Consider the following 57,671-nt stretch of genomic DNA (forward strand, 5'->3'; position numbering starts at 1 on the left):
AGTAGCTGAGCAGCCTGAGATTGAGTTATGCGTTGATCGCAGATTTCCTGCAAGACCGACAATCGTTTAAGTTCTTTATCCGACATAGACACCAACATATCAAACCGTCCGCTAAGGAAATCGCAAAAGTGCATATTCTAAAAGCGGACATTTTTACTTTGGAGAAACCGGACATTTCTATTTTGGGCTTACATCAATATAAGTTAAATAATATCAATGTCTTAGAATCTGTAAAAAAGCTGAGTAGCTAAAAATTCAGATTTTACATGACATTTCCACATTTTATTAAAAAACCGCCCTTTCGAGCGGTTTTTTTACATCTCAATGCAAATTATTTTTTCACATCAAAACGGTCTGCATTCATCACTTTAGTCCAAGCAGCAACAAAGTCTCTCACAAATTTTTCTTTGTTGTCATCTTGCGCATACACTTCCGCATATGAACGAAGAATCGAGTTAGAACCGAACACCAAGTCCACACGTGTTGCTGTCCACTTAGGTGCACCAGTCGCACGGTCTACGATTTGATAGTGGTTCTTGCCCACTGGCTTCCAATTGTACTTCATGTCGGTCAGGTTCACGAAGAAGTCATTACTTAACACGCCTTCTTGGTCTGTGAACACACCTTCTTTTGCACCCGCATAATTGGTACCCAGTACACGCATACCGCCAACAAGCACCGTCATTTCAGGTGCAGTCAAACCAAGCAATTGCGCACGGTCTAACAACATTTCTTCAGGCTGTACTACATAGTCGTCTTTCAACCAGTTACGGAAACCATCTGCTTTAGGTTCGAAATCGTCAAACGAATACGCATCAGTTTGCTCTTGAGTTGCATCGCCTCGTCCTGGAAGGAATGGAACCTTAATATCCACGCCCGCAGCCTGAGCCGCTTTTTCCACCGCAGCCGTACCACCGAGTACGATCAAGTCTGCAAGGCTGACTTTCTTCTCAAGACCTGCCTGAATTTCTTCAAGTTTCGCCAGCACTTTAGCCAGACGTTCAGGTTCGTTACCGACCCAGTCTTTTTGCGGTGCCAAGCGGATACGAGCACCATTCGCACCACCACGATAGTCTGAACCACGGAAAGTACGCGCGCTGTCCCAAGCGGTATTAATGAGTTCAGCAGAAGTTAAACCGCTGTTTAACAATTTCGCTTTGAGTTCGTCAATTTCAGCTTCAGACAGCACGTAGTTCACAGATGGAATCGGATCTTGCCAGATTAAATCTTCGTTCGGCACATCAGCACCCAAGTAACGGGATTTTGGTCCCATGTCACGGTGAGTCAACTTGTACCATGCACGCGCAAACACTTCAGCAAAATAAGCAGGATCATTATAGAAACGCTCAGAAATTTTGCGGTACTCAGGGTCGACCTTCAGTGCCATATCGGCATCTGTCATCATCGGGTTGCGTCGTACATTCGGGTTGTGCGCATCAACAGGCTTGTCTTCTTCTTTGATATTGACCGGTTCCCACTGGTTCGCGCCTGCCGGACTCTTGGTCAATGCCCAGTCGTAAGTGAACAAGAGATAGAAGTATTCGTTGTCCCATTTGGTTGGATGGGTGGTCCAAGCCCCTTCCAGACCACTGACCATGGTATTGCCGGCATTGCCTGTACCTTCAGGGTTATGCCAACCCAGACCTTGAAATTCAACATCTGCGCTTTCAACATTCGCACCTAAAAGTTCTGCTTTACCGTTACCATGTGCTTTACCTATGGTATGACCACCAGCGGTCAATGCCACGGTTTCTTCGTCATTCATCCCCATCCGGTCAAAAGTGACACGCATGTCTTGGGCGGTACGTAATGGATCCGGCTTGCCGTCTACACCTTCAGGGTTCACATAGATCAAGCCCATCTGCACGGCAGCAAGCGGATTGTCTAGGGTTGAACGGTCTTCATCATTTTCGTAACGGTTTTCAGTCGGTGCGAGCCATTCACGCTCTTCACCCCAGTAAATGTCTTTTTCAGGCGCCCAAATATCAGTACGACCACCACCGAAACCGAAGGTTTTCAGACCGGCTTCTTCGTAGGCCACTGTACCTGCCAAGATGATCAAATCGCCCCATGAAATTTTGTTGCCGTATTTACGTTTGATTGGCCAAAGCAGGCGACGACCTTTGTCGGTGTTGACGTTATCTGGCCAGCTGTTCAATGGTGCAAAACGCTGGTTACCGGTGTTCGCACCACCACGACCATCCTGCTTGCGGTAAGAACCCGCCAAGTGCCATGCGGTACGTACAAACATGCCAATATAGCTGCCCCAGTCTGAAGGCCACCAGTCTTGGCTGCTATTAATTAACTCACGGAGGTCTTGTTTTACTGCTTCTAAATCCAGTGAATTGAATGCCTTGGCATAATCAAAGTCCGGATCCATTGGATTGGTTTTTTTGTCGTGTTGGGAAAGAATGTCGAGATTTAGAGCGTTGGGCCACCAATTCGTATTTGAATCAGTCGCACTGCTATGTCCGCCCTGTTGATGGAATGGACATTTCCCTGTCGCTTGTGAACCGTCTGTCATGTCTAAACTCCAAATTGAATCATTAAGTGATTATTGTAATGAACCGTTAAATGTAATTTTACCTTTTCAACATAGCCTGTTTTGATGCCTAGCTAAAGCTGATTTTACAAATAGAAACCATCGTTTTCCTCTATCTAAGATATTAGGAAAAAAAGATTTTTTAAATTTAAAAAGTTACAATCGCATCTCTAAAGCTATATTTAAAGTACCTATAAAAAAAGAATTTTTTCATAGTTTGATAATAATTTTGACCAACAACAATACTGATAATCCCTCTAAAAATGACTTTACATTTTGGATTTACAATCTGATGATCAAAGCATTAAGCTGTATACAATATAGACCCATCCTAGTAATTTATAACTCAATAAAATAGCGCCTAAACCTATGCAAAATAAGATTGAGCACATCATCCAACAACATGACATTATTTTATTTGATGCAATTTGTGTCATATGCAATGGCTAGGCAAATTTTTTTAATCAAATACGATAAACATTCAAAATTTAAATTAGTGTCTGCCCAATCACCTTTAGGTGAAGAAATTCTTCAACATTACGGCATGTCTACCACACACTACACTACGATGGTGGTCATTCTTAAGGGTCAGCTTTATACAGAATCAACCGCACTGCTTAAAGTCATGCAGCATCTCGGCCTGCCATTTTCCCTGATGAATTTAGGTTATCTCGTCCCACATTTTATCCGGGATTTTCTCTACAGACGTGTAGCCTTAAATCGCTATCAGCTTTTTGGAACAACCGATTACTGCTTGCTCCCATCCGCTGAAAATAAAAGTCATTTTTTGGAGCAAGCTATTCGTGAATCATAAGCTTCTGTTAAATAAACCACTTCGACTCATTCAGATCACGCTTGCTGTTCTTTGGATTTATCAAGGGCTCGTACCAAAAATTCTATTTCAGTCCAGTGCTGAAATAGCTATTTGGCAAACAATCGGGTTAGAACTGCATTTAGCGAAAATAGCTGTTGCCCTATCGGGCATGATTGAAATTATGTTTGGCTGTACTTTTCTGATTTGGCAAAAAGCAGCCTTTATCCATCAGCTTAATATTTTGGGTCTGAGCGGATTATTACTGCTCATTATGTTTACAGATCCCTTACAGCTCACCACTGCATTTAATCCAGTAGTGATGAATATTGCCATGATCGCCCTTTCAATGATTGCTATTCAACTTTTAAATTTGAGCAAACAGCAAGCTTAAAAAAATCAAACCACCAAACGTCGCCCTTCCCGTACACAGATAAATGGCGTCATCAATTTAGAAGTATTTTTCATCGCAACTTTTAAATCCAGTTCAGGTTGCTCCCGACTTTCATCGGTCAGTTGAAAGGTTCGATAATGAATGGCAAGAGAACATTTGGAACGTAAATCCTGATGCGCCTGAAAAGCATCCTGCGGATTCAGATGCATATAACGCATCAACTCACGTGGCTCATAGGAACCAATCGGTAACAATGAAATACGCGGTGCACCCAAACGACTCTGGATCTCTTTAAAATGCGGTGAATAACCGGTATCTCCGGCAAAGAAGCAGTGATCTTGTCCAGCAAGCACTGAAAAACCACCCCACAGCGCCCGATTCTGATCACGCAAGCCGCGACCCGAGAAATGTTGTGCCGGAGTATAAATAATTTTTAAGTCATGTAATAAAGACGATTGCCACCAGTCCATTTCCAGTACATGAAAACTTTTTGGCAAATACCATGAATTGCCCAGTCCGGTATAAATCGGCATAGCAAATTTGTCATGCAACCACTGCAAAGTGGTCAGGTCCATATGGTCATAATGATTATGGCTAAGCAACACTGCATGAATGGTCGGCAACTCTTCCAAGGCAATTCCTGCGGGAATGACCCGTTTTGGACCTTTACCCTGTTTAGGACTGGCATATTCCCCCCACACCGGATCGGTGAGCAGGTTATATGGCCCGATCTGCAACAGTACAGTCGCATGCCCCACAAACCATACTTTCCAGTCGTCGATGCTGGCCTCTGGACGATCTTGTGGAATCGCCCGTTTCGCCGGAGCAGATTCAGCATGCTCATTATTATTTACATCCATCTTCCAGGTGGATGACTTACGCGTGATCAGCCATTTAAAGAGATCGGCACGTCTAGGCCCTTCAGGACGCGGCAAGCTATTCAAGAATCGCTCACCATTGTGGTGATTCGAATACATAAATTTGAATGCCGGTTGACGCCAGATATGTGACCAGCAGTCTTGGGTGGGGAGTTGAAAGTGTAATTGTTCAGTCTTCTGCTTCATGTACATTCAATTTCTTAGTCTGACCTAAATATTCAAAATCCGATATTTTGAATATTGCGCCATATATAGCACGTTTTTATTCCAAACGTCCTTTCATACGTTCCAACCACACCTGTTTTGTTTGCGGCTTAATAAACAATGCCACAATTTCAGGATGAATCTGTTTGATTTTCGCTTCAATTCTGTTGACACAGGCTTCAATGTCATCCGAACTTAAATTGTCTTCAAACTCCAGACTTAAAGATGCCACTACCTGATGTGCCCCCATCTGTTCAGTCAACACGCCATTGGCAGAGAGCACAGCTACATCTTCCTGAGCAATCAGCAAGATATTATTACGTAACTCAGGAGCCGCCGTCTCACCCAGTAATAAACCCTTGGTTTCTCGTCCCAGTAAAATAGCCGAGACTGCCAATACAATCCCAATCAGGATTGAAGCAACACCATCTAACTCTGGAATATTTAATGTGTGTGCTAAATAAATTCCGATTAAGGCAATGAACAGACCACATAAAGCTGCAGTATCTTCAAACAAAACCGTGAAGGTCGTGGGATCTTTGCTACGACGAAAAGCCTCAAAGTAACCTTCCTTGCCTTTAATTTTACGAAAGGCTTTTAAGGCCACAAACCAGGATGCCCCTTCACATAAAATTGCGATGCCTAAAACAATGTAATTTAGAGTTGGATTGAGCATTTCTTCAGGGTGACGCACATGTTGTATACCCTGATAAATAGACACCACTGCGCCTAATGCAAAAACCATCAGTGCCACAATAAATGCCCAAAAATACAGTTCACGGCCATAACCAAAGGGATGTTTTACATCTCCCGGGCGTTGCGATTTTTTCATACCATAAAGCAGTAAAATTTCATTCAGCGTATCGACAACCGAGTGAACAGCTTCACTGAGCATGGCAGAACTGTTGGTGATATAGGCTGCGATAAACTTGACCAAAGCGATGGCCAAATTACCAAGCAAAGCTGCATAGACCACCACTTTATTCGAATCAGACATGCAAGTTTGTCCCAACCGTTATTGTTATCAAATAGATTGATTTGATTTTTCTCTATATCCAATTTCATATTAACCAAACTGTCACGATAAATTCTTTACATTTTGTTGTTGTATTCTTTAGAGCACAAACCGGTTTTAAAAATTCGACAATCGTTCAAGTACATAGTCGCCAAAAATGGATATTAAAGCGAATCTTTTTTCGATTTTGCATCTCAAATTAAATAGCGAAAAAAAAAGGAAGCCGAAGCTCCCTGTTTAAATTTCAAAGTCTGGTTTTAAATCGGGTATTAAAGCTTGGAAAAATACTGCTCGCGCCATTCTTTCCAGAAATACATCACAATCCCGAACATCACCACAGCAATGCCGACAAAAGCATTCGGGCTGATATGCTCATGATTTAAGGTTGCACCCAGTACCAAAGCAATGATGGGCGTCATTACATTACTCAGTGACACAGTAGAGGCGGCCAAACGGCGAATCAGCCAGAAGTAACACAGCATTGCCACAATTGAAGACATGATCATGGTAAACACAAAACCGATGATGGTGTGCATGCCCGGCATTTGGGTCGGCATGTGCTGCCAGATAAAGGGCAATAAACACAACGAGCCTAGCGCTGAAATGATCAGTGAACCGGTGGCTTGTGACATCGGACTTAATGGTGCATTAATCTGCTTCACCCAAAAGATTGAGCTGATATAAGACACCATACTGATCAGCATCAGCACCACACCAATCGGATTGATCTCGCTGTCGGCAGAATCGGCAAAAACAAAGCTTAAACCTGAAACGGCAATCGCCATACCCAGCCATTGCAACCCGATCAGCTTTTGGGTTTTTAAAATCACATGCCCGATCAAGCCTGCAATCAACGGTGAGAAACCGAAAATCAGTGCCATCAAACCTGAAGTCAGATAATTGGCAGCTAGATAGATAAACAGCTGTGCACCAATTAAATTTAAGCTCCCCGCCAGATAACTTTTCATGGAAGTCTGGTCAAACGGCAACGGATCACGCATCAGCTTCAATAAAAACAGCGCAATAATGGATGCCCCGAAGTAACGGATAATCAGCACCCACATGGGATGAACTTCCTGCACGCTCCAGACAATCGCCAGTGGTGTAGTCGCCCAAATCAGAACCAGTAAGGCATAAATACTTGCCGTCACCGGCAATGAAGATGAAGAACTCATAAGTCTCCTAAACGAGGCCAAGAAGTTCTGGATCAGCAACTTCGGAAATAGCGTATAGCGAATTCATTCTGAGATGAAGCTTTAATTTTGGATAAATTCATCAAGTTTCGCGCATAAAAAACAGACCTGAGCAAAGCAGAGGTCTGTTCCGGATTGGGCAAACTAAAACTTAAGCAATCTTGCGTAAATCTTGTGCCAAATCTAAATGTTTTTCAGCTTCGAAAGCAGTATTTTTGCTGATCATTTTTTTCAAATGACGCATTTCTTTCGCAGCATTAACGGTAATGCCTGCAACGATTTGACCATCCGTCACACCATACATCACGAATGAATTGTCTGCGCCTTTGGCTGCATCCATTTCACCACGAACCAGCCATTGAGCCGCAGCCATATCACCGACAAACTGGAAATTGATATCCAGTTGATCCGTCCAGAACCAAGCTGGATTGGCTTTCGGATGTTCAACGCCCATCACGTGACGTGCGAAAATACCGGCTTGCAGGTTGGCATTTTCCCAAGTCTCCACACGACGGTATTGACCATCTGCGCGAAGTTGAGTTGCCACATCGCCTGCTGCATAAATGTCAGCATTTGAAGTCTGGCAGTTTTCATTGACTTTAATCGCAGAGTCAACGTCAAGACCTGCAGCCACTGCAAGCTGAGCATTTGGCACGATCCCGATACCGTAAACCACCGCATCAGCGCGAAGTTCTTCGCCACCTTCGAGGGTAACAACCACTTCTTCGCCATCAAGTCGGCAATCTGAAATCTTGGTTTCAAGACGAACATCCACACCTTTGGCACGGTGCTGTTCAAGCAAAAATTCGCTCAGGATACGTGGTGAACAACGACCCATCACCATTGGACCCTGTTCAATCACAGTCACTTGGCAATCTTTGAAACGTGCAGATGATGCAAGTTCAAGACCAATCACACCACCACCGATGAGCAAGATACGTTGACCGGCTTGAAGCACAGGAACCAGCGCTTGTGAATCTTCAAGGTTACGCAAGGTATAAACGTGTTTACCCAAAGCATCAAAGTTCGGTAAACGACGCGCTGCACCACCGGTTGCAAGCAGCAATTTGTCGTAAGCAACCACATCGCCATTTTTAAGTTCAATGCTGTGCGCTTCCGCGTTGATTTTCACCACGCCATTGCCACGAATCACTTCAACATTCAAATCAGCCAGTTTTTGTTCTGACAGAATTTCAATCTTGGTTTCCTCAGGCTTTAAAATCACATCTTTAGATAAAGGCGGACGTTCATAAGGAAGATGCGTTTCATCGCCTACCAAAATGATTTTGCCTTCGTACTTGTTGCCACGAAGTTCTAAAATGGCGCTGGCACCGGCTTGACCTGCACCTACAATAACGATGGTTTCGATGTTACTCATGTACTTTACCCTTTTAATTCTGCAGATACGATGCCGAAGCCCGCAATCCATTCACTGATTGCTTCATAGACCTGAGTCGTCATTTCGTATTCGCCCAATTCAGAGAGTGCTGCAAATGCTGCAATCCATGAACGAACTTCCTGACCACCACGGCCACCTTCACGGCGGATTTCGGCTTCAGTCATCGCTTCAATCGCTGCGAAATCGGCATTCTTGAAGGTTTCAAGCAATGCGATATCCCATTCAGCATTTAAAGGCACGGCTACAGAGGTATCCCCTGCTGCCAGTTTTTGACCGACTGCAATGACTTTCGCTTGACGTGCTGTACGTGCTTCGGGACTAGGATTACGACCACAAATCAGGAATTCTTCCACTTCAGGCGGAACAGAACCCATTTGCGGTGTTGGTGGATCATGCGAAAGACCACCCGTTCCTAAAATAAGTACACGTTCATTTTCAAGATTTAAAGATTTGATGAACTGACCAATCGCGCGACCTAAAGCCACAGTACGCTTCGTGGTTGGCATAGGCGCTGCTGCACCATTAATAAATACCGGAATCGTAGAATAACGATCAAGTTGACCCTCGCACAGGAAATGCAAAGGTTGAGTCACACCATGATCGGCCTGCATGCGGTAAGAATAGGCAACATCTACCCCTTCATCCAATACGCGACGCACAAGGGCAAGCGCAGTATCTTCAGGCACATTAATCTTGTTGTTCTCTGCACCATAATTCCAGTCGCCTGCGGCTGTGGCACGAATACCCACGCAGAAACTTGGCATTAAGTCGTAAAAGAAACCGTTAAAATGGTCGGGTCCAAAAGTAATAATTAAAGTTGGATCAAAGGCTTTGACTTCAGCTGCCATTTTCTCAAACGCGGCACGAACATTGGTTTCCTGTTCTGCACGTTGTGGCGAAGCAAATTCCATTAATGGGCTGTGTGAGGCACAAATAAGTTTAACGGCCATGTTTGACTCCTAAACGGAAGGCAGCCAAAAGGCTGCCGAGTATAGTTCTTTGTATTTAAACGCTTTAACTCTTTAAAGATTTAGTCTTCAAAGAAACCTGCACGCGGCTGACGTAAACCACGAATACCCAAACCACATTCAGCGTTAATTAAAACACCAGTCAGTGGACGGTTATTGGCACGAGACGCCAGCAATACATAAGAACCAGTCATATCTTCAGGTTCTGGTAAGAAATTCAACGGCATGCCACGGGCAATTTTCTCAGGATCACGAGCATCCAGCAGACCAAGATTTTCCTGACCTAATGACGCCGCACCTTTGATATTCACGTTCATGCCTGATGGGGCAACTGCATTGACTCGCACTTTCGGTGCAAGTTCATAAGCAAGTTCTTTCATGATGCCCACGCCCGCATGTTTAGATGCAGTGTAGACCGGACCACCACCCGCTGAATACAACGCCGAGTTAGACAATGTGAAGATGATTGAACCTTCAGATTTCACTAACTCGTCCAGCGCAGCTTTGGCACCAAGAATTAACGACTTGGTGTTAATGCCCATGATTTCATCAAAGGCTTTTTCCAGCTGCTCGCCAGAGGTATTCACGATATCAGCGTAGTGATCCCAGATGCCGGCATTACCCACGAAACAGTCAAGCTTACCAAAACGCTCAACGGTCGCTTGAACAGCACGGACATTGTCTTCATAGTTGGCAACATCACCAGCGATTGCAACAATCTTGTCACCAAAGTGTTCTTTCAAAGCATCCACTTTAGCTTGTGAACGTTGCAATACTGCAACCTGCGCACCTTCTTCAAGGAATCGCTCAACTAAAGCCCAACCCAGACCTGAACCGCCACCAGTGATAAGTGCAACTTCGCCTTCTAGCCAACCCATGATTACTCTCCTGCCATCTCTACGAACAATTGACCATCTTCAACAATCACAGGGAAAGTTTGGATTGGATCAGTTGCAGGTAGACATAAAGCTTCACCTGTTTTCAAGCAGAAACGTGCTGAATGCAATGGGCATTCAACCGTACCATCATCTTCAAGATAACCTTCAGACATAGAAGCATTACCATGTGAACAACGGTCATTCATGGCGAAGAACTCTCCGCCATTGTTGAACACTGCCAGTGCTTCAATACCGTTTACGCCGCAATCTACTTTTAGCGCTTCGCCTTCGTCCAATTCATCAACTTGACAAACAAAAATCTTATTCATTAGAAGAATACACTCAGGTTGTGTGAGTTATAGGTCACTTGATCTAACGTAATTTTACGGTTGAAAATCTGGAAGCCCAAATCACTTTCAACTTTACGGATCTTGTCGTGACGCTTACCACAGTAAATCGTTACGTCTTTCTCTTTTTGCGTACGGTATAACAAATACGTTACGTACACATCGTATTCGCCTTCAACTTCAGTTGGCTCGACAATCACGTTGCTCACCATGTGAGTAGTACGTGATGGAGGCTCTTCCGCCCAAGCCATACCGGTTTCAAGACGCGCAACACGACGTTCTAAAAGATCTTTGGTGTCGTTGAATACCCAAGTCGTCGGTGGTTCAACTGAACGGCGACGGTCACGGGTTTGTGCATTTGGCGTGGTACGTAGCGTATAAGAAATATCTTCTGCCAACATATCCAGCCAATCACGGAATTTCCAGTCGTCTAGTGCTTTTCCTTCGCGATAGAGAAACTGACTAATTTGATGATGAAGTTCTAAACTGATCTGACTCATTTCATTAGCTCCTTCTCGTATTCGTCAGCTGCTTTTTCTACGTCTTCCCATTTTTCATGGATCAACAAATCTGCCCAACGGCGGTACATACCACGTGCTGCAGTTTCAGAGAAAATGTAGTTGGTAATCCCTGGAATACCATCTTCACGTTTTTTCTCGTTACCCAAGCCCATTTCCATAATGAGTGGGTTATTACGTGCTTTATAACCACGTAAAACTTTTTGGATTTCAATCCAGTTCTCAGAGTCATCTTGCTCTAGGAAACCGGCAGGACCAAAGGCACGCGTTGCAGAACGTTCAAATGCTTCTTTCACTTCTTGCGAAGCTTCGGCATCGGCAATACAGAATGCCCACACTTCAGTTTTGTTTGGACCACGTGGGTGCCATACGCGAAGTGTTGCAGTACCGTTCAACCAAGACAATGTTGGGAACATGGTGTTGTGACCTGCAAGACGCAGTGCACGAACTTCACCTAGACGCTCTTTCACTTCCTCAAAAGTTTCACGGAAGTAGTTGGCAACTTCACCGTCTACCCAAACGTTAGCGTCTGGTTTTTCTGTAAAGAAGAAGCCTGAACCATGACCGCGTGAACCATACTGGATCGCGTCTTTAGCCGTTTCCCAAACTGGACGAGCGGTTTGAGCAGCACCTAATTTCTTGGTCGATTCGTCATCTGGTTTCGCACCCAAAACCTGGATCGCAGATGCATGAGAGAACAATGCGTGATATTGGTCAGATGCAAACTGTTCAGCTGCAAATTTCCAGTTACACTCGATTTCCCACTTGTGCACACCACCGATGATTTCAGTACCACCTGGACGACGGTCTAATACACCATCAAGATACCAAGCGATGTCACCCATGTATTCGATTAAATCTGGTGTGGTTTCATCCCAACAAGCAAAGATTAAGCCTTTGTAAGACTCAACACGGTTCACTTCAACCAGACCCCATTTTTCTTTGCATGCGCCTTGCGGGAAAGCACGCTCTTCAAGCGGGATGTCTTTCAATGAACCGTCAATACCGTAAGACCAGCCGTGGTATGGGCAAGTGAATGCACGCGTATTACCACAGTCTGCGAAGCTCACACGCATAGAGCGGTGACGGCACTGGTTTAAAAATGCTTTGATTGAGCCGTCTTTTTGACGTGCCACAATAATTGGATCTTCACCCATGTAGGTATTGAAGAAGTCACCAGCCTTAGGAATTTGGCTCTCATGGCAAAGGAACAACCAGGTACGACCGAAGACACGTTCAAGTTCTAATTCGTATAGATCTGGATCTGTATAGATCGACGGTGAGATACGTCCATTTTGTGCATCGACTAAAGCGTCGATTTCGCGCACATCAATTTTTCCACTCATGAAAAGCTCTCCTGTGACCAGTAACGGCACAAAGTAAATAGACTCAACTTTTAGTGGATAATGGTTTTATAGTGACTTTTAGTGAAATATTTTTTTTGTTTCAATTAAGATATTTTATGGATTATTAGTAGCGTTATTTCCTATATTAAAATCGTCATGAAAAATGCAAGACCATTTATTTTCTAAATGGCAGAATCATCTTCACGGAATAGTTGTTTATAGATTATACTTCCTCCAAATTATAGTAAGACATTTTTTGGATTACTCATTGGACTGGTTATATGGAATTACGACATCTTCGATATTTTATCACCGTTGCAGAAGAACTGAACTTTAGTAAAGCTGCGTTAAAGCTTTATACCGCCCAACCTTCTTTAAGTCAGCAAATCAAAGACCTTGAAGAAGATGTAGGCGTACAACTGCTCTATCGTACCAAACGGAAAGTTGAACTCACGGAAGAAGGCGCGGTATTTCTAGAACAAGCCCGTTTGACGCTGGCACAGGCAGACAAAGCCATTGCCATGGCACGTCAGGTCTCGCAAGCCAAACAGCAAATGCTGCGGATTGGTTTTGTACCTGTAGCGGAAATGAAAATTTTTCCCTATGTACTACCGAATTTACGGGTGCAAAACCCGGATTTAAAAATTGAATTGCTCAGTCTAAACAACAATGAGCAGATGAAACTATTGAAGAAAGGTGAACTGGATGTCACGTTTACCCGACACAATTCCAATAGTGATGAAATAGAAAGTTTATTTGTTTTACGTGAACCACTTATCTTTATTTTGCCAGAAAACCATCCTTTGGCGAAGTATGAGCGCATTCCAGTTAAGGCATTGAATGGGATCGATTTTATTATTCCTGCGGCTGAACAGTCTTTAACGCTACACAATGCGATTCTGGATTTTGCCAAAGCCAATGGAATTGAATTCAACATTGTACAAAAAGCAGACAACATCTTGTTTAACATCAACTCTGTAGGAATGGGACTGGGTTGTACCATTTTGCCGGGTTATGTTGCCCCATTGACCACCAGTAATTCTGTCATTCGTACGCTAGATGTTGAGCTTCCTTACCTCGACCTCTATGTGAGTTACCACAAAAACAGTAGCTCTGTCGCTGTGCAGAAATTTATTGAATTACTGACCCGAGTGTTTTACCTGAATATCAATCGCGATTGATCAATTTTTTATACATTCACTTTTTCAATTGAGCGCACCATTATTTTTCTGATAAATAATGGTGTCTTTTTTTGCACCATTTTGATTATTTTTCTATCACATTAGACTGAAGTCTTATAAAAATTCACCATTTTAAAGCCCCTCATTATGGGAAATAACGTATAACCTTTCTTTCACTCATTTATAAAAATATCTCATAATTAGAAAATTACAACTTAAGTCTAATAAGCCCAGCACAACCTTTTTAAAATATTTGTAAAAAATAAAGACCAATATAGGGAAGATTATGCAAATAGACCCGCTGCATCGTATAAAAGTAGGTGTTCGATACCATCCTTATTTCTTTTTTACTTTCCCTGCCATCGCTATTTTCTATTATATTTTGCACTGGCTGAGCTCATGGGGTTGGTCTACCTGTCTTTTAATCAGCTGGAATATCGCAATTTATGGCTATTTATTGTTAACCCTAAAGCAATTATGGCATACAGAACATACAAATATTTTGCAACGAGCACGGCAACAAGATGCCAGTAAATGGCTGATTTTACTCCTAGTGATCATGACTTTAATCATGTGTTTTATTGCCATCGTTATTGAAATTAATCATTTACCCGCAGATACCGCCATTCGAACAGGTCACTTAGTTTTATCCATTCTCACCATTAGTTCTGCCTGGTTTTTTATGCATACCATCTTTGCGATTCATTATGCCCATGACTTTTATCTGGCCTTAGAAAAACATAAAGATGGCGGACTGGATTTTCCCAAGTCACCACAGCCGACCTATCCTGACTTTTTGTATTTCAGTTATGTGGTAGGAACTTCAGCGCAAACAGCGGATGTCTCGATTACCACCCAATCCATGCGGGTATTAAATACTTTACACTTGCTGTTGGCGTATGGATTTAACACCACTATTTTGGCCATCAGTATCAATGTCACAGCTAACTTTATTAGCACTTAATTGTTAGGACTTAATTAAAGGCATAAAAAAAGGATGACTGTCGTCATCCTTTTTCATTTCATTTATACAGCGTGATTAAACACCACGAGCTGTTAAATAATTTTTAATTACAGTATTAAATTCTTCAGATTTTTCAACTTGAGACCAGTGACCACATTGGCTGAAAATGTGTGCATCAGCATGCGGAACAATGTTCAAGATATCCCATGAACGAGATACAGGAATTACCACATCTTGTACGCCATGAATCAACAGTACAGGAACGTTGATTTCTTTCATTTTTTCGAAATCAAGCGGAAATTCGAAACGGTCACGGTCACGTGCGCCAACCACGTCCATTAGACGGTCAGACGCGTAATCATTTTTTGCAGAATCAAAACGTACTTTAACCAGTTCATCAGTGATCAAGTCTTTGTTCACCACGAACATAGAAAGGGTTTTTTTGATCCCCTCTTCGGTAAGCACTGGATTTGCATGCGCTTTAAGTGCAGCAGTCTGTTTAGCACCGCCAGTACCCATAGACACTATCCCCAAAACACGTTCAGGGTAATCAAGTGCCATCTGGAATGCTAACCAGCCACCCAAAGAGTTACCAACTAACCAGGTTTTTTCAATGCCAAGTGCATCTAAAGTACGAACCGCATGATCAACCCAAGCGCGGATACCGTAAGCAGTACCCGGCGCAACCACACTTTGACCATAACCGATAGTGTCAATTGCGATACAACGCGCTTGCTCACCAATTTGTGGCAAGTTTAACCACCAGTTTGCAGCAGCAGATACGCCTGTACCTGAACCGTGTAAAAATAGAATAGGTGTACCTTCACCAATTTCGTGGTAATGCGTCAACTCGCCTTCAGCGGTTTCAATCCATTTGTCTTCTAAGCCAAAGAATGGATCTGTTTGATAGTCAGGGATTTGAACAGTGCTCATATTGATTCCTCTTACAGTCTTTCGCTTGCGTGTCCCTCTATTACAAGAATTCGACGTCAAGTTGACTCATTAAAATGACTTTTTACATCTTTATATTAACCGTTCAAGACCTGCAAACTGATACAAATTTACGATCAAACCCTATAAAAAAACGATTATTTATGTCTTTGTTTTTATGCAATTAAAATAAAATCATACCCATAATTTGCTTAAGGTATTTCAAGCCAAAATATTGTGAACTCAAAAAAAAAGAGCGACTGCTCAGCAGTCGCTCTTTTTTCATGCAATGATTTAGAACTTATAGGTATAGGTGGTTGCTACACGATATTCCTTAAGGTCAGATTTATAATCGAAGTCAGCATCGATATACATCGCTTGGAAGCCTAAACCTTTCAACTTACCTTCAGGTACTGTGTAATTCAGGATTAAGTTAAGCTCATCCGAATCCTGGTTTTTCTTGCTATTTGCTTCAGCATCAAAGCCCATCATGTATACCGCAGTTGCATTTAAGCCTTTTGCACCCAATTCAGAGAAGTCATAACCATAAGTTAAGCCTACGGATTTCTCATCAATCGCAGTGAAAGTCGCAACACCCCAGTTTACAAGATAAGGTTGTGGCACCCAGCCGCCCAATGTCGGGAAAGCACTGTCACCAAACATTTGCTGATAGCCCAACCCGACTGTGTGTGCGCCGTAATTAACTTTTGCGCCAACAGATAATGCCTGGTTATCAATTGGACCATACAGCTTGTTGCCCGAATCCGAGTTATCGAAGTAACGGATATGGCTGTCTAATTTGGCTTTTTCACCTAATGTAGTTTTGTAATTCGCACCTAAATAATGCTGCTGATAGATGTCTTTTACATCTGCATACCAGTAGCTTGCACCAATCTCTTTGTTGAATTGATGATCTACACCCGCAATCCACATACCATCAGATGCTGGACCATTATCAAAATGCCCCATTTTATTATTTGGCAGTTGTTTATTTGGTGCAGTAAATAAAGTCAAATCACGGAACTGGTTGTCATAGCGGTTATTGATCTTATCAATATAAGCCAAAGTCAGTTTGGTGTCTTTAATCTCTTTAGACTCTAACCATGCACCGCTAAAAGTCGTCAGCAACTGACGCGATGGATCGAAGACCAGCACTGGAGATACCGGTAATAATTCACCGACTTTCAATTCAGTTTGTGAAACCTTGGCTTTTAAAGTCGCGCCCACTTTACCGAAGCTGTCTTTTGACTCTTTACCATCATGCGGCAACACGAAGTCGGCATTTTTATCACGACCATTCAATTTAAATGCGTGCTGTACCAAAAGGTCTGCACCCACTTGAATGCCGCCACCAATATCCTGATAACCCGATTTTGCATCCAGGGTAATGCCTTGAGACCATGAACCCCAGTTTTTATCTGGTGTTGCTGCAATCTGACGATCAAGATAGAAATTTTTGAATTTTAATTGGACTTGGCTATCGTCGATAAATTCTGCATTCGTTGCAGTTGTACCTAGTGTTGCAGCAGCAACACAGATTGCTATCCATAGTGTTTGACGACGCATGGCTCATTCCCAGTGATCAAATTAAGCTATGACACCATCATGCTCAACAATGCAGCCAAAAAAAATCAGACCAGAGTATTAAGATTAAGCGCATTCATCCGGCTTTTTTATGTTTTAAGATTCGCCATCAACGATTGTTAAGAACTTTAAGCAATAAGATATTTTTCCCTAAATTTATTTCATTATTCTTAAAGCCTTGTTCCCGTGTTTATTTTTAAGAAAATATCAGCTTTTGGGCGTTAAATTTTTCTTATTAATCGTTTTTAGGTTTAAGCAGTTTTTAAAGTATCTTAAATAATTGATTATTTTAATATATTTTATATATTTTATGATATTTTTTATCTATAAATAACAATGTTTAGCCATAAAAAAAGCACCCTCAACGGGGTGCTTCTTAGAACTTAATTTAAAAGAAAAATTTTAAATTTAAGCTTGAGCTTCTTTGGCTTTAGACATGGTCAATGCCAAGTCTTCAATCATGTCTTCCTGACCGCCAACCGTACCACGGCGACCCAATTCCATCAGAATTTCACGAGCAGAAACACCATATTTCGCTTCAGCACGTTTAGCAAACAACAGGAATGATGAGTAAACACCTGCATAACCTAAAGTTGCTGCATCACGGTCTGCACGAATTGGTTGCTGCATCATTGGAACAATCAGTTCTTCAGCAATATCCTGAACTTTGAACAAGTCCACACCTGTTTCCATTTGCATACGGTTAGCAACCGCAACAAACAATTCAAGTGGCGTATTACCTGCGCCTGCACCTAAACCAGCAGAAGCCAAATCGACACGGGTTGCACCCGCTTGAACCGCTGACACAGAATTCGCAACGCCCATACCCAAGTTATGGTGACCATGGAAACCGATTTCGATGTCTGAAGCCAAGTTGGCACGTAAAATACCCACACGGTCAGTTACGTCTTGCGGAAGCATATAACCCGCAGAGTCAGTAACATAGATACAGTTTGCACCGTATGACACCATTTTTTGAGCTTCTTCCAAAAGTTTTTCTGGAGTCGCCATGTGAGCCATCATTAAGAAGCCCACAGTGTCCATGCCAAGTTTACGCGCAGCAGTAATATGCTGTTCAGAAACGTCCGCTTCTGTAGAGTGGGTTGCAACACGAATGGTTGCTACACCTACATCGTGAGCCATTTTCAAATGGTCAACCGTACCAATACCCGGAATTAAAAGCGCAGATACTTTGGCTTGTTTAAGCTTTGGAATAACCGCTGTTAAATATTCTTCATCCGTTGCAGCTGCAAAACCGTAGTTCACAGAGTTACCGCCTAAGCCGTCACCATGTGTTACTTCGATTAAAGGTACACCAGCATCATCAAGTGCAGTTGCAATCGCAACCATTTGCTCTGGTGTAGTTTGATGGCGCATTGGGTGCATACCATCACGTAACGTCATATCATTAATAATAATTTTTGACATGGTCTGCTCCTTAAGCTTCTGCTTCAGCTTGCGCTGCTTGGTTAGCAATGAGACGTTCTGCAAACATTTCTGCAGTACGTGCAGCAGCTGCAGTCATAATGTCCAGGTTACCGGCATATTTAGGCAAGTAATCACCCAAACCTTCCACTTCCAAGAACATCGAAACACGGTTGCCGTCAAATACTGGACCATTTACAAGTTTGTAACCTGGTACATATTTTTGAACTTCTTTAATCATGGCATGCACAGATGCGGTGATTGCAGCTTGATCAGGTTCACCTTCAACAAGACAGTGTACAGTGTCACGCATCATTAATGGTGGCTCTGCAGGGTTGATGATGATGATGGCTTTACCTTGTTTCGCGCCACCCACTTGCTCAATTGCACCCGCAGTGGTACGTGTAAATTCATCAATGTTTTTACGTGTACCTGGACCAACCGATTTCGTTGATACAGTTGCGATGATTTCACCGTAGTTCACAGCTTGAACACGTGAAATCGCTGCCACCATAGGAATAGTTGCCTGACCGCCACATGTCACCATGTTGACGTTCGGCAATTCACCTTGTTCAAGCAAAGCTTCCAGATTTACTGGCGGTACGCAGAATGGACCAATCGCTGCAGGCGTCAAGTCAATCATTTGTACGCCAAGTTCATTCAACTTGCGGCTGTTTTCAGCATGGACATATGCAGACGTTGCATCAAAAGCAATTTGAATATTGTCTGCTAAAACATGTGGCAATAAACCGTCTACACCCTCAGCAGTAGTTTTGATACCCATTTTCGCTGCACGCGCCAAACCTTCAGAAGTTGGGTCAATCCCCACCATCCATACAGGTTCTAAAACTTCACTACGTTGAAGTTTGTAAAGCAAATCTGTACCGATATTACCCGGACCGATTAATGCACATTTAATCTTTTTCATTAACGTACTCTCTTAAAATACAGACTTATTCAGCAGCAAATGCAGCAACAACAGAACCAAAGCCTTCAATTTCAACTTTAAATTGATCACCTGGGTGTGCAACAACCATTGGACCTAATGCACCGGTCAATACGATGTCACCCGCCAACAGTGGACGACCACGACGAACCATTTCATCCGCCAGCCAAACAGCAGCGTTGAGTGGATTTGCAAGGCAGGCTTTACCTACACCTTGAGAGACCACTTCTTCACCACGAGTCATGGTCATTTTGCAGTTCACCAAATCCAGGTTTTCAAGTTTCACCGGACGCGAACCCAAAACAAAAGCCGCTGAAGATGCATTATCGGCAACGGTATCAATCAGTGAGATTTTCCAGTTTTCGATACGGCTATCCACCACTTCTACCGCGGGCAAGGCATATTCAGTCGCACTGATAATGTCGGCATAGGTATGATGTTCTTTGGTAAGATCTTTATTGATGACTAATGCGATTTCTGCTTCAACTTTAGGCTGAATCAAGAGACCTGCCGGGATTGCTTCGCCATCACCATACGACATGTCGGCAAACAACATTCCGAAGTCAGGCTGATCTACACCGAGTTGAGCTTGTACAACTTTTGAAGTCAAACCGATTTTGCGGCCGACTAAACGACGTCCTTCGCTTAGGGCACGTTGGGTATTTACTTCTTGAACTGCGTAGGCAATATCTACATCCGCACTTTCACCACCCAGTTGCGGGCGAATCGGTGCAATCGCAGTTTGTGACAACTCAGCTTCTCTAAGCGCTAAGGCGACTGATTCAACAACAGCAGAATTCGACATCAATGTTTCCTTAAACTGCAAAAAATTGGACTTATACCGTGATCGATGGAAATGGAATGAACAATCAGAAAAATTCTATGCAAATGATCAAACCCATCAGCAAATGGGTGCTGCCCATCTTGGGAAAACGTGTATATGTATAAACTGATTTAGAATCTGAAAAATGCGCTTTTTATGCCAATACTTATTTTATTTTTTACAATAGCTATTACCTATAAAAGGAATTCTACTTTTTTGAGTGATACAAAGCACTTAGCCTAGATATTGCATGATATCCGAGTCAGCAGCTCTGCAATGCAGGTGATTCATTTTAACAATCAATCCCGCCTACGACTAAAAGATGAGAGTATCGCTCTATTTTGAGTAAAAACGACATATTCATTGCTCAATCAACATGATATTTTTAAATAATTAAAAACAAGGACTTAAAATATTAGCAATGAAAATCAGGACACTGTTATTAACGGCTTTACTCACCACTTTATGTCATACAGCCTTTGCACAAGATTATCAAAACCAACTCAAAAACAAATATTTAATTTTAAATGGCGCAAGTTGTGCGGGACTAAAATTTAATCCTCAAGCGACCGCTGCGGCCTGGCAAAATGAAATGGAATGTAGTCGTGGCTACTCCAATACCGATACGTGGCGTATTAGCTGGATTACACCAGAGATTTTTATGATGACTGAAGTCATTCGTCCCAATGAAATTTCACCGCCGCGTAATGATCTTTATAAAATTATGAGTATCCAAAATAAAACCGTCACTGTGGTCAATTACTGGACCGGTTGGGGTAACCACAAACCTGATGTGCAAAAATTTAGAATTCAATAAGTCAATTTAGAATTTAATACGTATAAAAAAGGGTGATTTCAAATCACCCTTTTGAGCATCCGATGGATCTTAAACCGCTTGTTTTAAATTCACCTGATTTAAGAGCACCTGATGCAGACTAGCGACATCCTCAGCAATGGCAAGCGGATTATATTGGGCCAGCGTTTCAGGTGTATGCACCCCATAACTCACCCCAATACGTGGCATAGCAATGTTCTGTGCCATTTCCAAGTCATAGGATGTATCACCGACCATAATCGCATTTTCAGCATTGGCGCCGGTAATGTGTAAAATTTCTGCCAGCATCAGCGGATCAGGTTTAGATTTGGTTTCACTCGCGGCACGGGTCACAACAAAAAGCGCATGACTCTGGGTTTGACTTAACACACGGTCTAAACCTTTACGGCTTTTCCCTGTGGCAACCGCAAGTTTCACACCCTGCTGCGTTAGATCATTCAACAATTCCGCCACACCCTCAAACCATGCATCACCTTTCGAGTTTTCAACATAGTGAGTCGCATAACATTGCAAAATATCAGCATGCAATTCAGGTACATCTGGAAATAACACTTGCGCGACTTCCGGTAGACCTAAACCAATGATGCTTTTCGCAGCTTCATGCGTTAAGGGTTGCTGAAATTGTGTGGCAGCAAATTTTAGGCTGTCAACAATCTGACCGACTGAATCAAATAAAGTGCCATCCCAATCGAAAATGACAAGTTCTACCGCTTTTTTCATGAATTAATCCAATATTTGATTCAACGCAAAACCTAGCATTTATCATTAAATCTCTCGGCCTACCTCTTTACCCACGAAAGAGGAATAAAATTTTCAGAGAAAATTCAAAACAGATATCTACTATGCAATGGCGACATGAATGTCGCCATTGCATATCGTTTTCACATCATAAATTTTTTTAATTACTCTTGGATGACGGGACTACTCATCGAATACTCCCGCTGCTTGAGAGAAGAAAATTCAGTCTTGGTCACGATCCGTTAAAACCGGTTCTTTATCTTTCTTCTGTGCACGTAACTGTGCCACCAGACTCTGCATGTCTTCAGGCAATGGCGCTTCAATGGTTTCATAACCCGGAATTTCCAGACGCAGTGCATGCAAACATAAACGACGTGCTTTCGGACCTTTGTATGCAGTTTCATGACCATATTTTTCATCACCAATTAAAGGATGACCAATACTTAAACCGTGTACACGAATCTGATGGGTACGACCTGAAAGCGGCGATGCATAGACAAGCGTTGCATGCATAAAGCGCTCAGCCACATTCCACTGCGTTTTAGACTCTTTACCTTCTTTAGAAACGCATACACGACGCTCGCCATTGGCAAGCTCATAACGGTGTAAAGGTGCATCAATCAGTTGACGATCGATCACGACATTGCCTTTCACAATCGCCGCATAGGTTTTTTTAATTTTGTGTTCACGCAGTAAATCTTGCAGGGTTTTTAAAGTACTGCGTTTTTTACTGATCATCACCAGGCCGGAAGTATCACGGTCAATACGATGGATCAGTTCCAGATATTTCTTGCCGGTTGCTGCGCGCAAGCCTTCAATCAGACCATACGCCACGCCACTACCGCCATGCACGGCAATACCTGAAGGTTTATTCACCACCATCAGGCCTTCATCTTCATAAACCACACGGCTGAGCAGGCTTTGAGCCACTTTGTCCGATACCGGTACCGGCGTTTCATCTTTAGGCTCATAACGAATTGGCGCAACGCGAATTTGGTCGCCAATTGCCAGTTTCGTTTCCGCTTTGATACGCTTTTTATTGACCCGAACTTGTCCTTCACGCATCAAACGATAAATACGACTTTTAGGCACGCCTTTAAGCCGGGAAAATAAAAAATTATCGATGCGTTGGCCTGATTGATGCTCGTCCACTTCAAACCAAGTGACACTTTGCCATTCTTGCGTAGAATTCATACAGTTACTATGACCCAAAAAAATACTAAAATTGATTAAAAACTGATCACTTAGGCTATGCTTTACACAAGAAACATAAGCTTAACCCATAGGCAGATGATGCAAGGTTTGATATAGTCAGCACACGGATACCACTGTTAGTGTGAAAAAATTTAATCACTTCAATATTTTTGAAGCTCAATATTAAATTTCACCATTCACATTAAATACGGAAAGGTCCCTAAAGAATATGCCGACGCCGAAGGCTTATTATATCGGCAAAAAAGCAAACTGTTGCGTTTAATTGTACTTATGTACATAAATCAGTTTGCCCTAAAAAATATGTCGCCAACCTCAAGTTGGTTTTTAAACGTAAACTGATACACATCAGATTAGTCGCACCCTGAAGTCGCATTCAGGCTACAACGTTGATGCATTGGATCTGCACATAAAGCAAAGATACGATGATAATTCCGTATCAAGACGCTCTATCTTAATGGAAGGGATGATCTTCAAGCTGCGTGACAGTGAAAGTTACTCACATCTAATGCACCGTTTGTCCGCCAGTGAATCGTTCAGGTGACTTTAATCGTTTAAAGATTGAAGCCGTATTGCCATCATCAATACGAGAATCAAAAACCGAAGCCTAAAAAAAGGCCGGTAAAAAAGCTCAGACCACAAGCGTTTATTTGAGATCTGGGTATTGATCCGTAATGTATGATGTTCGCTACGTGAATAGCGATGTTTTGTTGTGTATCACTATTAGGTGTTACACCCATGAAACGTATGTTGATTAATGCAACACATGCCGAAGAGATTCGCGTTGCACTTGTCACTGGTCAGCGTCTTTACGATTTTGATTTAGAAAATCGTACCCGTGAACAAAAAAAATCTAATATCTACAAAGGTCACGTGACTCGCGTTGAACCTTCTTTAGAAGCTGTTTTTGTTGAGTATGGTGCAGGTCGTCAAGGCTTCCTCTCTATGCGTGAAATCGCAAACTCATACTACAAGGCAGACCCTCGTCAAACCTCGAATATCCGCGAATTGATCACTGAAGGCACAGAACTTCTGGTTCAGGTGGAAAAAGAAGAACGTGGCAATAAAGGTGCTGCCCTTTCTACCTTTATCTCGCTTGCCGGTCGTTATTTGGTGCTTATGCCAAACAACCCTAAAGGTGGCGGTATCAGTCGTCAAATTTCAGGTTCAGTTCGTGAAGAATTGAAAGAAATGTTGGCATCACTGAATATTCCTCGTGGCATGAGCGTGATTGTCCGTACGGCAGGTATTGGTCGTTCACAGGAAGAATTGCAACTTGACTTGCAACACCTGATGGACCTTTGGGCACAAATCCAAACCACAGCAAGTTCTGGTCCGTCACCAATGTTGGTGCATCAGGAAGCTGGCGTGGTCACACGTGCCATTCGTGACTATTTACGTGACGATGTTGCAGAAATTTTAATTGACTCTGAACAAGCGTATACCGAAGCCTATAACTTCGTAAAAGCTGTGATGCCGCGTCAGTTAGAAAAACTCAAAACCTATACTTTAAATGAGCCGTTATTTGCTCATTTTGCGATTGAAAGCCAAATTCAAACGGCCTATGAACGTGAAGTAAAACTTCCTTCTGGTGGTTCAATCGTGATCGACCAAACTGAAGCTTTGGTGTCTATCGACATTAACTCGGCGAAATCAACACGTGGTAGCGACGTTGAAGACACCGCGTTGAATACCAACCTGGAAGCGGCTGAAGAAATTGCACGTCAACTGCGTTTACGTGATATTGGTGGTTTGGTGGTGATCGATTTCATTGACATGACCAAAGACCGCAATCAACGTATGGTTGAAGCAAAACTTCGTGAAGCAACCCAAAGCGATCGTGCCCGTATCCAGTTCGGTCAATTGTCTCGTTTTGGCTTAATGGAAATGAGCCGTCAACGCTTACGTCCATCGCTTGAAGAAGCTACCGGTTATGTATGCCCGCGCTGTCATGGTACCGGCATGGTGCGTGACTTACGCTCTCTTTCGCTGTCGATCATGCGTAAAGTGGAAGAAATTGCACTGCGTGAACGTCATGGTGAAGTTCAGGTTGAAGTTCCAGTTGAAATTGCAGCATTCTTATTGAATGAAAAGCGCCACACGCTGGTTTATTTAGAACAAACTTCAAATGTACGTGTAACCGTGTTGCCACATCCGCACTTGGAAACACCGCATTACGAAATCACTTATAATGCTGAAGGTTTTGCACCAACCAGCTATGAACGTACCGAAGCAACACGTTCAAGCGAAAAAGAGTTGGGTTATGAATCTTCTGAATGGCATTTGGAAGGCGAGCAACAAGCTCTAGCTGCGGCGCAAGCGCCTGCTCAGCAACAAGCTAAAAACCAAAACAACAAGCCACAACGTCGTCCACAAGAAGTACAGCAACAACAGCCAGCTCAAGTTGCGCCTGCTGCTCAAGCTTCAGCAAGCCCATGTGCATGGTTAGAAAACCTGTTTGTGCAAAAGCAAGCGAAAACAGTTGATCAAGCACGTACTGCAAACAATGCTGCTGCTGCCATTGAACAAATGGTAAATCAGGGTGCTGTGAGCCGTGGCCAATTCGGTCAGGTTGCCACATCTGCCCCTGCTCCAAGCGCACCGGTTGCAACTGCAAGCAACAATGTCTACTTAACGCCAAATGCAGCTGTAGCTCCAAAACAGGAACAGCGTGAAGTTGCGGACAAGTATTCTGATAGAGAAGAAAAAGCGCAACGTCACAATAAAAAGCGTAACAAGCCTAAAGAGCAACGTGAACAAGTTCAGCACGACAATCAACAAAATCAAGTGCATGAAGAAATTGTTCAGGTTCCTCGTCACGAGCAGCGCCAAGAAGCACGTCAAGATCAGCGCTCAGAACCACGCCAAGATCAACGCCAAGATCAACGTGACAACAAGCGCCCGACTCGACGTCAACACGTTGAACAACAAGCTTCTGAAACTCAAACAGAGCAAAATGCTGTTCCACGTCGTGACCGCAATAGCCCGCAACGTCCAAACCGCCCAAATCGTCACCGCGATCAAAGCGTATTGAACGAACAGGCTGCTCCACAGCAAGCCATTGCAGCTCCTGTAGTCAATGAACAACAACCTAAAGTCGAAGTGATTGATACGCCTCGTCAGGATGTTATTCCAACTGCATTGGTGGTGAATGTCGATCAGGCGAAAAGTGAAATTGTCGCGTTAAATGCAACAGTAGCTATTGTTGAAGCGCCAATTGCTCAAACTACAGCTGTCGCTGTTGCCGAAATCAAAGCACCTGTCGTCGAGAAACCGGTCGTTGCGAAGGAAGAAAAATCAGCTGCAACGACTGAAACTCGCGAGCCACAGCAATCACGTCCTGCTGACAAACGTGCAAGCAACGATCCGCGTATGCGCCGTCGTCAAAAACGTGAAGCTCATGCAAAACAGGCTCAAGCTCCAAAATTGAACCCATCTCAGGTTCCAACTTTGGGTCAATATACGGTTGGCAGCTTAATTCGCCATGTGTATGGTGAGGATTGTTCAGTGCTGATTGAACAATTTGGTTTAATCCCAACCTTCAACCGTGCATTGGTGAAATTCACTGAGCAATATGCGGCGACTATGCTGTCTCAGGCCACTGAAGCGGAAGCACCAGCACAGCCGGTTACACGCGATGTTGCTGTAGTAACCAAAGCTGCACCTGAGGCTGAACCAGCGCCTGTGTTGGACTTAACACCACCTCGTGCTGTTTCGGACAACCGTGTTGCCAATGATCCACGTGAACGTCGTCGTTTGGCAAAACTTGCTGCGGAACAAGCTTTAGAGCAAGCCAAGCAAGCACATAGCGAACCTGAAGCTGCAAAGAAAGTTGCTGAAACAACTACTGCTGAAGTTGCTCCGGTGACAGAACCAGAAGCTGTGATCGAAGAAGCACCGGTGACGGAAGCTCCTGAAGTTGCAGTCGAAGAAGCACCAGTAACGGAAGCTGCTGAAGTTGTAGCCGCTCCAGAAGTGGTTGCAGAGCAAATCGAGGAAGCTGTTCCAGCAGCCCCTGTTGAAAAAGCAGCAAAGCCAAAACCGGTTCAATCTGAACTGCCGGTAGAGCTTGCTCAAGACGTGCAAGCACTGGCTGAGCCAAAAGCTGATACAGACACCCCTGATGCTGATGATGACGCTGACAAACCTGTCCGCCCCCGTCGTCCTCGCGGTCGTCCACCGAAGAAAGTAACTCCTGCAAATGAGTCATAATTAGCTCTAATGCAGCGAATAAAAAAAACCTAGTCATTTCGGTGACTAGGTTTTTTTTGATACTTTTGTCAAATTAGGTTGATTGCACTAGGATTAAACGATTAAAAAGACAACTGTACAGATGACCGCAAACAAATAGACATATTGGATTATGAAAAATAAATAGGATTCTTATGAACCACAGCACACAGAGCGATCTTATTGGTATTGCTGATGTCGCAGCAAAATTACCCAAATTTATGAGCAAAGTCCCTCATCTATTGAGTGGTCTGAAGCAAGCCTATTTACGCACATCCAACACCCCTGCGGGCTTAGGCATCGCCTTTGAAAAAGCCGTAAAACGCAATCCTCACGGTACAGCGCTATTATTCGAAGATCAAAAATTTAGTTATCAAGAACTGAATGAATGGGCCAACCAAATCGGGCACTTTTATCTGTCCCTTGGCGCCTGTAAAGGCGATGTCATTGCCGTGATGGTGGAAAACCGCCCTGAACTGGTCGCGACCGTCGTTGCTTTAGCGAAAATTGGCGTGACGGCCGCTTTGGTCAATACATCGCAAACCGGTAAGGCACTGACGCATAGCATTAACCTAGTGAAACCGATTGCAATCATTGTCGGTGAAGAATGCCATCATGCTGTGGAAGAAGTCCGTCAAGACTTAGCACTTGCAGCAGACCGTTTTCACTGGTTTGCAGATCAAGCCACTCGAGTGGATACAGGTACAGCACCAAAAGACTGGGTAAATCTTGCGGATAAAATTGATCATTTTCCCCAATTTAATACCCCGACCACGCATACCATTCAAGGTAAAGACGGTTTATTTTACATCTACACTTCGGGTACGACCGGCTTACCCAAAGCGGTTATTTTCACGCATAGCCGCTGGACTTTGGCCTATGGCACCTATGGACATGTGTTAAACCTGAATAAAGATGACGTCATGTACGTGACCTTACCGCTGTATCATGCGACGGGGATCGTGGTCTGTTGGTGTGGTGTAATTGCAGGCAGTGCCACACTAGCATTAAGACGCAAATATTCAACCTCTGCTTTCTGGAAAGATGTGCAAAAATTTGATGTCTCGGCAATTGGCTACGTCGGTGAATTGTGCCGTTATCTGATGGATGCGCCTGTATCTGAACTTGAACACGGTCATCGTGTCAAAAAGATGATCGGTAATGGCATGCGCCCAAATATCTGGGACAAATTCAAGGCACGTTTTGGTATCGAAGAAATTCTTGAACTGTATGCTTCAAGCGAAGGTAATGTCGGTTTCAGTAACGTATTTAACTTTGACAACACCGTCGGCTTCTCCCCTACACCTTATGCCATTGTTGAGTTTGATAAAGAAAGTAATGCACCGGTGAAAGATGCCAAAGGCTGGTGCAAGAAGGTCAAAAAAGGTGAAGTCGGTTTATTGATTGGTAAAATTACCCGTCGCTCACCCTTTGATGGCTATACCGACCCTGAAAAAAATAAATCCGTCATTATGAAAGATGTGTTTAAACATGGCGATGCATACTTCAATACGGGCGATCTGGTACGGGATATTGGCTTCCGTCATGCCCAGTTTGTCGATCGTTTAGGCGACACATTCCGCTGGAAAGGTGAAAATGTATCTACCACTGAAGTGGAAAATGTAGTCAGCGAATATGAAAAAATTGCTGAAGCTGTGGTTTATGGCGTAGAAATCCCCAACACCAACGGTCGGGCTGGTATGGCGGCAATTACGCTGGCAGAGGGTGCAGAATTAACCGCAGAAGATTTAAAGCAAATGGCAACCGAGTTTAAAAAATGCTTGCCTGCTTATGCTATTCCTGTGTTCTTACGTGTTCAAACACAGGTGGAAACCACCGGTACTTTTAAATACCAAAAGAACAAGTTAAAAGAACAGGCTTTTGATCCCCATAAAACCGATGAACGCTTGTTGGTTTTACTGCCAAATGCCACAGAATATTGTGATTTAACGGCAGAAATATTCAACAATATCCAAGCCTATCAATACCGTTTCTAATCCAAAACGTATGTTTTTTGACTAGATAAAGCAAATTTGTTGCATTTATAATCAAACATCAACAAGTTTGCTAATTTTTACTTGCGCTCGTTTAATAACTTGCTACAATACGCCCATCAAAACGAAGTGGTGTTTAGAAAATACTATATTTTCTTGCACTATGCATCCAAGCAATGCTTGAATGTTGGTTTCGGGCCGTTAGCTCAGTTGGTAGAGCAGTGGACTTTTAATCCATTGGTCCCGCGTTCGAGTCGCGGACGGCCCACCACTTATTTTGATTATCTTGGGCCGTTAGCTCAGTTGGTAGAGCAGTGGACTTTTAATCCATTGGTCCCGCGTTCGAGTCGCGGACGGCCCACCAAGATTCTAAAGAGCTTCTCAACAGGGAAGCTTTTTTACTTCTCAGATATTTTCTCTGAAAATATGGGCCGTTAGCTCAGTTGGTAGAGCAGTGGACTTTTAATCCATTGGTCCCGCGTTCGAGTCGCGGACGGCCCACCATATCTTTCTTAAGGCTTCTTTCTGTACTACAATAGAAAAGAAACCTGCAATATTCCGACCAAGACAAACCATACCCCTTCGGTAGATTCGCCATTCTCGAAATTTTGCTATATCGATGTTGCAAAATAAAGTGCTTTAATGCACCTTTAAAAATCATAGATTTTTTCTTGCACTCGGGTGAACCCTTAAAGCGATGCTTTAAGTTCACTAATCCTCGTTCAGGGTTGTTAGCTCAGTTGGTAGAGCAGTAGACTCTTAATCTATTGGTCGAGGGTTCGAGCCCCTCACAACCCACCAAATTTAATCCTCATTATTCCAATAAATTTTAATTTTATTCAAAAAAAATACTCCATATTGGGAGTATTTTTTTTGCTTAAATTTTAGGATTTATTGGTTTTCACTGGCGTACTTTCTTTGACTAAACGATATGCCTGCTGGGGAAATGGGTGACCTTCAGCAAAATATTGTTTATTTTGTTCTGAAGCATTGGCAATTTTATCTAAATCCATTTGCAAGCTCTGATCTTGATCCACATTATAGAAAAACTTGACCCCATTTGACCGATGCAAAATCACTTGATGATGCTCTTCATCATAAGACCAAGAATCTTTATGATAATAAGGGTCCGAATCAAATGTAATTTGGCCTAAATGGATAATGCTGCTATGTGCGGTACCATCTGCTAATAAATTGATAATTAAATCTCCAGTCCCCTCTTTGCATTTCATCAAAGGATCAGCACAGCTAATCGAACTCTGATAACGCCCCACATAGGGTTCAGCATTTTCTGGAATTTTTTTCTGGGTAGCGGTTGTAGTATCCACAGGCATGGTGGCCTTTCCGGCTACCTCAGTCAGTTTTTTGCCTTGAGTATTGGCAGCAGCGGAATTAACCCGCTGATTTTCGGATTCAATTTTTTCAGCGATAGAATCTTCTAGTGGCTTATTACAGCCCCCAAGACCCAATAAAACACTCACCAGGATACATCTACGATAATCTGCTTTTAGAAACAATTACTTACCCCAAGATCATAAATTTTCTTTAGCTGCGTATGGGTACATTCAATTATTTATTGGATAAGTGATCTTGATATTCATGCCATTACATCATAATACAATTTATATATTTAGTTGATTTTTATTGATATAAATCAACTTTTTCAAGATAAACATATTTTATGTCGCAGTATAGAGATCAGGTATAGCCAGTTACATAACTTAACTATTTTCTATGCTGTATCACTTTAAAAAGTTTTTTTCATCACCATTTTTTAATTATGGATGAGTTGTTTTAACTTCATATATTTTCTAATTTTAAGGAGACCTAGATGGCCAATGTTGGTTTATATCGCTCTAACCGACAGAATATGATTGCAGGTGTGATGGGTGGTATTGCTGAACGATTTGGTTGGAATGCAAATTTACTCCGCATTATATTTGTACTTGTTTCTGTTATGAGCGCAGCATTTCCAGGAATTTTGGTCTATTTGGTTTTATGGCTCATCATGCCTAAAAAACAGTTTCAAATAGATTCTGGATCAGGCTATCAGAATCCGGTTCGTACGGTAAATCAGGACTCTAATCCATACCGTTAATAGTTTACCGTTTTATGCTACGGCTCTTACCCCAATGAGTCGTAGCTTTTTTTTGCCTATTTTTTAGATGTTGGCCGCCAGATTCAACTGTTGATTCAATGCTGCAATCATATCGGCACGGCTAATGATCCCGACCATTTTTTGGTTTTCTAACACCGCAATGTAATTAAATGAACGTTCCACAAAATACGGCACCAAATCCTGAATCGGTTGCTCCGGTTTTACCGTAACCACTTGACGCACCATAATATCCTTAACCTGACGTTGCCATGTGGTTCTCAAGTCTGTCGCTCGCTTAAACCACTCTACCACTTCATATAAAGCCAGTGTGCCTACCAATTGCTGCTGGGCATCAACTACAGGCAAGCTCATTAAATTCATATGCTTGAATTTATCCAGAGCCAAATGGATATCATCATTTTCATCCAAGCTAATGACATCTTTGGTCATGATATCCTGACACTTGAACTGGCTCACTGCCCTCGCATTGGCTTTTTCTTGCGCCGCTAAAATAATTTTTTGTAAGTCATATTCACTGATATCCAACAGCTCAGTTTGTTGATCTAATGTTTCCTGAATATCATGGGGTTGAATCGTGACTTTTTGAGTCGGCGTTGGGTCTTTAGAACGCTGGTTGATTTGTGCGACTTGCGGATATTGTTTGCCCAGCATGTGATTAAATACAATCGCAATCATCATTAATAAAAGTGAATTCAATAAAACCGGATAAAAGATAAAGTTGTATCCAAGCTGGTTTACCGCTTCCCCACCCAATACCGCTGTAATGGCCACTGCCCCACTGGGTGGATGCAAGGAATCTGTCGTCATCATTAAGACAATCGAGAGGCCCACCGCAACACTGAAGGCTTCCGTCAAGTTAGGAATATACATCGCACAGGTCACACCAATTATGCCTGCAATACTATTTCCGACCACCATATTCCACGGTTGAGCCAATGGACTGGCAGGCACGGCAAACAGCAATACCGATGATGCCCCCATTGGCGCGATATACCAGGCGTTGATATCGCCTAATACCCACCAACTGATCAGCGATGAAAGTGCAAGCCCGATCAATGCGCCTATGCCACACAGCAGGCGGTCTTTTAGCGGAAGGACTTTGAAATTGGGTTTTAAGGTATTGAGCCATTCAAGTTGTGGATGAAACACAGCACGCCTTTTGTGGTTTTTAAGTTGAAGATTTGAATTATAGAATGATGCCGCATAAAGGTGTATTTATTTTATATCTTATATTTATCAATAAATCTGTAAATATAAAATATTTAAATTGAAAAACAAAAACTTAACATTAATATAAAAGTATTTTTATATATATTTAGACTTTGATGGAAAAAAATCGCGAAGAATTACTTAAACACCTAGCCGCTTCACTGAAAGATGCAAAAGAACAAGGCGGTGCAATTTTATTAGTTGGTGCGGGCATTTCCGTTTCAGCAGGCATCCCACCTGCACAGCAACTCATGAAAATCGCTGTTGATAACTTTCCAAATTATTTTACCGAAGAAGAACAATTTCTTGCTCAAGAAGACATCAACCAACTGCAATACAATGACATTATGACCAAGCTGTCAAATGTTAAACGCAAAGAACTTTTTAAGTGGTTTATTGAAGGAAATAAAACTAAAGGTATTAAAAAAGCAAAACTTAATTTTGCTCATATTGCAATTGCTGAGCTTTTAAAACAAGGTTATTTCAGTCGTATTCTCACTGTCAATTTCGATCCTCTTTTAATTCATGCATGCTATATGGTCGGCATGTACCCTTTCCCTGCAATTTATGATTTGGGTGCAATGGGTCAAGTTAATGCAGAACTTTTACATGACCCGAGTATTGTTTATTTAAATGGTCAGCATGTTGGTTTTGTCCAGCGAAATACAACAGATCAACTTGAAGCACACAAAGAAACTTTAACTCAAATTGTACGTTCAACAGGATGCTCTAAAACTTGGGTCGTTGCAGGCTATAGTGGTGAAAATGATCCTTTGATGGATGCTCTAAATGAATTGCGCCCTTATAACAACTGGCTTTATTGGCTTGAATATAATGAACGGGTACTGCAAAAAAGCAGCCACCAATTCTTAGAAAGTGATGAAGAGTGTAAAGTTATTTATAAAGCGGATGCCGATAATATTTTTATGCAAATTGCAGATCTTTTGAACTGTAATTTAGACTTTATTGAAAGTCCCGATGTCGAATTAGCTCTATACGAACGAGAAATTAATTTTCAGACTGCTGGGACTAAACAAAATTATTTTACAAAAAAAATTAAGCATTATAGGCAACTTTTATCACAACCAGAACTTATAAAGCTTTTAGAAGAAGTTGAGGATTTTAATACTTCTCTCATTTTACAAGGAATAACACAAAAAATAATTCATCTTTGCCAATCTTCTGATGAAGAGCAAATGCTTGAACTTGTAAAAATTGGTGATATTTTCAAAAAGCAAATAAATTTAGATGATATTCAATTTCAAAACTTTCAAAAAATTCCAATGCTTTTTGCAAACATTTTTATTCTCGCATATGAAAAAATATCGCTATTGATCCAAAACCATTAACCGATAATGGCTTATTAGAATTTGCATGGATGTTTACTGATATAGCTGAAAAATCTAAGCCAGATTGTTCACTAGAAATTAGACAGCGTATTAAAGATTTAAAAACAAGTATTGAAATTTAACCCTTTGCCACTCCTCTGGAAAATCCTTATAATTGAACACAATTTTTTTCTAATTTTAAGTGGATGACCATGAGTCGCGCCATATCGCATATTGATACCTTCCAAGGCTTAATTCTTGCCTTACAAACTTACTGGGCTGAACAAGGTTGTGTCATTTTACAACCTTACGATATGGAAATGGGCGCAGGCACATTCCACACTGCAACCTTCCTTCGTGCTTTAGGGCCTGAAACCTGGAACGCTGCCTACGTTCAGCCGTCACGCCGTCCGAAAGATGGTCGTTATGGCGAAAACCCGAACCGTTTGCAACACTACTACCAGTTCCAGGTGGTGCTGAAACCAAACCCAGACAACATCCAACAGCTCTACCTAGACTCGTTAAAAGCGATCGGGATCGACCCGCTGGTACACGACATTCGTTTCGTAGAAGACAACTGGGAATCTCCAACATTGGGCGCTTGGGGCTTAGGTTGGGAGGTTTGGCTCAATGGTATGGAAGTGACGCAGTTCACTTACTTCCAGCAAGTCGGTGGTGTTGAATGTTACCCTGTAACAGGCGAAATCACTTACGGTCTTGAGCGTTTAGCGATGTACTTGCAAGGTGTAGATTCAGTTTACGACTTAGTGTGGACCAAAGGTCAGTTCGGTACGGTAACGTATGGCGATGTGTTCCATCAAAATGAAGTGGAACAATCGACCTATAACTTCGAATATGCAAACGTTGAAAAAATGTTTGAGTTGTTCGACTTCTATGAAGCTGAAGCGACGCGTTTAATCCAGGCTGAACTTCCACTTCCTGCATACGAACAAGTCATCAAAGCATCGCATAGCTTTAACTTGCTAGATGCACGTGGCGCAATTTCTGTGACTGAACGTCAGCGTTATATTTTACGTGTCCGTACTTTGGCACGTTCAATCGCAACAAGTTATGTGGCAGCACGTGCGAAACTTGGTTTCCCAATGGCAGAACCACACCTACGTGATGAAGTGCTTGCCCAGTTAAAAGCACAAGTTGAAGCAGAAGCGGCTCAAGCAGAAAAAGCAGCGGAGAAGAAATAATGTCTAAACATACCGTATTGTTCGAATTGGGTTGTGAAGAACTTCCGCCAAAAAGCTTAAAAAAATTACGTGATGCGCTTCAAGCTGAAACGGTTAAAGGCTTAAAAGATGCTGGTCTTGCATTCGACGCTATCGAAGCTTATGCAGCACCTCGCCGTTTGGCATTGAAAATTGTCAATGTTGAAGGCGCGCAAGCAGATACACAAAAACGTTTTGACGGCCCTGCTGTTCAAGCGGCATATGATGCTGAAGGCAAACCAACACGCGCGCTTGAAGGCTTTATGCGTGGTCAAGGCATCACGGTTGATCAAGTATCGACTTTCCAAGCGGGTAAAGTTGAAAAGGTGTGCTACTTAAAAGACGTCAAAGGTCAAAGCCTAGACGTACTTTTACCGCAAATTTTACAAGCTGCTTTAGACAACCTACCAATCGCAAAACGCATGCGTTCTGCGGCAAGCCGTACTGAATTCGTACGTCCTGTAAAATGGGTTGTATTGTTAAAAGACAACGATGTGGTTGATGCAACCATTCAAGATCACAAAGCAGGTAACGTGACTTATGGTCACCGTTTCCACGCGCCTGAAGCGATCACACTTGCAAATGCAGATGCATACCTAGATGCACTTCGTAATGCTCACGTTGTGGCTTCTTTTGAAGAGCGTCAAGCGATCATCGACCAACAAGTGAAAGCTCTTGCTGATGAAGTAAATGCGATTGCGATTGTGCCAAGTGATTTACGTGATGAAGTAACTGCATTGGTTGAATGGCCTGTTGCGCTTCGTGCAAGCTTCGAAGAACGCTTCCTTGCTGTTCCTCAAGAAGCATTGATCACAACCATGCAAGACAACCAAAAGTACTTCTGTTTGGTGAATGCAGACAACAAACTTCAACCGTACTTCATTACTGTGTCTAACATTGAGTCGAAAGACCCGACACAAATCATTGAAGGTAATGAGAAAGTGGTTCGTCCACGTTTGTCTGATGCTGAATTCTTCTTCTTACAAGATCAAAAGCAACCGCTTGCATCGCGTAAAGAAAAATTGGCGAACATGGTATTCCAAGCTGAATTAGGTACGCTTTGGAACAAGTCTGAACGTATTGCGAAATTGGCTGTTGCACTTGCACCAATTACGGGTGCTAACGCTTCCGATGCTGAAAAAGCTGCGCTTCTTGCGAAATGTGACTTAACCTCTGAGCTTGTGGGTGAATTCCCTGAACTTCAAGGGATCGCGGGTACTTACTACGCACGTCTTGAAGGTGAAAATGCTGAAGTGGCTGAGTCTTTAGGTGAGCAATACTTACCTAAATTCGCTGGTGACGTTTTACCGAAGACCAAAACTGGTACTACGATTGCCCTTGCAGATCGTTTAGATACACTCACAGGTATTTTCGGTATTGGTCAAGCGCCTACAGGTTCTAAAGACCCGTTTGCACTTCGTCGTTCTGCGATTGGTATCCTTCGTCTAGTGACTGAAAACGAGCTTGATGTGTCAATTGAAGACTTGATCAAACTTGCTTTAGCAGCGTATGGCGATGTATTGAAAGATCACGATAAAACTTTGGCGGATGCAGTTGCATTCCTTGAAGGTCGTTACCGTGCGAAATACGAAGACCAAGGTGTTGCGGTTGATGTAATTCAAGCAGTTCAAGCCTTGTCTCCAAAATCACCTCTTGATTTTGACAAGCGTGTAAATGCAGTTAACCACTTCCGCGCGTTGCCTGAAGCGGCTGCGCTTGCTGCTGCAAACAAACGTGTTGCCAACATCCTTGCCAAAGAAACTGCACCTGAAGGTGCTGTGGTTGAAGCGAACTTGGTTGAAGATGCTGAGAAAGCATTGTTCGCTGAACTTGCGAAAATCACGCCTGTGGTTGAGCCGTTATTTGCTGCTAAAGACTACACTGCTGCGTTGTCTGCACTTGCCGCACTTCGTGCACCTGTAGATGCATTCTTTGACGGCGTAATGGTGATGGCTGATGATGCTGACCTAAAAGCAAACCGTTTGCGTATGCTGGCTCAGCTTCGTGACTTGTTTACGAAAGTGGCTGATATTTCGGTGTTACAGCACTAAGTTTCAAGCTATTAAAAAACCCGCTTTAGAGCGGGTTTTTTTATTCATTATTATTTCTATAATTCATCACCAAACTCTAAATGTTAGTAAAATAGTCAAGACCCACAATAAAAGTAATAGATTATAATTTTATACTCAAAAAATTAAATAACTATAAATTACTAATTTTTATCATTTAATTTATTTAAATTTAATATACAATTCATTCTTTAATATTATTTTCTTGAGGGGTATTAGGGACATGAAAAAATTAATTTTAGCCGCAACAGTTTCTATTTTAGCATTAGGACAAACAGGTTGCTCTGCAGTAATGGCAGCAAAGCAACCACCTAAAAAAGACCTTTCTGTATTTGCTGCTGGTATGCCGCGTAGTGCGATTTTAGCTGAAATTGGTGCACCTATTTCTAGTGAAGCAAAAGAAAGTAAACGAATCGACGTATATTCTTTTAATCAAGGTTATAGTACTGCAAACCGCGTCAGCCGCACCTTATTTCATGGCTTAGCTGATGTTGCAACCTTAGGCCTTTGGGAAGTTATTGGAACACCTGCTGAAGCAACTTTTGGTGGTAAAAAAACAGCATTTGAAATCACTTATGATAATAATGACCGTGTAGAAGGTATTGTCCGTTTACAATAAAACTTGATAATCAGTAAGAATCTTTTTTCTCAGCAATCTAAGACTTATTTTTTATGATCAAAAGCCAAACCACTTTGAATATAGTGGTTTGGTGCTTAATTCCAATAACTTATAATAATGATAAAAAACTATATTTTGAAAACTAAAACATCCTTTCTTTTATATTGCTATTTAATTGTTATTGTTCCATATGCTTTGATCGAAATATTAGTTTGATAAATTATTAAAAATCACTATAGCTCACCTATTTCTTCTGGCTTCAACTCTTATCGTAAAAGCTATAGGCATATCACTATATATTTCATATACTCAAACTAACAACACTCAATAAGAAAGAATCATATGAAATTTAAAACACTTATTCTCTCTGGCTTCGCGTGCTTATCTCTTACCGCTTGTACTTCTGCTCCTAAAATCCCGCAACTTGAAACCGGCGTATTAGAAGAAGTTCAAAACCTGAAGGTCTATCCAGACACGGTCGACAACAAAGCCAAATTGACTAAATTTATTGATAAATGTGTGATTGAATTTACCGGCAATCTAGAAGCAGGAAAATCAATAGAACATTGGTCATTTAAGGGCTTAACCCTTATTTCAGGTAATTCTACAACATTCGCTCAAGACGGCTCAAGCACGGCAACAAACTTCGACCTGCATGCTCCAGACGTACAACACAATTTCCTTGCCTTACGCCACAACTTTCATAAAGACGCTTTAGCTCAATGTAACTAAGTGACCGAATACATTACCCGATTCATTTAATCAATCCCTCATCTTTCACCTATAAATGATGAGGGATTTTTTTTATTTCTCATCTTTCTAAAATACACAGCAAATGTATACAGATGTTGTAACGCTGTATTAATTTCGCCACATTTCCACTTACTTAAAAAACTTACCATTACAATGAAAAGAATGATGTAGAACTGAAACTACAGGCAAAAACAGGAATAAAACGCACAATGAAAAAGATGAAAACTGCATTAATTACGGGCGCAATTTTAGCTTCAACTCCGCTTTTTGCTCAAACCACAACAGCAACCGAAACGGTAACTCAAACACAGAGTCAGGCTGCGCCTTATGGTGACAACCCGAATATCTTTAAAGTGATTACCCACAAGGCTCAAGCCACGGTGCAAAACACCGCTGAAAAAGTCGATCATGCAGCACAAAAAGGAATCGCAAAAGTAAAACCTCAAGTGCAAAATGCCTGGGAAGAAACCAAAGAGTTTGCTGCTGAAAAATCAGTGATTGCGATTGAGAAAACTCAAAACGCTGCAGTAAAAGTGAATAAAAAACTGAATGAAACCAAAGATGGCCTGATTGGTAGTCCCAATGACCAGCCTGCCCCTATTATTTCGCACCCTTTGAGTCAGTCATCCACAGGGGTTGAGTCTGCACCCGCTCCACAAGCACCGTCTACTCAAATACAGCCGGTACAAAATAATGGGACTGTAAACTTATAATCAATATGCCTTTCCCTTTTAGCAGAGGGCTAAAGTGAGAGTGGGTTAATTCACCTGTCGAATCGGCTGTCCGGCTTTAAATGCTTCAACATTGTCTAGCATCTGTTGCACGATGCGTTGTCGTGCATCGACACTGCCCCACGCGCTATGTGGGGTAATGATTAAATTTGGAATATCATCTGCCAACAGCACATTGCCCTCATTCGGTGGTTCAACCGTAAGAACATCGGTTGCCGCCCCTGCAATTTTTCCTTGGCGCAAAGCATCTGCAAGTGCTTGTTCATTGACAATTCCACCACGGGCACAGTTAATTAAAAATGCCGTCGGCTTCATCGCATCAAAAGCTTGCGCATCAAGCAAGTCGCGGGTAGGTTCGGTTAAAGGACAATGTAGGCTCAAAAAATCCACTTGCGGCAATAAATCCTCAAAAGCAACCCGACTGCTATCAGATGATGGACGATTTGCTAAAGCTCCTACCAGTACGTTCATGCCAAACGCTTGCGCCAGTTTCGTAACTGCGTGTCCCAATTCACCGTAACCGATAATCCCTAAAGTTTTGCCTTCCAGTTCAATAATGGGAAAATCCAGCAGGCAGAATTGTGAGGCTTTATTCCATTGCCCTTGCTTTACTGCGCTGTCATATTTGAGTAACGAAGTCGCTAAAGCCAACATTAGGCTTAAAGTATGCTGTGCTACAGCAGCAGTGCCATAACCCTGACAATTACACACTACAATACCCTGTGCACGTGCTTGAATCAGGTCAATATTATTGGTTCCCGTTGCGGAAATTAAAATCAGTTTCAAATTTGGACAGTGTTGAATCGTAGCTGCATCAACCAGCACTTTATTACTGATAATGACATCCGCATGTTGTACACGTTCTAAAACCTGGGCTGGGCTAGTGCTTGGGAAAAAGGTTAATTCATCAAAAGCCGCTTCGAGCGCACTAAAGTCCAAATCATTTTGATCGAGCGATTCATAATCTAAAAATATGGCTTTCATCAGGCGCTCCTTGACTGGTTCAGATGGAGATCTGAAAAATGATTGACCCTTATATTAAAAGCCAAATTTGCGCGCTTTTTCAATTAAATTCAGGTAGCAGATATGAAAAAACCTACTATTTAGTGGGCTTGTTGATATGTACCTGAATCGATTTGCGAATTTCAAAAAAGACATAGATTGCCAGGGCAAACACCAGCAACAATCCCCCGCCCATAATCATATAAGTCGGATCTGGACTCTGGGCAAATGCGTAAGAAGGTAGGGATATAGAAATTAGGGTTAAAAGCACAGCCGGTATAAAATTAACTTTCATCCTTAAGCACCTGATCAGTTTACTGTTTATTTATTTTTCAATATTCAGCAAATATTTAACTTGCCTTATATTTTCCATCTTAGACCGATTAAAATATAAAGCAAGTGGTCAAAAATCAAACCAAAGTCCAATTTCTATTAAACAGTAACAATATTCTCGGTTGGGCTTAAAGAAGCTCAGGCTGGGTCATGAATTGAGCAGTCTCAGGACTATCTTCAATAAAATCATGACCGCCAAATTCATTATTGCTTAAATTTAAATGCTTATAACTGAGCAAATAAAAATCGCTATATTTTTTGATCACAATCGGATGCATTCCTACGGTTAAAGGCTCCTGCTCTTTAAACAGCTTCATGACCTGCCGATCATTCATTGCCACGACATAGCGTTGGTCATTTAAATTAATCTGCACCAAACCACTGCCTTTGGCAAAAATAGGAATCAGAAATTTATGATTTAAGGCAATTGCACCGACAGCATAACTTTCAATTTTCTGGCTAATCACATTAAACACCAAGCCATGACCAAAACAGTCCATCAACAGGCTGCTGTTTTCTTGCGGCAGATTGACCTGTATACCCAGTTTCAGTAAGTCTTGTTGACTGACTTGCTTGTTGCTAAGCAATTCTCGCAACAAATTCTGTTTTAACTTGGAATCAAAAAACTGGTTATCCAGCTGTAAATCATTGTTGATTAAAATCGAACCCAGCGCATTGCGGTGTCGCGGCAATAAGTTTTCAATGACTTTACGATAATAGAACTTGCTGCTCTTTTTGACCTGACGTATTTTTTTATAAAAATAGGGTTCATCAAATTCATGCAATAAAAAGTCATGCAGTAATTCTGAACTGGCCAGAACAGCAATCGCATCGTGCCCGGTAAATGGCAATTTCAAAGTCTGAATTTTAGGCAAGACTTGTTCAAGTTTTAAATATTGCGCACGATCTTCAACACAGTACGGATCATAAACCACAATGTATTCACGCTCAGCGGAAACATCTTCAGGCTGCACCTGCATATTGGCATTTAATTCCGCATGGAAAAACATGTTATAGCGCGGGTCTTCCACATCTTCAGGATTAATTGAATACTGTGGCACCAATGCAACCACGCGTTTTAAATCGAGCAAATTAGAATATTTGATTGCAGCATAACCGCCCATTGAGCCGCCATAGCCAATGCGGGTTTTAAACGGCGCAATCAGTTCCTGAATCTCGGCAAACATCTGTCTCATTGAGCTTTCAGGAAACCACGATTTCTGCTTCGGCATAATCCCAATGACATTAAAATCATGTTTATGCAAGGATTTTTCGGCGTTGATCGACAACCCTTTGGCGCGGGTAATTAAATCGCCAAAAGAGAAAATCAGCTCATCCGATGAACCTTTTAGGAATATTGCACGAATTTGTTCGTCTTCAAAAATAATGTGTTTTTCCATTTCCACACCGAAGCAAATCGGCCCTTGTTTTTTACAGTCAATAAAACAAATAGACACCTTGCCTATTTACGAAAAGCGACTATGTTATTTTATAGATGCCAAGAATATTAGAAAGCGCAAAATATGACACAATCACTTCATCCTGCCGCTCAAAAAGGCTTCAGTTCTGCTGCAGAACTTTATCAGCAGGTGCGTCCGGGTTATCCAGCAGAGATCGTGAGTTGGCTGCAACATCAGCTGCAACTGGGCGCAAATTCACAGGTCATTGATCTGGGTTCTGGCACGGGCAAATTCTTACCGTACTTACAACAGATTACTTCGCATATTATCGCGATTGAACCGGTTCAGGAAATGCTGGCACAGTTACAACAGGCATTTCCCGACATTCAAACCCTGCAAGCCTCCAGTGAACAGTTACCTGTGGCTGCACATAGTGTTGATGCTGTGATCTGCGCACAATCCTTCCACTGGTTTTCCAATCTTGAGACTTTACAGCAAATTCACCAAGTCTTGAAACCATCCGGACATTTGGCACTGATCTGGAATCAACGGGATATAAACGTTGACTGGGTCAAGGCACTGGCCGATCTGATTGAACCTTTCGAGGGTAACACACCGCGTTATCATAGTGGAAAGTGGAAAAATGTATTTGAGCAGCAATCATTATTTCAGTTAGAAAATGTCCAGACTTTTGAGCAGCAGCATGTCGGTACAGTAGAAAATGTGGTGTCTAAACGTCTGCTTTCCACCAGTTTTATTGCTGCAATGCCTGAGCAAGAACAACAGCAACTAAAAGCTTTATTTGAACAGTTGGTCTTCAGCTACACTGGTAAATATCCACAAGATGAAATTACCTTCCCTTATATAACCTATGCCTATGATTTTAAAAAAATTGATTAGAAATAAGGAATCATCATGAAAAAACTTCCACTGAAACAACTTGGTTTGCCTGTTTTATTATGTTCAAGCGTATTCCTGACGGCCTGTGATAACAGCAAAAATACAGCTACTCAAAACGATAAAATTCAACCTGAAGATAAAGTCATGCAGGAGTTGATTACCGAACCGGTCAAAGCGTTTGAGAAAACTCCGGATGATCAACATGATATTGCCTTACTCACCGACTTCGATACGCGCTTCACCCAAATGAGTGATGACATGGAAGATGAGCTGACCAAAATGCACGAGGAGGGATCCTTAACCGATGAATTTGCGCATAATCGCAAACGTGACAATATTCAGTCAGCACTGAATATGTTGAAAGAACTGGATTTAAAAACCCAGCAAGGCCGCTATATTCAAGGCTTAATTGCAGAATACTGGCAAACCCAAGCCAAACTGTATGATCAGCATAAAGATAAAAAAGCAGAGGAAATGAAAAATTCAGGCGATCGAGTCAAAGGTTTAGGTAGTTTTTTACATGCCCAAGACCAGCTTGAACATTGGCAGTCACAATATCCGGAAATGGACCAAGCTGAAACAAAAAAAGCTGAAGCCGCTAAATCCGATACAACTCAATCTAGCTACTAAAACTGGATAGCATAAAAAAGGGATCATTTGATCCCTTCTACTTTTTTTATTGTGTTGATGCTTTATGGTTGCTCTTTATACTGCACCAAGCCATCGCAAATCGTATCCCATTCTGCTTTAGATGCAGCAAAGATATGTTGGGTCGGCTTTTGCTGAAGTGGTGTATCTAAGGTGCCAATTCTTAAACGGTACAGATCCGGTGTTTCAGTTTTAATGCTGATAATCGGTGAACCACAATCGGCACAAAAACAGCGCTGTGTGGTTTCACTGGATTGGAACTTTTTCAGCAAATGCTCGCCTTGCACAATTTTAAAATCTGCTTTTCGAATCGGGGCATTGGTGGCAAAAGCTGTGCCATTCGCTTTACGACACTTTCGACAATGGCATTGCACGATGTCACCGATTTTACCCTGAATTTCATAGCGTAAACCGCCACACAAACAGCTTCCGCTATATAAATTTTGTTCAGACATAACAGCCGTATTTTTATAAGGTTTGAGTGATCAACCTAACATGCTTTAAATTACGGTTCAAAATATCTGCTGTTATTTTTTTATCGCCAGATAACTATGCACGCCCTCACCCGCAGCACGACCTGTCGCAAAACATGCAGTTAATAAATAACCGCCTGTCGGTGCATCCCAATCCAGCATTTCTCCGCAACAGAACACATGCGGATTTGACTTTAATTGCAGCTGTTCAGACAACACGTCTCGTTTAATGCCACCAGCACAGCTAATCGCTTCTTCTATAGGACGAAAACCCTGTAAAGGAATAGGCAAATGTTTAATCTGCTGTGCCAAAGCCAGCGGATCACTCCACACATCTTTAGCCACCAATTCACGCACCAGATTGGCTTTGGCAAGATCTAAACCTGCTTTACGCCAGACATTACTTAAAGACTGCTTTTTAGTGGGTTGTAATTTTTGCGCGAGTTGCTCAACCGTCTGCTCTGGAATTAAATCCAAATAGAGTTGCATGGCCTGACCATTTTTAAGCTGCTGACGTAGCGCGCGACCCTGTTTATAGATCAGACCACTTTCCAGGCCATAATGGCTAATCACAATATCGCCCATGGTTTTGGCTTCACCTTCTACCCATGCTTCAACACGCTTTAAAGGTTGACCAAACACCGGTTGCATGAACTTGGACCAATCATGTTCCACGCCTGCATTACTGGCATGAAAGGCTTCAATTTCATCCTCAGATAACCATTGTTGCCATGCTCCATCACTACCGAGTCGTGACCAAGATACCGCACCACATGCCATCACAATGGCATCAAAAGGCTGGGTTTCAACCTGTTCCGTGACCAGGTTTTTAAACTGTAATTCAGAACTGCTCAGCTTCAGACATTGATGTCGATAATGAAAAATTACACCATGTTGGGTTAAACGTTTTAACCAGGCACGCAGCAATGGCGCAGCTTTCATCTCAATGGGAAATACCCGACCGGATGAACCAATATAGGATTCAATCCCTAAGCCCTTCATCCATTGCTGAATCCATTGGGCATCCCACTGTTTTACCCAAGGTGCAAGCCAGTCCGCTTGGTCATAACGCTCTATAAATTGAGCTACAGGCTCGGCATGAGAAATATTTAAGCCGGTTTTTCCGGCCATTAAAAATTTACGTGCGGCCGAGGGTTTCTGTTCGTAGACATGCACGTCGTAATCGTACTGAGTTAAAACTTCTGCCGCCATCAATCCCGCAGGACCTGCCCCAATAATTGCAACACGTTTTTTCATAGCAAACTTATTCAGCATCTTTTACATCAGTTTCTGATGCAATTTCGATAACCGCATTTTGACCTTGCAGCGGCATAAAATCATCAAAACGGGTGGTGTAGCCTTCTGGCTTGGTGATGATGAGTTGCTGACACAATTCGCCACGTTCCAAATATTTAATTTCAAAATGGGTACGTGCTGATGTACCTGGAATCACTTCTTTAATAAAAGGTAATTTCCAAGTCTCAATCAACTGCTGTTGTGCTTCTGCAATATATTCAGGCATATTACTGGCCAGAGTTACCGTTCCACCAACCTGTAAGCGTGACAGTAAAAATTCAAAAAATGGCATATTCAACCAGCGCTGTGCCGGATTATGCGGTTCAGGATTTGGATACAGAATAAAAAATTGCTGCACTTGCCCAGGATTCAAGGCATGGACGATCCATGGCATGGCATCGGCATGAATGGCTTGTAAATTGGCTTGCCCTTCTAAAGCATGCTGTTTTTGCATCGCCACATATTTTTCACGGGTGCGTTCAATGGCAATCAGTTTATGTTCGGGATGCTGACTCGAAAAAAGCAAGGCATGTTTACCTTTACCTGCACCAATTTCCACACAAATTGGCTCTGGGCTAATCATTTGAAAATCACGAGGCGCATGCATACGCTGTGCTTGAAATTGACGAATTGGCATAATCAGATCAAACTAACAAAAATCCGCTCAAGTCTAGCAAGAGCGACTGAGTTTGACTAATCGAATCATCATTTTTATCCGGAGAATAAGATGCCTCGCACTTTTCCTTGCCCGCGTTGTGGCAAACCTTCGACTTGGGAAGGCAACGAGTTTCGTCCTTTTTGTTCAGAACGCTGTAAAATGATTGATTTGGGCGCTTGGGCAAATGATGAATATAAACTGCCTACTCAAGATGCACCGCAAGCGGATGGCAGTCGTGAAGATGATGAATTTTAATTATTTCAAAAAATTGCACATATAAAAAAAGTCTGCAGATGCAGACTTTTTACTACCAAATTCAAAGTATCAACCCGCTTTGCCCGCAACAAAGGGATTATGCTGTTTTTCAAAACCAATGCTACTGATCGGGCCATGACCTGAAATAAATTGGGTTTCATCTGGCAGACTGAAACATTCACGCTGAATCGAATCTAATAATTGCTGATGATTTCCACGTGGAAAGTCGGTACGGCCAATCGACCCTTTAAACAGCACATCACCGGTCCATAATAGAGCATAATTTTTGTTATAGAACATCACGTGACCCGGGGTATGACCTGGAGCAAAACGGACTTCAAATTCTTCATCGCCCAGCTTTAACACTTGTCCGCCTTCAAGCCATTGAGTAACGTCCACTTTTTCTGGAATAGGAAAGCCATAACGCGCTGAAGTCTCTTGAATCATGTCTAGCCAAAATGCATCTTCTTTATGCGGACCAATCACAGGAACATTCCACACTTTGGTTAATGCTCCCACTGCCCCCGCATGATCCAGATGACCATGAGTCAACCATAAAGCTGTCACGGTCAAACCGAGTGCTTCAACTTCAGCTGCTAATTTTTCAGGCTCACCACCTGCATCAATCAAAACTGCTTCTTTACTTTCTGAATCCCAAACAATTGAACAATTTTGCTGAAATGCCGTAACCGGAACAATTTTGACTTGCAACATAATGGTGAAACCTCGGTGAAATTAGTGGGAAAATGTCTGCGTTAATGCATCAAGATTAGCTTGAAGCAAAGTTGTGAGCAATGCGATATGATCTGCACGGGTATTTAATGCAGGAATATAAGCATATTGCTCCCCCCCCCCTGACTTAAAGGTTTCAGCATTTTGCAAAGCTAGTTCCTCTAGAGTCTCGAGACAATCCGCCGAAAACGCCGGACTTAGCACTTGTACTGATTTCACCCCTTGCTCTGCCCATTTGGTCAACAGCGTATCCGTATAAGGTTTAATCCACTCTTGCTTACCAAAACGGGATTGGAAACTGGCTGCCCACTGATAGTCCTGTAAACCCAAAGCCTGCGCCACAAGTTGCCCGGTAATTCGACAACGGTCTGCATACGGATCACCCTTATCCGCATACGGCTGTGGAATACCATGGAATGACATCAATAATTTTTCTGCAGCACCATGTTCAGCCTGATAATCCCGTACACTTTGCGCCAAAGCCTGAATATATAAAGGGTGCTGATAATAATCACGAATAATCGACAAGCCGGGTAAATTGCGCTGGGTCAGTATCCACTTGGCAACCGCATCATAGAGTGGAGCGGTAGAGGTTGCCGAATATTGAGGAAACAGGGGAAGTAAAATAATGTGATCTTGTGGATTTAAGCTTAATTTTTGCAGCAATTCTTGAATACCTGGATTGCCATAACTCATGGCAGGGACAATATTTAATTCAAATTGCGGATAGTGCTCAATTAATTGCTGTTGAACCGCTTTAACTTGTTCTAAGACAATTTCACGCATCGGTGAATCTTGCCCCCAGACCATTGCATAAGCATGAGCCACACGCTTGGGTCGAAACGGTAAAATAAACAGTCTTAAAATGATTTGCCAAACGGGTTTTGGAATTTCAATGACCCGCTGATCAGATAAAAACTGCTTCAGAAAACGACGCACTGCAGGAACAGTAGGTTCGTCTGGCGTACCCAAATTGGCTAAAATAATGGTGACTTTCGCTTTAGGTGCAGAAAACATCAAACCCTTTCCAATATATATGAACTGGTTTACTTTAACAGTTTTCTGCACTTTCTCTATATAGATTAATAGTTAGACTTAAATTGAAAAACACGATGATTATCCAGCAAATTACTTTCTAAAAGCTTTTGCCCTTTGGGCGTGATTTGCCACAACATACGCTGACGGTCATCACGTCCAGATTGTACAATCCAGTCATTTTGACGCATTTGCATTTTAATACTGTGCAAAGCACGAATATTAATTTGCGCACGTGCCACTGCATGGGCACGCGGCATTTCCGCACGCGCATCTTCCAGTCCTGTGTCATTTAAATAGTCATTCATACATTTAGAAAAATATTCTTCTGGTGTCGGATTGACAAACATGCTGCCTAAAATATTCAGTAACTGTGCCCAAGTCAGTTTCTTTTGAATTTTCAGCTCTTTGAAATTGCCATCTTGATAGGCATGCATTCGATATTCAAAAGAAAATAATTCATGCATTGAAACTTTGGGTAAAGACAGGAACGGATCGACTTCCCGCTTGCCTACTTCAGTTTCAAGTTGCTCAATTTTAGCTTTGAGTTGATCAATTTCATCATGCAAGGACTGCGTGTTCTGCGGTCGAACCCAACCTGAAACAGGATGGCGTTCAAGCATTTGCGGCATATTAAAGCGCACCGCCATTTCCAAATCACGAAGGCTGCGGTAAGTAAAAATTTGATCTGCTTCTTGTTGTAATAATTTACGGAATTCTAGGAATTTTTCGCGAAGTTCCGGCTTTTTATCCTGTAAAGCCGAGTCCCGGGATGCCGGATCTTCATGCATAAAGACAATAATCGGCTTCTGTTTGGTGACAGCATAAATATATTCGAGGTGCATATACCCGACACCTGACACAGATTGCTCGCCATATTGACTGCCCAAAAGAATCACCACATAGTCGCAGTCATCAATTTGACGACGTGCAAATGCTGTACTCAGGGGTGTCCGTTGTTCCAATCCCCAAGAAAAGAACCCCATTCCCACGAGAGTTTGAGCTAAAACAATACGCTCTGGTTGCATTTCACTGCCAGACGTAGAAATAAAAACCTGATAACGCTTATCGAGCATTGGTTATCCTCTTCCAATTGCATATTACATCCCCAACTGTAGCCATGCTCAGTTGTGCTGTAATCCAGCAACCCCAATATAAATTTTTTTAATATATTTCAAAACACTAGCCGCATTTCTTTATTTATTCAATACCCACATTGCTCAAATTCCAAGTCAAATCTTCTGGAATGAGGTACTGCAACACGGTTTTTAAATTTTCTGCGTTATTGCCACTGACATGACATTCAATACGGACAGCATTATTTTGATCTTGTTCAAATAATAACTCATTTTTAATCAAAATACGGGCTGTTTGTCGCGCAACGGGTACACCAGAGTCAATTAATGTCAGTTTCTGACCAAAAATCGATTCAATCGCAGGTTTCAGGAAGGGATAATGAGTACATCCCAAGACTAAATAATCTGCGCCTTGATCCACCACAGGTTGTAATATTTCTTTTAAAGTCGCTAAACATTCCGCACTCATTTGTGAACCACTTTCCACAAAGGGCACTAAATCCAGACAGGTCACAGGAATGACATTCACATTGGCAGGCAGGGCAAAACGTTGCATCACATCTTGAATCAGTTTGCCCCGAAAAGTTGCTGGCGTTGCAAGAACCGCGACTGTTTTTGATTTGGTTTGTAATACAGCAGGTTTTAATGCAGGCACTAAACCGATAATCGGAAAATCTTCACCATAATAATCACGCAAATAATCCAGGCTAAAAGCAGAAGCGGTATTGCATGCCACCACTGCCACTTTACAGCCTTGACGATACAGCCATTCAATTGCATCGGCGGTTAGCTCACGAATATTTTGATCTTCCCGCGGTCCATAAGGCACATTGGCAGTGTCTGCATAATAAAGGATGCGTTCTTTGGGTAAATAATTCGCAATTTCCTGCGCGATAGACAAACCACCTATTCCAGAGTCAAAAATTCCAATAGGCGCATCAGCTTGCGCCTTGGGCATTGGATTTATTAAAGGATCAATAGGATGAATGGCTGTCATAACTTCACTTTCAGCAGTTCAAAAGACGGGAGTACAAAGCTTAAACCTCAGGTGCCCAATTGCAAGTAAAAATCACCACTTTGTAAGCTTAAGATGGTATCACCTTGAGCATTTTCAAGGAGCTGTCCCATTTCAATTAAATGAAAAAAAGCAGAACGTTGAATTAAGGCATTGATGCCAAAACGAACATGCACATAAGGACGTAATTCACCTGAATATTCACGAATAAAAAGTGGATGTGCCTGATCCACAATCACCACATCCTGCGTGGTGGTGGTGAGTTGAATATAGGTTTTACCCTCAATTTCGACCTGATCCACCTGATTGACGAATAGAGGCTCATCTTCGACTTCTATTTCAATTTGTTCTACGGGAGTCTTTAAGTAGAACTTACCCTCTTCTTTCCAGAGTACGGTCGAGAACAGGTCAATCAAGGCTTGTCGTTTGATCAATTGACCTTCGTGCCACCATTCTCCATTGGCTTTTACCTTTAAATCCATTGCACCACAATGCTTTGGGTTAAATTGGTCCAATGGGGGAATTGACCTTTTGTGACCGGTCTGTGCATCTTTTAAGTATTGTGTAATACCCATTAAATTTTTATCATCAGGAATAGCGACATTTTTCGTCTGATTTGGTGAATTATTTTGATTAACCATACGGAATACCCCTGCTGACGGAAAAATAATATGATTCAGCCAATTGGCTAGATCAAGGTTTAAAACTATACTAGCCCACAATATAAAAGACACGATAATAAAATTGTGTCTGGGCATTAAGAACACTCATGGCAGCACCGAGTGAAATCATTACGGTTGCCACCTTCAAATCATATGAGGAGTCCTACATGGAACACATCGAACGTGAATCGATGGAGTTTGACGTCGTTATCGTAGGCGCAGGCCCTGCGGGTCTTTCTGCGGCGATTAAAATTCGTCAACTTGCAATTGAAAACAACCTGAACGATCTGTCCGTTTGTGTGGTGGAAAAGGGCTCCGAAGTTGGTGCACACATTTTATCCGGTGCGGTGCTTGAACCGCGTGCCATAAATGAACTGTTCCCGAACTGGAAGGAAGAAGGTGCGCCTTTAAATGTTCCAGTGACAGAAGACAAAACCTATTTCTTATTGTCTGATGAAAAATCACAAGAAGCGCCACACTGGATGGTGCCGAAAACCATGCACAATGATGGTAACTATGTCATATCCTTAGGCAACGTGGTGCGCTGGTTAAGCACTAAAGCGGAAGAACTGGAAGTTTCCATTTTCCCGGGCTTTGCGGCATCAGAAATTCTTTACCATGCAGATGGCACCGTTAAAGGCATTCAAACCGGTGACATGGGTATCGGCAAGGATGGCGAACCAACCCATAACTTTACTCCGGGTTATGAACTGCATGCCAAATACACTATTTTTGCAGAAGGTTGTCGTGGTCACCTCGGTAAACGTCTGATTGCAAAATATAACTTGGACAAAGATGCCGATCCACAGCACTACGGTATTGGTATTAAAGAACTTTGGGAAATCGATCCTGCAAAACACAAACCTGGTTTGGTGATGCATGGTGCTGGTTGGCCATTGAATGAAACCGGTTCTTCAGGCGGTTGGTGGCTCTACCACGCGGAAAACAATCAGGTGACTTTGGGCATGATCGTGGATCTGTCCTACACCAACCCGCATATGTATCCGTTTATGGAAATGCAGCGCTGGAAAACCCATCCCCTGATCAAACAGTATCTGGAAGGTGGCAAGCGTATTTCTTATGGCGCACGTGCCGTGACCAAAGGTGGCTTTAACTCGCTACCAAAATTCACTTTCCCGGGTGGCTCTTTAATTGGTGATGATGCAGGCTTCTTGAACTTTGCCAAGATCAAGGGTTCTCACACTGCGATGAAATCGGGCATGCTCTGCGGTGAAGCGGTGTTTGAAGCGATTGCTGCAGGTGTAGAAAAAGGCGGTGACCTGGCGGTTGCGCGTGTAGTTGAAGGTGAAGATTTCTTTGTTAAAGAATTGACAGCGTATACCGACAAGTTCAACAACAGTTGGTTGAAAGAAGAGCTGTATAACTCGCGTAACTTCGGTCCGGCAATGCACAAGTTTGGTCAATGGATCGGTGGTGCATTTAACTTTATCGACCAGAACGTGTTTAAGGTACCATTCACACTACATGATCTAGTCCTTGACTATGCCGCACTGAAAACTCAAGCTGCGGAAACGTTTAAGCCCAACTATCCAAAACCGGATGGCAAGCTGACTTTTGACCGTCTGTCGTCGGTGTTTGTCTCCAACACCGTGCATGAAGAAAATCAGCCGGCGCATTTAAAACTGACTGATGCTTCGATTCCAGTAAATGTGAATTTACCAAAATGGGATGAGCCTGCTCAGCGCTACTGCCCTGCAGGTGTGTACGAAATCATGGAAGAAAATGATGGCTCGAAACGCTTCCAGATCAATGCAGCCAACTGTGTACACTGCAAGACCTGTGACATCAAGGATCCATCTCAAAACATCACTTGGGTAACACCTGAGGGTGGCGGTGGTCCAAATTACCCTAATATGTAATTTTTAATAAAAAATCCCCTTTCGAGGGGATTTTTTTATCTCTTCTTAAAATAAAGAAAAAATATTCTGAATTAGCCTTTCTTGACTAAATAATGAAATTCTTTATTGCCCGCTTCATCCAGCACTTCTTCTTGTAATAATAATTCATGACCTAAATGCATACAGAATTTCGGAATGTCCCATGAAGTCGAATTATCTGTGGCAAACACTTCAACGACATCACCTGATTTTGATTTACGAATCGCTTGATGCAACATCATTACAGGTTCAGGACAACGTAGTCCTCGTGTATTCAGCTGAATAGTGGGAGTAACAAGCGGTTCAGACATTCTTAAACTCGGTATTAAAAAATCATCACTATTTTAACATAAACTTAAATGCTGTCTTTTGCTTTCAAAGCACGGATCCAAATGATAGAAAACGATGACTCATACATTCATAGATTACAGCGATTTTATAGATAGACATCTATATTTTCTCGAGTATGATAAAATTTGTTTTTTTAGATATTAAGAGTCTTTAGGAAAGATCATGCACGAGGAATCAGGCCCGTCGTGGGGCATGCGCGGCTTACGTAAATGGTTAAGCACTGCACCCGAAACTCGCGACGAACTGCTAAAATTAGTACAAGATTCACGTCGTTTTTTAGAACCCGATACTGTTGCAATGCTTGAAGGCGTACTTGACCTTCCTGCAACAAAAGTCCGTGAGGTCATGACCCCACGAACATCGATGATTAGCCTGCAAGAAGATGATCAGCTTCTGGACATCTTACATACCCTTGTAGAGTCTGCACATTCACGCTTCCCGGTATTTTCATCCGATCAACCAGACAATGTGGTCGGCATTTTATTGGCCAAGGATTTACTGCCATTTTTGACAGAACCTAACAATAAGGTCGATATTCGTGCGCTTATGCGCCAGCCGATCTTTGTTCCGGAAAGTGCCCGATCTGACCAAGTGCTGCGTATGTTAAAAAATACGCAAACCCATATCGCTGTGGTGATTGATGAATATGGCACAACCTCTGGACTGGTGACTTTAGAAGACATTTTAGAAGAAATTGTCGGTGAAATTGAAGATGAACACGATAAGGTCGATGAAGAGGCCCAATACATTATTCCGGATAATGACCCTCAAACGGCAAATACCTGGCTGGTTCAAGCACTTACACCAATTGAACACTTTAACAATGTTTTAGATGCTGATTTTTCAGATGATGAAGTAGAAACTGTCGGCGGTTTATTGCTTCAAGAAATTGGTTTAGTGAGCGATTTACAAGGTCAAGTGATTGAGCTTGAAAATTGGGAATTCACCATTGTAGAAGCAGATGCACGTACTATTCATCTGATTCGAGCTGTCCGTAAATGAGAACATACTTTCATAAGCTGTTAAATCCATCTCAACAAAAAAATCAGCTCCCCTTTATTTACCCCTTTTTAATTTCGTTATTTTCAGGTGCCATGTTCAGTTTTGCGCTGGCACCTTATTATTACTGGTGGCTTGCACTGCTGTCTCCGGCCTTGCTCTATGCTTCACTGCGTAAACGTTCGGCACGCCAAGCCTTTGGCATTGGCTGGGCTTACGGCTTTGGCTTATGGTTTGTCGGAGCATTTTGGCTGTATACCTCAATCCATGTCTATGGTGATACTAGTGCCTTTTTAAGTGTACTGATGATTGCCTTTATGGCATTGGTGATGGGACTATTTACAGCCCTGCAAACATGGATCTATCGTCGATTCTTCCCGGAAACGCCACTGACTTTTGCGCCACTTTGGGTGTTCTTTGAGTGGGCAAAAACCTGGGTATTCACTGGTTTCCCGTGGTTATTTGTCGGCTATGCCTTCACTGAACGCTTCTTAGATGGCTATGCACCATTATTCGGGATCTTCGGTGTATCGTTTGTAGTGATTATACTGGCCTGTGCGCTCGTTGAAATTCTGAATAAACGTGTGTTCTGGATTATCCCTTCCGCGATCTTATTGCTCGGTGCTTGGGGAGCTTCATATCTCAACTTTGTGGAACCAAAAGATGAGAAACCGCTTTCTGTTTCGCTGATTCAAGGCAATATTCCTCAAGACCTTAAATGGCTGACAGAGTATCAAGTGAAAACCTTGATGATCTATGCCAATTTAAGTCGTACGGAATGGGGACGTGACCTGATCGTGTGGCCAGAATCTTCCATTCCCATGTTCCAGACCGATATCGAACCCTTTTTGGATGCCATGAAAGTTCAGGCAGAAAAATCTGGAACGGCATGGGTCACCGGTCTTCCCTATTGGGATTTGAAAGAATCAAAAATCGAACAGCACCCGATGTACTACAACAGTATCATGGCTACGGGTGATGACACTGAAGGCTTATATAAAAAGCAACGTTTAGTCCCGTTTGGTGAATATATTCCTTTATCTGGCTGGCTGAGCTGGGTATTGCCCGCATTGCAGAATGACCCCTCGATGAGTGGTTTCTCTCGTGGTGCAGATGACCAAAAACCATTGAATGTGAAAAATCATGCGTTGGGTGCGGCTATTTGTTATGAAGTGGCTTATCCAAACCTGACCCGTCGTAATGCCAGTCAAAGCGATTACCTGGTCACCGTATCCAATGATGCCTGGTTTACCGGAACTGCAGGGCCTTGGCAACATTTACAAATGGTGCAAATGCGTGCCAAAGAAAATGGACGCTGGTTTATTCGTGCCACCAATACTGGTGTAACTGCCTTTATTGATCACAACGGACATATTGTGAAACAGGCACCGACAGATCAAACAGCCATCCTTCGTGGTGACGTTCCAGCAATGCAGGGTGAAACCTTATATATGCGCCTCAGTGATTGGCCAATTCTGGGTTTCTCATTGTTGTTGTTGATTCTAGGCTGGATTTATCGTCCACGTAAGGTCGATGTGTCGTTTAAATCACGACGTTAGCTTTAAGTGTTCCCTCTCCTTCTAGGAGAGGGCTAGGGAGAGGTAAATTGTTTATGATTAATCACCCTCATCCTAACCTTCTCCCAGAGGGAGAAGGAATAAAAAGGCAATAAAAAAACCGAGCTCAATGCCTCGGTTTTTTTATTTAATTAATTTTAAAACCGGGTCACTAAATAAGACATCATTGCGGTTAAAAACAGCATCGGGATATAACGATAAACTTTCACCACACTTTGTTCTAAACTTGAAATTTGTTCTTGTTGTAATCTTAATACAGTCACTTTTAATGCAGACCAAAAGCACAATACGAATAATGCACTGAATAAACTGATTGCAAAAAAGCCCACCATAATCTGGCTACTTCCTTCCGTCGCATTCGATAAGGCTAAAATGCCCTGACTCATTGGAAGCAAGCTTAAAATTAAAAGAACAGACTTGAGCATTGCCCCATGAAATTGGTTAATTTCATCCGATATGATTAATGCTTTCACTCCACCCTCCTTGGCTAAAAAAGTGCCATCAAGGATATTATGCGCAGTTTTAGTTAAATAAAAAGACTATATTTCTTCATATCTTACAATTATTGTAACCATCACATATGCTAATCATTCTTATTATAAGTCTCAAACAGAGATTATTATGTAATTCTAATAAAATCAATAACTTAATATATACTTTATCATCAAGAGGCATTATCACTTCACTTAGTATTACAGCACACCACTTAGTGAAGTGATCTATTTTATATCCTTAAAATAGTTAAGGATTTTTAATTAAGGCTGATAATAAATATCGGCATCTGTACCTTCGCCGCCTTCTTTACCATCAGCGCCAAAAGAATATAAGTCGAATGCATGACCTTCGGCACCGGGAATCACATATTGAATATCATTTTCCCAACTGTCTTTCGGATAGCCACCTTTCACATAACCACCCTGCATCCAGTTTTTTGCAGAAGCAGGCTGATTAACCAGTGCATCTAAACCACCGTCTTGCATGGATGGATATTTACCATTATCAAGCTTGTACTGATCTAAAGCACCCGCCACTCCTTTTAGGGTAATTGCAGAGGTATCTACTTTGGCTTTTTCACCACGCCCCATTACATTAGGAACAATCAGTGCTGCCAATACCCCTAAAATCACAATCACCACCATCACTTCAATCAGGGTAAAGCCAGTCTGCTTGGCTTGATATATTTTTCCGTGCATATCAATCTCTCATAAAATCATTATCTTTATAAAAATGGGTTAAATCATATTATTCATATTTACAATCGGCAGCATCACCGCAATCACAATCACTAAAACGATGCTGGCCATTAACACCAACATTAGCGGTTCAAGCAGGGCAAGCAGAGTTGAAATCAGAGTGGTGACCTCCCGATCCTGCATGGTTGAAGCACGCTCCAGCATACGATCCAGCTCACCCGATGCTTCACCACTTTTGATCATTTGTACCATCATCGGTGGGAAATAACCACTGCGCTCCAGTTGCGTTGCAAGGTTGCCACCTTCGGTGACTTTCTCCGCTGCCAAATTGACTGAATCACGGATCACCCAGTTATTACTCACCGCAGCACCAATTTTAAGTGCATCTACCAAAGGTACGCCAGACTGAGTCAAAATCGATAATGTACTGGCAAAACGTGCTGCATTTATACCACGCGATAATTTACCAAATAATGGCAATTTGAGGGTTAAACGGTCAAAAGCATAATGCCCTGCAGCGGTTCTTAAAAAGCGAACTAAAGCAGTAAAACCAACTACACTCGCGACGAACAAAAACGGCCATGCCACACGAATAAAATCACTGGTTTTCATCAACGCTACGGTAATCCAGGGCAATGCATCTTTATTTTGATCAAAAGTTTTTACAATGTCAGGAACCACATAGGTCATTAATCCCATCACAATCGCAAACGACATCAGCATCAAAATAATCGGGTAAATCATCGCGCCCTGCACTTTCTTTTG

General features: G+C 42.3%; 52 protein-coding genes, 4 tRNA genes and 1 pseudogene (1 of these 57 running past the window's edge). 24 read left to right on the forward strand and 33 right to left on the reverse strand.

Annotation, left to right across the window (positions count from 1 at the left end; genetic code table 11):
* Positions 1-331 precede the first annotated feature (331 nt).
* Positions 332-2,524 carry a catalase/peroxidase HPI gene (gene katG / locus E0409_RS03415; protein ID WP_131287620.1) on the reverse strand — a complete coding sequence of 731 codons (2,193 nt, stop codon included), beginning with the start codon at positions 2,522-2,524 and terminating at the stop codon, positions 332-334.
* 387 nt (positions 2,525-2,911) lie between these two features.
* Here katG and E0409_RS03420 point away from each other — a divergent pair.
* Both E0409_RS03420 and E0409_RS03425 read left to right on the forward strand, forming a co-directional pair.
* A pseudogene (locus E0409_RS03420) lies at positions 2,912-3,356 on the forward strand (thiol-disulfide oxidoreductase DCC family protein).
* Entirely contained in the window at positions 3,346-3,747 is a 402-nt protein-coding gene (locus E0409_RS03425; protein WP_131287623.1) for a DoxX-like family protein, read from the forward strand. Before E0409_RS03420 ends, E0409_RS03425 begins: the two are co-directional and overlap by 11 nt.
* Positions 3,748-3,752: 5 nt before the next feature.
* On the opposite strand, the gene E0409_RS03430 is transcribed toward E0409_RS03425, so the two are convergent.
* The 9 genes from E0409_RS03430 to hcaE all read right to left on the reverse strand — a co-directional run bounded on the left by E0409_RS03430 (position 3,753) and on the right by hcaE (position 12,493).
* Positions 3,753-4,811, reverse strand: a complete 1,059-nt coding sequence (locus E0409_RS03430; RefSeq protein ID WP_131287626.1) for an MBL fold metallo-hydrolase — start codon at positions 4,809-4,811, stop codon at positions 3,753-3,755.
* Between the two features lie 76 nt (positions 4,812-4,887).
* Positions 4,888-5,826, reverse strand: coding sequence for a cation diffusion facilitator family transporter (locus E0409_RS03435; protein ID WP_131287629.1), 939 nt, complete (start codon positions 5,824-5,826; stop codon positions 4,888-4,890).
* 287 nt (positions 5,827-6,113) lie between these two features.
* Positions 6,114-7,019, reverse strand: a complete 906-nt coding sequence (locus E0409_RS03440; protein WP_131287632.1) for a DMT family transporter — start codon at positions 7,017-7,019, stop codon at positions 6,114-6,116.
* A gap of 169 nt (positions 7,020-7,188) precedes the next feature.
* A complete protein-coding gene (gene hcaD / locus E0409_RS03445) occupies positions 7,189-8,415 on the reverse strand; it encodes a 3-phenylpropionate/cinnamic acid dioxygenase ferredoxin--NAD(+) reductase subunit (protein WP_131287634.1) in 1,227 nt (408 codons plus the stop codon).
* 5 nt (positions 8,416-8,420) lie between these two features.
* Positions 8,421-9,386, reverse strand: a complete 966-nt coding sequence (locus E0409_RS03450) for a 3-carboxyethylcatechol 2,3-dioxygenase (RefSeq protein WP_131287637.1) — start codon at positions 9,384-9,386, stop codon at positions 8,421-8,423.
* 80 nt (positions 9,387-9,466) lie between these two features.
* Positions 9,467-10,282, reverse strand: a complete 816-nt coding sequence (gene hcaB, locus E0409_RS03455; RefSeq protein ID WP_131287640.1) for a 3-phenylpropionate-dihydrodiol/cinnamic acid-dihydrodiol dehydrogenase — start codon at positions 10,280-10,282, stop codon at positions 9,467-9,469.
* Between the two features lie 2 nt (positions 10,283-10,284).
* Positions 10,285-10,611, reverse strand: a complete 327-nt coding sequence (gene hcaC, locus E0409_RS03460; protein ID WP_131287644.1) for a 3-phenylpropionate/cinnamic acid dioxygenase ferredoxin subunit — start codon at positions 10,609-10,611, stop codon at positions 10,285-10,287.
* Entirely contained in the window at positions 10,611-11,129 is a 519-nt protein-coding gene (gene hcaF, locus E0409_RS03465; RefSeq protein ID WP_067722174.1) for a 3-phenylpropionate/cinnamic acid dioxygenase subunit beta, read from the reverse strand. Before hcaF ends, hcaC begins: the two co-directional genes overlap by 1 nt.
* Positions 11,126-12,493: a 3-phenylpropionate/cinnamic acid dioxygenase subunit alpha gene (gene hcaE / locus E0409_RS03470; protein WP_131287647.1), complete on the reverse strand. Its 1,368-nt coding sequence runs from the start codon at positions 12,491-12,493 to the stop codon at positions 11,126-11,128. The genes hcaF and hcaE overlap by 4 nt, the downstream gene beginning before the upstream one ends.
* Before the next feature lie 281 nt (positions 12,494-12,774).
* On the opposite strand from hcaE, the gene hcaR reads away from it, so the two are divergent.
* Both hcaR and E0409_RS03480 read left to right on the forward strand, forming a co-directional pair.
* Positions 12,775-13,674, forward strand: a complete 900-nt coding sequence (gene hcaR / locus E0409_RS03475; protein ID WP_131287650.1) for a DNA-binding transcriptional regulator HcaR — start codon at positions 12,775-12,777, stop codon at positions 13,672-13,674.
* Positions 13,675-13,960: 286 nt separating this feature from the next.
* Positions 13,961-14,638 (forward strand): DUF1345 domain-containing protein, encoded by a 678-nt coding sequence (locus E0409_RS03480; protein WP_131287653.1) that lies wholly within the window; start codon positions 13,961-13,963, stop codon positions 14,636-14,638.
* 75 nt (positions 14,639-14,713) lie between these two features.
* On the opposite strand, the gene E0409_RS03485 is transcribed toward E0409_RS03480, so the two are convergent.
* The 5 genes from E0409_RS03485 to mhpD all read right to left on the reverse strand — a co-directional run bounded on the left by E0409_RS03485 (position 14,714) and on the right by mhpD (position 20,328).
* Positions 14,714-15,571: an alpha/beta fold hydrolase gene (locus E0409_RS03485; RefSeq protein ID WP_131287656.1), complete on the reverse strand. Its 858-nt coding sequence runs from the start codon at positions 15,569-15,571 to the stop codon at positions 14,714-14,716.
* A gap of 291 nt (positions 15,572-15,862) precedes the next feature.
* Positions 15,863-17,134 carry an OprD family outer membrane porin gene (locus E0409_RS03490; protein WP_131287659.1) on the reverse strand — a complete coding sequence of 424 codons (1,272 nt, stop codon included), beginning with the start codon at positions 17,132-17,134 and terminating at the stop codon, positions 15,863-15,865.
* A 426-nt stretch (positions 17,135-17,560) separates the two neighbouring features.
* Positions 17,561-18,580, reverse strand: coding sequence for a 4-hydroxy-2-oxovalerate aldolase (gene dmpG / locus E0409_RS03495; RefSeq protein ID WP_131287662.1), 1,020 nt, complete (start codon positions 18,578-18,580; stop codon positions 17,561-17,563).
* 10 nt (positions 18,581-18,590) lie between these two features.
* Positions 18,591-19,505, reverse strand: coding sequence for an acetaldehyde dehydrogenase (acetylating) (locus E0409_RS03500; protein ID WP_131287665.1), 915 nt, complete (start codon positions 19,503-19,505; stop codon positions 18,591-18,593).
* A gap of 25 nt (positions 19,506-19,530) precedes the next feature.
* A complete protein-coding gene (gene mhpD, locus E0409_RS03505; protein WP_131287668.1) occupies positions 19,531-20,328 on the reverse strand; it encodes a 2-keto-4-pentenoate hydratase in 798 nt (265 codons plus the stop codon).
* Between the two features lie 439 nt (positions 20,329-20,767).
* Between mhpD and E0409_RS03510 the strand changes: the two genes are divergently transcribed.
* Complete coding sequence (locus tag E0409_RS03510; protein ID WP_131287672.1) at positions 20,768-21,163, forward strand: hypothetical protein; 396 nt, start codon at positions 20,768-20,770, stop codon at positions 21,161-21,163.
* Between the two features lie 69 nt (positions 21,164-21,232).
* Here the strand turns inward: E0409_RS03510 and E0409_RS03515 are convergent, their stop codons facing one another.
* Complete coding sequence (locus E0409_RS03515; RefSeq protein ID WP_131287675.1) at positions 21,233-21,901, reverse strand: HAD-IA family hydrolase; 669 nt, start codon at positions 21,899-21,901, stop codon at positions 21,233-21,235.
* A gap of 240 nt (positions 21,902-22,141) precedes the next feature.
* Positions 22,142-23,113, reverse strand: coding sequence for an RluA family pseudouridine synthase (locus tag E0409_RS03520; RefSeq protein ID WP_131287678.1), 972 nt, complete (start codon positions 23,111-23,113; stop codon positions 22,142-22,144).
* A gap of 756 nt (positions 23,114-23,869) precedes the next feature.
* Between E0409_RS03520 and E0409_RS03525 the strand changes: the two genes are divergently transcribed.
* From E0409_RS03525 to E0409_RS03550, 6 genes are all read left to right on the forward strand, one after another.
* Complete coding sequence (locus tag E0409_RS03525; RefSeq protein ID WP_131287682.1) at positions 23,870-27,343, forward strand: Rne/Rng family ribonuclease; 3,474 nt, start codon at positions 23,870-23,872, stop codon at positions 27,341-27,343.
* Positions 27,344-27,516: 173 nt separating this feature from the next.
* Positions 27,517-29,358 carry a long-chain-acyl-CoA synthetase gene (locus E0409_RS03530; protein ID WP_131287686.1) on the forward strand — a complete coding sequence of 614 codons (1,842 nt, stop codon included), beginning with the start codon at positions 27,517-27,519 and terminating at the stop codon, positions 29,356-29,358.
* A 192-nt stretch (positions 29,359-29,550) separates the two neighbouring features.
* Positions 29,551-29,626 (forward strand) — tRNA-Lys (locus E0409_RS03535).
* A gap of 17 nt (positions 29,627-29,643) precedes the next feature.
* Positions 29,644-29,719: transfer RNA gene (locus E0409_RS03540), tRNA-Lys, on the forward strand.
* A gap of 64 nt (positions 29,720-29,783) precedes the next feature.
* Positions 29,784-29,859: transfer RNA gene (locus tag E0409_RS03545), tRNA-Lys, on the forward strand.
* Between the two features lie 221 nt (positions 29,860-30,080).
* A tRNA-Lys gene (locus E0409_RS03550) sits at positions 30,081-30,156 on the forward strand.
* An 83-nt stretch (positions 30,157-30,239) separates the two neighbouring features.
* On the opposite strand, the gene E0409_RS03555 is transcribed toward E0409_RS03550, so the two are convergent.
* Positions 30,240-30,872, reverse strand: coding sequence for a hypothetical protein (locus E0409_RS03555; protein WP_131287688.1), 633 nt, complete (start codon positions 30,870-30,872; stop codon positions 30,240-30,242).
* Between the two features lie 314 nt (positions 30,873-31,186).
* On the opposite strand from E0409_RS03555, the gene E0409_RS03560 reads away from it, so the two are divergent.
* A complete protein-coding gene (locus E0409_RS03560) occupies positions 31,187-31,453 on the forward strand; it encodes a PspC domain-containing protein (protein WP_086193008.1) in 267 nt (88 codons plus the stop codon).
* A gap of 63 nt (positions 31,454-31,516) precedes the next feature.
* On the opposite strand, the gene E0409_RS03565 is transcribed toward E0409_RS03560, so the two are convergent.
* The gene (locus E0409_RS03565) at positions 31,517-32,623 is read right to left on the reverse strand and encodes an HPP family protein (protein ID WP_131287691.1); all 1,107 of its coding nucleotides are present in this window, start codon (positions 32,621-32,623) and stop codon (positions 31,517-31,519) included.
* Positions 32,624-32,799: 176 nt separating this feature from the next.
* On the opposite strand from E0409_RS03565, the gene E0409_RS03570 reads away from it, so the two are divergent.
* From E0409_RS03570 to E0409_RS03595, 6 genes are all read left to right on the forward strand, one after another.
* The gene (locus E0409_RS03570; RefSeq protein WP_252151765.1) at positions 32,800-34,032 is read left to right on the forward strand and encodes an SIR2 family protein; all 1,233 of its coding nucleotides are present in this window, start codon (positions 32,800-32,802) and stop codon (positions 34,030-34,032) included.
* A gap of 191 nt (positions 34,033-34,223) precedes the next feature.
* Positions 34,224-35,213, forward strand: coding sequence for a glycine--tRNA ligase subunit alpha (gene glyQ, locus E0409_RS03575; RefSeq protein WP_131287694.1), 990 nt, complete (start codon positions 34,224-34,226; stop codon positions 35,211-35,213).
* On the forward strand, positions 35,213-37,282 hold the full coding sequence (gene glyS, locus E0409_RS03580) for a glycine--tRNA ligase subunit beta (RefSeq protein WP_131287696.1): 2,070 nt from the start codon (positions 35,213-35,215) through the stop codon (positions 37,280-37,282). Before glyQ ends, glyS begins: the two co-directional genes overlap by 1 nt.
* Before the next feature lie 241 nt (positions 37,283-37,523).
* Positions 37,524-37,919, forward strand: a complete 396-nt coding sequence (locus E0409_RS03585; protein ID WP_131287700.1) for a hypothetical protein — start codon at positions 37,524-37,526, stop codon at positions 37,917-37,919.
* A 342-nt stretch (positions 37,920-38,261) separates the two neighbouring features.
* On the forward strand, positions 38,262-38,651 hold the full coding sequence (locus E0409_RS03590) for a hypothetical protein (RefSeq protein WP_131287703.1): 390 nt from the start codon (positions 38,262-38,264) through the stop codon (positions 38,649-38,651).
* A 230-nt stretch (positions 38,652-38,881) separates the two neighbouring features.
* Positions 38,882-39,385, forward strand: a complete 504-nt coding sequence (locus tag E0409_RS03595; protein ID WP_252151766.1) for a hypothetical protein — start codon at positions 38,882-38,884, stop codon at positions 39,383-39,385.
* A gap of 45 nt (positions 39,386-39,430) precedes the next feature.
* On the opposite strand, the gene E0409_RS03600 is transcribed toward E0409_RS03595, so the two are convergent.
* Together E0409_RS03600 and E0409_RS03605 are read right to left on the reverse strand one after the other, a co-directional pair.
* Positions 39,431-40,387, reverse strand: a complete 957-nt coding sequence (locus E0409_RS03600) for a 2-hydroxyacid dehydrogenase (protein ID WP_131287706.1) — start codon at positions 40,385-40,387, stop codon at positions 39,431-39,433.
* A 479-nt stretch (positions 40,388-40,866) separates the two neighbouring features.
* Complete coding sequence (locus tag E0409_RS03605; RefSeq protein ID WP_131287709.1) at positions 40,867-42,138, reverse strand: hypothetical protein; 1,272 nt, start codon at positions 42,136-42,138, stop codon at positions 40,867-40,869.
* Positions 42,139-42,261: 123 nt separating this feature from the next.
* On the opposite strand from E0409_RS03605, the gene E0409_RS03610 reads away from it, so the two are divergent.
* Positions 42,262-43,038: a class I SAM-dependent methyltransferase gene (locus E0409_RS03610; protein ID WP_131287712.1), complete on the forward strand. Its 777-nt coding sequence runs from the start codon at positions 42,262-42,264 to the stop codon at positions 43,036-43,038.
* Between the two features lie 15 nt (positions 43,039-43,053).
* A complete protein-coding gene (locus tag E0409_RS03615) occupies positions 43,054-43,668 on the forward strand; it encodes a hypothetical protein (protein WP_131287715.1) in 615 nt (204 codons plus the stop codon).
* A 62-nt stretch (positions 43,669-43,730) separates the two neighbouring features.
* Here the strand turns inward: E0409_RS03615 and E0409_RS03620 are convergent, their stop codons facing one another.
* The 3 genes from E0409_RS03620 to E0409_RS03630 all read right to left on the reverse strand — a co-directional run bounded on the left by E0409_RS03620 (position 43,731) and on the right by E0409_RS03630 (position 46,098).
* Positions 43,731-44,141, reverse strand: coding sequence for a GFA family protein (locus E0409_RS03620; RefSeq protein ID WP_131287718.1), 411 nt, complete (start codon positions 44,139-44,141; stop codon positions 43,731-43,733).
* A 72-nt stretch (positions 44,142-44,213) separates the two neighbouring features.
* Positions 44,214-45,416 (reverse strand): TIGR03862 family flavoprotein, encoded by a 1,203-nt coding sequence (locus tag E0409_RS03625; protein ID WP_131287720.1) that lies wholly within the window; start codon positions 45,414-45,416, stop codon positions 44,214-44,216.
* A gap of 7 nt (positions 45,417-45,423) precedes the next feature.
* The gene (locus tag E0409_RS03630; RefSeq protein ID WP_171458780.1) at positions 45,424-46,098 is read right to left on the reverse strand and encodes a class I SAM-dependent methyltransferase; all 675 of its coding nucleotides are present in this window, start codon (positions 46,096-46,098) and stop codon (positions 45,424-45,426) included.
* Between the two features lie 84 nt (positions 46,099-46,182).
* On the opposite strand from E0409_RS03630, the gene E0409_RS03635 reads away from it, so the two are divergent.
* Complete coding sequence (locus tag E0409_RS03635; RefSeq protein WP_131287726.1) at positions 46,183-46,368, forward strand: DNA gyrase inhibitor YacG; 186 nt, start codon at positions 46,183-46,185, stop codon at positions 46,366-46,368.
* 69 nt (positions 46,369-46,437) lie between these two features.
* Here the strand turns inward: E0409_RS03635 and E0409_RS03640 are convergent, their stop codons facing one another.
* From E0409_RS03640 to E0409_RS03660, 5 genes are all read right to left on the reverse strand, one after another.
* Positions 46,438-47,082: an MBL fold metallo-hydrolase gene (locus E0409_RS03640; protein ID WP_131287729.1), complete on the reverse strand. Its 645-nt coding sequence runs from the start codon at positions 47,080-47,082 to the stop codon at positions 46,438-46,440.
* 21 nt (positions 47,083-47,103) lie between these two features.
* Positions 47,104-48,117 carry a ferrochelatase gene (gene hemH / locus E0409_RS03645; protein ID WP_131287732.1) on the reverse strand — a complete coding sequence of 338 codons (1,014 nt, stop codon included), beginning with the start codon at positions 48,115-48,117 and terminating at the stop codon, positions 47,104-47,106.
* A 65-nt stretch (positions 48,118-48,182) separates the two neighbouring features.
* The gene (locus E0409_RS03650) at positions 48,183-49,211 is read right to left on the reverse strand and encodes a DUF4062 domain-containing protein (RefSeq protein ID WP_131287735.1); all 1,029 of its coding nucleotides are present in this window, start codon (positions 49,209-49,211) and stop codon (positions 48,183-48,185) included.
* Between the two features lie 124 nt (positions 49,212-49,335).
* Entirely contained in the window at positions 49,336-50,208 is an 873-nt protein-coding gene (murI, locus tag E0409_RS03655; protein WP_131287738.1) for a glutamate racemase, read from the reverse strand.
* Between the two features lie 47 nt (positions 50,209-50,255).
* The gene (locus E0409_RS03660) at positions 50,256-50,867 is read right to left on the reverse strand and encodes a DUF1285 domain-containing protein (RefSeq protein WP_131287741.1); all 612 of its coding nucleotides are present in this window, start codon (positions 50,865-50,867) and stop codon (positions 50,256-50,258) included.
* A gap of 188 nt (positions 50,868-51,055) precedes the next feature.
* Between E0409_RS03660 and E0409_RS03665 the strand changes: the two genes are divergently transcribed.
* Positions 51,056-52,768: an electron transfer flavoprotein-ubiquinone oxidoreductase gene (locus E0409_RS03665; RefSeq protein WP_131287744.1), complete on the forward strand. Its 1,713-nt coding sequence runs from the start codon at positions 51,056-51,058 to the stop codon at positions 52,766-52,768.
* 71 nt (positions 52,769-52,839) lie between these two features.
* On the opposite strand, the gene tusA is transcribed toward E0409_RS03665, so the two are convergent.
* On the reverse strand, positions 52,840-53,097 hold the full coding sequence (tusA, locus tag E0409_RS03670; RefSeq protein WP_004649978.1) for a sulfurtransferase TusA: 258 nt from the start codon (positions 53,095-53,097) through the stop codon (positions 52,840-52,842).
* A gap of 202 nt (positions 53,098-53,299) precedes the next feature.
* On the opposite strand from tusA, the gene E0409_RS03675 reads away from it, so the two are divergent.
* Both E0409_RS03675 and lnt read left to right on the forward strand, forming a co-directional pair.
* The gene (locus E0409_RS03675) at positions 53,300-54,139 is read left to right on the forward strand and encodes a CorC family transporter (RefSeq protein ID WP_131287747.1); all 840 of its coding nucleotides are present in this window, start codon (positions 53,300-53,302) and stop codon (positions 54,137-54,139) included.
* On the forward strand, positions 54,136-55,695 hold the full coding sequence (gene lnt, locus E0409_RS03680) for an apolipoprotein N-acyltransferase (protein WP_131287749.1): 1,560 nt from the start codon (positions 54,136-54,138) through the stop codon (positions 55,693-55,695). Before E0409_RS03675 ends, lnt begins: the two co-directional genes overlap by 4 nt.
* Before the next feature lie 155 nt (positions 55,696-55,850).
* Here lnt and E0409_RS03685 read toward each other — a convergent pair whose 3' ends face one another.
* From E0409_RS03685 to gspF, 3 genes are all read right to left on the reverse strand, one after another.
* Positions 55,851-56,186 (reverse strand): hypothetical protein, encoded by a 336-nt coding sequence (locus E0409_RS03685; RefSeq protein ID WP_131287752.1) that lies wholly within the window; start codon positions 56,184-56,186, stop codon positions 55,851-55,853.
* 282 nt (positions 56,187-56,468) lie between these two features.
* Positions 56,469-56,906, reverse strand: a complete 438-nt coding sequence (gspG, locus tag E0409_RS03690) for a type II secretion system major pseudopilin GspG (protein ID WP_131287755.1) — start codon at positions 56,904-56,906, stop codon at positions 56,469-56,471.
* A 39-nt stretch (positions 56,907-56,945) separates the two neighbouring features.
* Positions 56,946-57,671, reverse strand: partial view of a type II secretion system inner membrane protein GspF gene (gene gspF / locus E0409_RS03695; RefSeq protein ID WP_131287757.1) — the 3' portion only. 480 nt of this gene lie beyond the right edge of the window; 726 of the gene's 1,206 nt are visible here — the last part of the coding sequence; the start codon falls outside the window, past its right edge; it ends in the stop codon at positions 56,946-56,948.

Origin of the sequence: Acinetobacter sp. ANC 4862, assembly GCF_004336635.1 — a bacterium.
GTDB lineage: Bacteria > Pseudomonadota > Gammaproteobacteria > Pseudomonadales > Moraxellaceae > Acinetobacter.

What these genes read in the sequence shown, in the direction of transcription:
- katG (WP_131287620.1), bottom strand. Translation starts at nt 2,524, where the DNA reads ATGACAGACGGTTCACAAGCGACAGGGAAATGTCCATTCCATCAACAG.
- E0409_RS03430 (WP_131287626.1), bottom strand. Translation starts at nt 4,811, where the DNA reads ATGAAGCAGAAGACTGAACAATTACACTTTCAACTCCCCACCCAAGAC.
- E0409_RS03435 (WP_131287629.1), bottom strand. Translation starts at nt 5,826, where the DNA reads ATGTCTGATTCGAATAAAGTGGTGGTCTATGCAGCTTTGCTTGGTAAT.
- E0409_RS03440 (WP_131287632.1), bottom strand. Translation starts at nt 7,019, where the DNA reads ATGAGTTCTTCATCTTCATTGCCGGTGACGGCAAGTATTTATGCCTTA.
- hcaD (WP_131287634.1), bottom strand. Translation starts at nt 8,415, where the DNA reads ATGAGTAACATCGAAACCATCGTTATTGTAGGTGCAGGTCAAGCCGGT.
- E0409_RS03450 (WP_131287637.1), bottom strand. Translation starts at nt 9,386, where the DNA reads ATGGCCGTTAAACTTATTTGTGCCTCACACAGCCCATTAATGGAATTT.
- hcaB (WP_131287640.1), bottom strand. Translation starts at nt 10,282, where the DNA reads ATGGGTTGGCTAGAAGGCGAAGTTGCACTTATCACTGGTGGCGGTTCA.
- hcaC (WP_131287644.1), bottom strand. Translation starts at nt 10,611, where the DNA reads ATGAATAAGATTTTTGTTTGTCAAGTTGATGAATTGGACGAAGGCGAA.
- hcaF (WP_067722174.1), bottom strand. Translation starts at nt 11,129, where the DNA reads ATGAGTCAGATCAGTTTAGAACTTCATCATCAAATTAGTCAGTTTCTC.
- hcaE (WP_131287647.1), bottom strand. Translation starts at nt 12,493, where the DNA reads ATGAGTGGAAAAATTGATGTGCGCGAAATCGACGCTTTAGTCGATGCA.
- hcaR (WP_131287650.1), top strand. Translation starts at nt 12,775, where the DNA reads ATGGAATTACGACATCTTCGATATTTTATCACCGTTGCAGAAGAACTG.
- E0409_RS03480 (WP_131287653.1), top strand. Translation starts at nt 13,961, where the DNA reads ATGCAAATAGACCCGCTGCATCGTATAAAAGTAGGTGTTCGATACCAT.
- E0409_RS03485 (WP_131287656.1), bottom strand. Translation starts at nt 15,571, where the DNA reads ATGAGCACTGTTCAAATCCCTGACTATCAAACAGATCCATTCTTTGGC.
- E0409_RS03490 (WP_131287659.1), bottom strand. Translation starts at nt 17,134, where the DNA reads ATGCGTCGTCAAACACTATGGATAGCAATCTGTGTTGCTGCTGCAACA.
- dmpG (WP_131287662.1), bottom strand. Translation starts at nt 18,580, where the DNA reads ATGTCAAAAATTATTATTAATGATATGACGTTACGTGATGGTATGCAC.
- E0409_RS03500 (WP_131287665.1), bottom strand. Translation starts at nt 19,505, where the DNA reads ATGAAAAAGATTAAATGTGCATTAATCGGTCCGGGTAATATCGGTACA.
- mhpD (WP_131287668.1), bottom strand. Translation starts at nt 20,328, where the DNA reads ATGTCGAATTCTGCTGTTGTTGAATCAGTCGCCTTAGCGCTTAGAGAA.
- E0409_RS03510 (WP_131287672.1), top strand. Translation starts at nt 20,768, where the DNA reads ATGAAAATCAGGACACTGTTATTAACGGCTTTACTCACCACTTTATGT.
- E0409_RS03515 (WP_131287675.1), bottom strand. Translation starts at nt 21,901, where the DNA reads ATGAAAAAAGCGGTAGAACTTGTCATTTTCGATTGGGATGGCACTTTA.
- E0409_RS03520 (WP_131287678.1), bottom strand. Translation starts at nt 23,113, where the DNA reads ATGAATTCTACGCAAGAATGGCAAAGTGTCACTTGGTTTGAAGTGGAC.
- E0409_RS03525 (WP_131287682.1), top strand. Translation starts at nt 23,870, where the DNA reads ATGAAACGTATGTTGATTAATGCAACACATGCCGAAGAGATTCGCGTT.
- E0409_RS03530 (WP_131287686.1), top strand. Translation starts at nt 27,517, where the DNA reads ATGAACCACAGCACACAGAGCGATCTTATTGGTATTGCTGATGTCGCA.
- E0409_RS03560 (WP_086193008.1), top strand. Translation starts at nt 31,187, where the DNA reads ATGGCCAATGTTGGTTTATATCGCTCTAACCGACAGAATATGATTGCA.
- E0409_RS03570 (WP_252151765.1), top strand. Translation starts at nt 32,800, where the DNA reads ATGGAAAAAAATCGCGAAGAATTACTTAAACACCTAGCCGCTTCACTG.
- glyQ (WP_131287694.1), top strand. Translation starts at nt 34,224, where the DNA reads ATGAGTCGCGCCATATCGCATATTGATACCTTCCAAGGCTTAATTCTT.
- glyS (WP_131287696.1), top strand. Translation starts at nt 35,213, where the DNA reads ATGTCTAAACATACCGTATTGTTCGAATTGGGTTGTGAAGAACTTCCG.
- E0409_RS03585 (WP_131287700.1), top strand. Translation starts at nt 37,524, where the DNA reads ATGAAAAAATTAATTTTAGCCGCAACAGTTTCTATTTTAGCATTAGGA.
- E0409_RS03590 (WP_131287703.1), top strand. Translation starts at nt 38,262, where the DNA reads ATGAAATTTAAAACACTTATTCTCTCTGGCTTCGCGTGCTTATCTCTT.
- E0409_RS03595 (WP_252151766.1), top strand. Translation starts at nt 38,882, where the DNA reads ATGAAAAAGATGAAAACTGCATTAATTACGGGCGCAATTTTAGCTTCA.
- E0409_RS03600 (WP_131287706.1), bottom strand. Translation starts at nt 40,387, where the DNA reads ATGAAAGCCATATTTTTAGATTATGAATCGCTCGATCAAAATGATTTG.
- E0409_RS03605 (WP_131287709.1), bottom strand. Translation starts at nt 42,138, where the DNA reads ATGGAAAAACACATTATTTTTGAAGACGAACAAATTCGTGCAATATTC.
- E0409_RS03610 (WP_131287712.1), top strand. Translation starts at nt 42,262, where the DNA reads ATGACACAATCACTTCATCCTGCCGCTCAAAAAGGCTTCAGTTCTGCT.
- E0409_RS03615 (WP_131287715.1), top strand. Translation starts at nt 43,054, where the DNA reads ATGAAAAAACTTCCACTGAAACAACTTGGTTTGCCTGTTTTATTATGT.
- E0409_RS03620 (WP_131287718.1), bottom strand. Translation starts at nt 44,141, where the DNA reads ATGTCTGAACAAAATTTATATAGCGGAAGCTGTTTGTGTGGCGGTTTA.
- E0409_RS03625 (WP_131287720.1), bottom strand. Translation starts at nt 45,416, where the DNA reads ATGAAAAAACGTGTTGCAATTATTGGGGCAGGTCCTGCGGGATTGATG.
- E0409_RS03635 (WP_131287726.1), top strand. Translation starts at nt 46,183, where the DNA reads ATGCCTCGCACTTTTCCTTGCCCGCGTTGTGGCAAACCTTCGACTTGG.
- E0409_RS03640 (WP_131287729.1), bottom strand. Translation starts at nt 47,082, where the DNA reads ATGTTGCAAGTCAAAATTGTTCCGGTTACGGCATTTCAGCAAAATTGT.
- hemH (WP_131287732.1), bottom strand. Translation starts at nt 48,117, where the DNA reads ATGTTTTCTGCACCTAAAGCGAAAGTCACCATTATTTTAGCCAATTTG.
- E0409_RS03650 (WP_131287735.1), bottom strand. Translation starts at nt 49,211, where the DNA reads ATGCTCGATAAGCGTTATCAGGTTTTTATTTCTACGTCTGGCAGTGAA.
- murI (WP_131287738.1), bottom strand. Translation starts at nt 50,208, where the DNA reads ATGACAGCCATTCATCCTATTGATCCTTTAATAAATCCAATGCCCAAG.
- E0409_RS03660 (WP_131287741.1), bottom strand. Translation starts at nt 50,867, where the DNA reads ATGGTTAATCAAAATAATTCACCAAATCAGACGAAAAATGTCGCTATT.
- E0409_RS03665 (WP_131287744.1), top strand. Translation starts at nt 51,056, where the DNA reads ATGGAACACATCGAACGTGAATCGATGGAGTTTGACGTCGTTATCGTA.
- tusA (WP_004649978.1), bottom strand. Translation starts at nt 53,097, where the DNA reads ATGTCTGAACCGCTTGTTACTCCCACTATTCAGCTGAATACACGAGGA.
- E0409_RS03675 (WP_131287747.1), top strand. Translation starts at nt 53,300, where the DNA reads ATGCACGAGGAATCAGGCCCGTCGTGGGGCATGCGCGGCTTACGTAAA.
- lnt (WP_131287749.1), top strand. Translation starts at nt 54,136, where the DNA reads ATGAGAACATACTTTCATAAGCTGTTAAATCCATCTCAACAAAAAAAT.
- gspG (WP_131287755.1), bottom strand. Translation starts at nt 56,906, where the DNA reads ATGCACGGAAAAATATATCAAGCCAAGCAGACTGGCTTTACCCTGATT.